At 37.9% G+C, this 57671-nt stretch carries 56 protein-coding genes, 2 pseudogenes and 1 riboswitch; of the genes and pseudogenes, 45 read left to right on the forward strand and 13 right to left on the reverse strand.

Translation table 11 applies throughout. The features are described from left to right. The 6 genes from ACFQIC_RS00245 to ACFQIC_RS00270 all read right to left on the reverse strand — a co-directional run. Positions 1–166, reverse strand: a 166-nt coding sequence (locus ACFQIC_RS00245; protein ID WP_390216926.1) for a DUF1657 domain-containing protein, incomplete at its 3' end; no start/stop codon positions are given. A gap of 12 nt (positions 167–178) precedes the next feature. Continuing rightward, on the reverse strand, positions 179–529 hold the full coding sequence (gene spoVAE, locus ACFQIC_RS00250; RefSeq protein ID WP_204706132.1) for a stage V sporulation protein AE: 351 nt from the start codon (positions 527–529) through the stop codon (positions 179–181). Then, positions 526–1530 (reverse strand): stage V sporulation protein AD, encoded by a 1005-nt coding sequence (spoVAD, locus tag ACFQIC_RS00255; RefSeq protein ID WP_204706134.1) that lies wholly within the window; start codon positions 1528–1530, stop codon positions 526–528. Before spoVAD ends, spoVAE begins: the two co-directional genes overlap by 4 nt. After that, positions 1530–2009 (reverse strand): stage V sporulation protein AC, encoded by a 480-nt coding sequence (gene spoVAC / locus ACFQIC_RS00260; protein ID WP_204706136.1) that lies wholly within the window; start codon positions 2007–2009, stop codon positions 1530–1532. Before spoVAC ends, spoVAD begins: the two co-directional genes overlap by 1 nt. Before the next feature lie 15 nt (positions 2010–2024). Then, positions 2025–2477, reverse strand: a complete 453-nt coding sequence (locus ACFQIC_RS00265) for a hypothetical protein (protein WP_204706138.1) — start codon at positions 2475–2477, stop codon at positions 2025–2027. Between the two features lie 77 nt (positions 2478–2554). After that, positions 2555–2761 (reverse strand): DUF1657 domain-containing protein, encoded by a 207-nt coding sequence (locus tag ACFQIC_RS00270; RefSeq protein WP_204706140.1) that lies wholly within the window; start codon positions 2759–2761, stop codon positions 2555–2557. Between the two features lie 704 nt (positions 2762–3465). Between ACFQIC_RS00270 and ACFQIC_RS00275 the strand changes: the two genes are divergently transcribed. From ACFQIC_RS00275 to ACFQIC_RS00310, 8 genes are all read left to right on the forward strand, one after another. Next, entirely contained in the window at positions 3466–3576 is a 111-nt protein-coding gene (locus tag ACFQIC_RS00275; RefSeq protein ID WP_204706141.1) for a YjcZ family sporulation protein, read from the forward strand. Positions 3577–3903: 327 nt separating this feature from the next. After that, complete coding sequence (locus ACFQIC_RS00280; protein WP_390216887.1) at positions 3904–4410, forward strand: class I SAM-dependent methyltransferase; 507 nt, start codon at positions 3904–3906, stop codon at positions 4408–4410. Between the two features lie 386 nt (positions 4411–4796). Next, a riboswitch (TPP riboswitch) is annotated at positions 4797–4959 on the forward strand. A gap of 237 nt (positions 4960–5196) precedes the next feature. Beyond that, positions 5197–6282, forward strand: coding sequence for a LuxE/PaaK family acyltransferase (locus tag ACFQIC_RS00285; RefSeq protein ID WP_204706143.1), 1086 nt, complete (start codon positions 5197–5199; stop codon positions 6280–6282). Next, the gene (locus ACFQIC_RS00290) at positions 6279–7730 is read left to right on the forward strand and encodes an acyl-CoA reductase (RefSeq protein ID WP_204706144.1); all 1452 of its coding nucleotides are present in this window, start codon (positions 6279–6281) and stop codon (positions 7728–7730) included. Before ACFQIC_RS00285 ends, ACFQIC_RS00290 begins: the two co-directional genes overlap by 4 nt. A 12-nt stretch (positions 7731–7742) precedes the next feature. Further along, positions 7743–8486, forward strand: a complete 744-nt coding sequence (locus ACFQIC_RS00295; protein WP_204706145.1) for an ABC transporter ATP-binding protein — start codon at positions 7743–7745, stop codon at positions 8484–8486. Continuing rightward, positions 8486–9238 (forward strand): ABC transporter permease, encoded by a 753-nt coding sequence (locus ACFQIC_RS00300; RefSeq protein ID WP_204706146.1) that lies wholly within the window; start codon positions 8486–8488, stop codon positions 9236–9238. Before ACFQIC_RS00295 ends, ACFQIC_RS00300 begins: the two co-directional genes overlap by 1 nt. Further along, a complete protein-coding gene (locus ACFQIC_RS00305) occupies positions 9235–10257 on the forward strand; it encodes an ABC transporter substrate-binding protein (protein WP_204706147.1) in 1023 nt (340 codons plus the stop codon). The genes ACFQIC_RS00300 and ACFQIC_RS00305 overlap by 4 nt, the downstream gene beginning before the upstream one ends. A 13-nt stretch (positions 10258–10270) precedes the next feature. Further along, on the forward strand, positions 10271–11041 hold the full coding sequence (locus tag ACFQIC_RS00310) for a 3-oxoacyl-ACP reductase (RefSeq protein WP_204706149.1): 771 nt from the start codon (positions 10271–10273) through the stop codon (positions 11039–11041). 1674 nt (positions 11042–12715) lie between these two features. Here the strand turns inward: ACFQIC_RS00310 and ACFQIC_RS00315 are convergent. Then, positions 12716–13174: a CBS domain-containing protein gene (locus ACFQIC_RS00315; protein ID WP_204706151.1), complete on the reverse strand. Its 459-nt coding sequence runs from the start codon at positions 13172–13174 to the stop codon at positions 12716–12718. Between the two features lie 444 nt (positions 13175–13618). Between ACFQIC_RS00315 and ACFQIC_RS00320 the strand changes: the two genes are divergently transcribed. The 4 genes and pseudogenes from ACFQIC_RS00320 to ACFQIC_RS00335 all read left to right on the forward strand — a co-directional run bounded on the left by ACFQIC_RS00320 (position 13619) and on the right by ACFQIC_RS00335 (position 18442). Next, positions 13619–14230 carry a DUF421 domain-containing protein gene (locus ACFQIC_RS00320; RefSeq protein ID WP_204706153.1) on the forward strand — a complete coding sequence of 204 codons (612 nt, stop codon included), beginning with the start codon at positions 13619–13621 and terminating at the stop codon, positions 14228–14230. A gap of 13 nt (positions 14231–14243) precedes the next feature. Continuing rightward, the gene (locus tag ACFQIC_RS00325; RefSeq protein ID WP_204706155.1) at positions 14244–15551 is read left to right on the forward strand and encodes a voltage-gated chloride channel family protein; all 1308 of its coding nucleotides are present in this window, start codon (positions 14244–14246) and stop codon (positions 15549–15551) included. 1157 nt (positions 15552–16708) lie between these two features. Continuing rightward, positions 16709–16765: pseudogene (locus ACFQIC_RS21070) on the forward strand (IS3 family transposase); the annotation flags it as partial. Positions 16766–18118: 1353 nt separating this feature from the next. Beyond that, positions 18119–18442 carry a DUF2680 domain-containing protein gene (locus ACFQIC_RS00335; RefSeq protein WP_204706158.1) on the forward strand — a complete coding sequence of 108 codons (324 nt, stop codon included), beginning with the start codon at positions 18119–18121 and terminating at the stop codon, positions 18440–18442. Positions 18443–19198: 756 nt separating this feature from the next. Here the strand turns inward: ACFQIC_RS00335 and lexA are convergent. Beyond that, positions 19199–19822, reverse strand: coding sequence for a transcriptional repressor LexA (gene lexA, locus ACFQIC_RS00340; protein ID WP_204706160.1), 624 nt, complete (start codon positions 19820–19822; stop codon positions 19199–19201). Between the two features lie 312 nt (positions 19823–20134). Here lexA and ACFQIC_RS00345 point away from each other — a divergent pair, with 312 nt between their 5' ends. The 9 genes from ACFQIC_RS00345 to ACFQIC_RS00385 all read left to right on the forward strand — a co-directional run bounded on the left by ACFQIC_RS00345 (position 20135) and on the right by ACFQIC_RS00385 (position 26912). Then, entirely contained in the window at positions 20135–20794 is a 660-nt protein-coding gene (locus tag ACFQIC_RS00345) for a YneB family resolvase-like protein (RefSeq protein WP_204706162.1), read from the forward strand. A gap of 71 nt (positions 20795–20865) precedes the next feature. Next, positions 20866–21099 carry a DUF896 domain-containing protein gene (locus ACFQIC_RS00350; protein WP_204706164.1) on the forward strand — a complete coding sequence of 78 codons (234 nt, stop codon included), beginning with the start codon at positions 20866–20868 and terminating at the stop codon, positions 21097–21099. Positions 21100–21284: 185 nt separating this feature from the next. Next, complete coding sequence (tkt, locus tag ACFQIC_RS00355) at positions 21285–23291, forward strand: transketolase (RefSeq protein WP_204706166.1); 2007 nt, start codon at positions 21285–21287, stop codon at positions 23289–23291. Between the two features lie 141 nt (positions 23292–23432). After that, on the forward strand, positions 23433–23840 hold the full coding sequence (sirA, locus tag ACFQIC_RS00360; protein ID WP_204706168.1) for a sporulation inhibitor of replication protein SirA: 408 nt from the start codon (positions 23433–23435) through the stop codon (positions 23838–23840). Positions 23841–23913: 73 nt separating this feature from the next. Beyond that, a complete protein-coding gene (locus ACFQIC_RS00365; protein WP_390216888.1) occupies positions 23914–24147 on the forward strand; it encodes a YneF family protein in 234 nt (77 codons plus the stop codon). Positions 24148–24522: 375 nt separating this feature from the next. Further along, positions 24523–24945 (forward strand): hypothetical protein, encoded by a 423-nt coding sequence (locus tag ACFQIC_RS00370; RefSeq protein ID WP_204706170.1) that lies wholly within the window; start codon positions 24523–24525, stop codon positions 24943–24945. A gap of 264 nt (positions 24946–25209) precedes the next feature. Further along, entirely contained in the window at positions 25210–25914 is a 705-nt protein-coding gene (locus ACFQIC_RS00375) for a cytochrome c biogenesis CcdA family protein (protein WP_204706172.1), read from the forward strand. Positions 25915–25980: 66 nt separating this feature from the next. Continuing rightward, on the forward strand, positions 25981–26415 hold the full coding sequence (locus ACFQIC_RS00380) for a Na(+)/H(+) antiporter subunit B (RefSeq protein ID WP_204706174.1): 435 nt from the start codon (positions 25981–25983) through the stop codon (positions 26413–26415). A gap of 32 nt (positions 26416–26447) precedes the next feature. Beyond that, positions 26448–26912 (forward strand): CcdC family protein, encoded by a 465-nt coding sequence (locus ACFQIC_RS00385; protein ID WP_204706176.1) that lies wholly within the window; start codon positions 26448–26450, stop codon positions 26910–26912. Positions 26913–26955: 43 nt separating this feature from the next. Here the strand turns inward: ACFQIC_RS00385 and ACFQIC_RS00390 are convergent, their stop codons facing one another. Next, entirely contained in the window at positions 26956–27384 is a 429-nt protein-coding gene (locus ACFQIC_RS00390; protein ID WP_204707534.1) for a DUF2621 domain-containing protein, read from the reverse strand. Positions 27385–27642: 258 nt separating this feature from the next. Here ACFQIC_RS00390 and acnA point away from each other — a divergent pair, with 258 nt between their 5' ends. From acnA to ACFQIC_RS00430, 8 genes and pseudogenes are all read left to right on the forward strand, one after another. Continuing rightward, positions 27643–30348 carry an aconitate hydratase AcnA gene (gene acnA, locus ACFQIC_RS00395; protein ID WP_204706178.1) on the forward strand — a complete coding sequence of 902 codons (2706 nt, stop codon included), beginning with the start codon at positions 27643–27645 and terminating at the stop codon, positions 30346–30348. A gap of 228 nt (positions 30349–30576) precedes the next feature. Next, positions 30577–30762, forward strand: a pseudogene (locus ACFQIC_RS00400) (transposase); the annotation flags it as partial. Between the two features lie 360 nt (positions 30763–31122). Beyond that, positions 31123–31728 (forward strand): TlpA family protein disulfide reductase, encoded by a 606-nt coding sequence (locus tag ACFQIC_RS00405; RefSeq protein ID WP_204706180.1) that lies wholly within the window; start codon positions 31123–31125, stop codon positions 31726–31728. 51 nt (positions 31729–31779) lie between these two features. Continuing rightward, positions 31780–31923, forward strand: a complete 144-nt coding sequence (locus ACFQIC_RS00410) for an FbpB family small basic protein (RefSeq protein ID WP_204706182.1) — start codon at positions 31780–31782, stop codon at positions 31921–31923. A gap of 95 nt (positions 31924–32018) precedes the next feature. Then, positions 32019–32246, forward strand: a complete 228-nt coding sequence (gene tlp, locus ACFQIC_RS00415; protein ID WP_204706184.1) for a small acid-soluble spore protein Tlp — start codon at positions 32019–32021, stop codon at positions 32244–32246. A gap of 117 nt (positions 32247–32363) precedes the next feature. Continuing rightward, positions 32364–34643, forward strand: coding sequence for an AAA family ATPase (locus ACFQIC_RS00420; protein ID WP_390216890.1), 2280 nt, complete (start codon positions 32364–32366; stop codon positions 34641–34643). Further along, on the forward strand, positions 34630–35055 hold the full coding sequence (locus ACFQIC_RS00425) for an acyl-CoA thioesterase (RefSeq protein WP_204706186.1): 426 nt from the start codon (positions 34630–34632) through the stop codon (positions 35053–35055). Before ACFQIC_RS00420 ends, ACFQIC_RS00425 begins: the two co-directional genes overlap by 14 nt. After that, positions 35055–35363, forward strand: a complete 309-nt coding sequence (locus ACFQIC_RS00430) for a hypothetical protein (protein WP_204706188.1) — start codon at positions 35055–35057, stop codon at positions 35361–35363. Before ACFQIC_RS00425 ends, ACFQIC_RS00430 begins: the two co-directional genes overlap by 1 nt. A gap of 47 nt (positions 35364–35410) precedes the next feature. Here the strand turns inward: ACFQIC_RS00430 and ACFQIC_RS00435 are convergent, their stop codons facing one another. From ACFQIC_RS00435 to plsY, 4 genes are all read right to left on the reverse strand, one after another. Continuing rightward, a complete protein-coding gene (locus tag ACFQIC_RS00435) occupies positions 35411–35698 on the reverse strand; it encodes a HesB/YadR/YfhF family protein (protein WP_204706190.1) in 288 nt (95 codons plus the stop codon). Positions 35699–35786: 88 nt separating this feature from the next. Continuing rightward, positions 35787–36020 (reverse strand): membrane protein insertion efficiency factor YidD, encoded by a 234-nt coding sequence (gene yidD / locus ACFQIC_RS00440; RefSeq protein WP_204706192.1) that lies wholly within the window; start codon positions 36018–36020, stop codon positions 35787–35789. 9 nt (positions 36021–36029) lie between these two features. Next, complete coding sequence (gene folE2 / locus ACFQIC_RS00445) at positions 36030–36962, reverse strand: GTP cyclohydrolase FolE2 (RefSeq protein ID WP_204706194.1); 933 nt, start codon at positions 36960–36962, stop codon at positions 36030–36032. Positions 36963–37110: 148 nt separating this feature from the next. Next, positions 37111–37692: a glycerol-3-phosphate 1-O-acyltransferase PlsY gene (gene plsY / locus ACFQIC_RS00450; RefSeq protein WP_204706196.1), complete on the reverse strand. Its 582-nt coding sequence runs from the start codon at positions 37690–37692 to the stop codon at positions 37111–37113. 386 nt (positions 37693–38078) lie between these two features. Here plsY and zwf point away from each other — a divergent pair, with 386 nt between their 5' ends. The 16 genes from zwf (at position 38079) to ACFQIC_RS00530 (ending at position 57660) form a co-directional block, all read left to right on the forward strand. Then, positions 38079–39527 carry a glucose-6-phosphate dehydrogenase gene (gene zwf / locus ACFQIC_RS00455; protein ID WP_204706199.1) on the forward strand — a complete coding sequence of 483 codons (1449 nt, stop codon included), beginning with the start codon at positions 38079–38081 and terminating at the stop codon, positions 39525–39527. Positions 39528–39586: 59 nt separating this feature from the next. Then, positions 39587–40999, forward strand: coding sequence for an NADP-dependent phosphogluconate dehydrogenase (gndA, locus tag ACFQIC_RS00460; protein ID WP_390216891.1), 1413 nt, complete (start codon positions 39587–39589; stop codon positions 40997–40999). Positions 41000–41663: 664 nt separating this feature from the next. Then, positions 41664–41891 carry a hypothetical protein gene (locus tag ACFQIC_RS00465; protein ID WP_204706203.1) on the forward strand — a complete coding sequence of 76 codons (228 nt, stop codon included), beginning with the start codon at positions 41664–41666 and terminating at the stop codon, positions 41889–41891. A 64-nt stretch (positions 41892–41955) separates the two neighbouring features. Further along, positions 41956–43029 (forward strand): AI-2E family transporter, encoded by a 1074-nt coding sequence (locus ACFQIC_RS00470; RefSeq protein ID WP_390216892.1) that lies wholly within the window; start codon positions 41956–41958, stop codon positions 43027–43029. 91 nt (positions 43030–43120) lie between these two features. After that, positions 43121–44188 carry an ABC transporter ATP-binding protein gene (locus ACFQIC_RS00475; RefSeq protein ID WP_204706205.1) on the forward strand — a complete coding sequence of 356 codons (1068 nt, stop codon included), beginning with the start codon at positions 43121–43123 and terminating at the stop codon, positions 44186–44188. Next, entirely contained in the window at positions 44185–45711 is a 1527-nt protein-coding gene (locus tag ACFQIC_RS00480; RefSeq protein ID WP_204706207.1) for an ABC transporter permease/substrate-binding protein, read from the forward strand. The genes ACFQIC_RS00475 and ACFQIC_RS00480 overlap by 4 nt, the downstream gene beginning before the upstream one ends. 12 nt (positions 45712–45723) lie before the next feature. Continuing rightward, positions 45724–46134 (forward strand): CoA-binding protein, encoded by a 411-nt coding sequence (locus ACFQIC_RS00485; RefSeq protein WP_204706209.1) that lies wholly within the window; start codon positions 45724–45726, stop codon positions 46132–46134. Between the two features lie 193 nt (positions 46135–46327). Further along, positions 46328–48280, forward strand: coding sequence for a DNA topoisomerase IV subunit B (parE, locus tag ACFQIC_RS00490; protein WP_204706211.1), 1953 nt, complete (start codon positions 46328–46330; stop codon positions 48278–48280). Positions 48281–48295: 15 nt separating this feature from the next. Beyond that, complete coding sequence (parC, locus tag ACFQIC_RS00495) at positions 48296–50746, forward strand: DNA topoisomerase IV subunit A (protein WP_204706213.1); 2451 nt, start codon at positions 48296–48298, stop codon at positions 50744–50746. 107 nt (positions 50747–50853) lie between these two features. After that, positions 50854–51486 carry a TetR/AcrR family transcriptional regulator gene (locus tag ACFQIC_RS00500; protein ID WP_204706215.1) on the forward strand — a complete coding sequence of 211 codons (633 nt, stop codon included), beginning with the start codon at positions 50854–50856 and terminating at the stop codon, positions 51484–51486. 65 nt (positions 51487–51551) lie between these two features. Continuing rightward, a complete protein-coding gene (locus tag ACFQIC_RS00505) occupies positions 51552–52694 on the forward strand; it encodes an acyl-CoA dehydrogenase family protein (protein ID WP_204706217.1) in 1143 nt (380 codons plus the stop codon). Between the two features lie 20 nt (positions 52695–52714). Continuing rightward, positions 52715–54355, forward strand: a complete 1641-nt coding sequence (locus ACFQIC_RS00510) for an AMP-binding protein (RefSeq protein WP_204706219.1) — start codon at positions 52715–52717, stop codon at positions 54353–54355. Positions 54356–54365: 10 nt separating this feature from the next. Next, positions 54366–55721, forward strand: coding sequence for an acetyl-CoA carboxylase biotin carboxylase subunit (locus ACFQIC_RS00515; protein ID WP_204706221.1), 1356 nt, complete (start codon positions 54366–54368; stop codon positions 55719–55721). 13 nt (positions 55722–55734) lie between these two features. Continuing rightward, positions 55735–55947 (forward strand): acetyl-CoA carboxylase biotin carboxyl carrier protein subunit, encoded by a 213-nt coding sequence (locus tag ACFQIC_RS00520; protein WP_204706223.1) that lies wholly within the window; start codon positions 55735–55737, stop codon positions 55945–55947. Between the two features lie 15 nt (positions 55948–55962). Further along, positions 55963–56883, forward strand: coding sequence for a hydroxymethylglutaryl-CoA lyase (locus ACFQIC_RS00525; protein WP_204706225.1), 921 nt, complete (start codon positions 55963–55965; stop codon positions 56881–56883). Continuing rightward, positions 56884–57660 carry an enoyl-CoA hydratase gene (locus ACFQIC_RS00530; protein WP_204706227.1) on the forward strand — a complete coding sequence of 259 codons (777 nt, stop codon included), beginning with the start codon at positions 56884–56886 and terminating at the stop codon, positions 57658–57660. The last annotated feature ends 11 nt before the right edge of the window (positions 57661–57671 follow it).

Below are 57671 nucleotides of genomic sequence, written 5' to 3' on the forward strand. Positions count from 1 at the left end.
CTATGCGTTTCATGATGTCTTGTTTGATTTCTTCCATGACAAGCATTTCTTCATGAAAAAGGCGCTGAGCCTTTTCGTCACCGGTAATGCTTGCCAGTGTAGAAAGGCCAGCTTCTATATTTTTCACTGTGGCAAGACACTGTTTTACGTTAGAACTTACTGTCATAGTCTTTACTCCTTATCCTTTCGGTTTGAAAATAATCGCTGCGATGGTTCCAAATATAATGGCTGCAGATATACCCGCACTGGTTACTTCGAACATGCCAGTTACCACTCCAACAATTCCGTGCTCTGCTGCTTCTTCCATAGCGCCGTGTACCAATGCGTTACCGAAGCTTGTGATTGGAATGGTAGCACCTGCACCTGCAAAGTCGATGAGAGGTTCATATAAACCAAATCCGTCTAATATGGCCCCTAATACAACTAATGTGCTCAATGTATGGGCAGGAGTGAGTTTGAGTACATCAAACATAATTTGTCCAATAACACATATAATCCCGCCAATGACGAAGGCCCAAAAAAAGATCATTCTTTCCCACCTCCATATTCAATGGAAACGGCATGGGCGATACATGGTATCGTTTCGTCTTGCTGAAAAGTTAATGGGGATAGCAAGGCACCAGTAGCCACAACAAGCATTCGTTTAATTTCCCCTTTTTTCATGCGATTTAATAAGTGACCATATACAACGACGGCTGAACATCCTGAACCACTCGCGCCAGCTAATACAGGTTGACCTTCACGATAGATCATTAGACCACAATCTTGAAACTGTTCCTCTGTGATTTCGGTATTATGTTTTTTAAACAAATCTAGTGCGCATTCTCTGCCAATGTGGCCAAGATCACCTGTCACAATTAGGTCGTAGTAGGATGAGTCGATATTCCGTTCCTTTAAATGGGTTTCGATCGTATCAACAGCTGCCGGGGCCATAGCACCACCCATATTGAATGGATCTGTCAATCCCATGTCGATGACCTTTCCAATCGTGGCCGAGGTAACGACGGGGCCTTCTCCTTTATTCTTAACCACCGATACACCTGCGCCAGTAACAGTCCACTGGGAGGTGGGAGGCTTTTGAGAACCGTATTCTGTTGGGTAACGAAATTGTTTTTCAACCGCAGCATTGTGGCTTGATGAACCAGTCAATACACAGTCCGCTCCACCATGATTGATAAGAAACGCGGCTAAAGCAAGTCCTTCCATGGATGTTGAACAAGCACCGAATAAACCTAAGTACGCAGCACCGATCGTTTTTGCTGAAAAACTCGTAGGCGTAATTTGGTTGATTAAATCACCGCCAAGGAAAAACTGGACATCCTCTTTTTTAATATTAGCTTTTTCAGTAGCTCTTAAAGCGGCTTGTTCCAACATCACTTTATGAGCTTTTTCAAACGTGTCTTCTTTTATCCAAATATCCTGATGCAGAACATCAAAATCTTCTGCCAATCTTCCTTTAGCTTCAAAAGGCCCGCCAACTGTACCAGTAGAGACGATCACGGGTTTATTATCGAAAATCCATGTACGCATTATAGTCCACCCCACTCTATGAGAATGGTTTTGATGAGGGCGATGACAAACGCTGCAAATACACCGGACATGATGACAGAACCGGCAAGTTTAAACATGTTTCCGCCTACTCCAAGAATAAATCCCTCGGTACGGTGTTCCATAGCTGCTGATATAACGGCATTCCCGAAACCTGTTACAGGTACGGCTGAACCAGCCCCTCCATATTGAGCAATCCTGTCGTAGACTCCAAACCCAGTTAAGAGCATAGTAATGAAGATCATCACGGCTACTGTAGGGTTGCCTGCTGTTTGTTCAGTGAAGTTGAAATTATAAATGAAAAAGTTTTGGATGAACTGTCCAATCAAACAAATCAATCCCCCGATTAAAAAAGCCTTTATACAATTTGTAAGGACGGGTCTTTTCACTTCACGTTCACTTTGAAACTGTTGGTATTCTTGTTGAACAGGGGAAAGATTCTTTTTTTTGTTATTGGACATGAAGAACACCTACTTTTATGTTTTTTCTTTAGAAAGTTTAATAATGCGATTAATTTCCGTCGTTAGTTTTTTCTTATTTATCTTCCCATTAGCTAATTGCTGTTTCAGCTTCTCTACTTCCAAATGGATTTTTTTATCCAAAGAAAGAGTAACATTGTGACCTGAAAATTGTTTTTCAGCCTGTCCTGTTAATTTCTTTTCAATTTTTTTCATTTGAAAACGTTCATTATGTGGGACTTGGGCTGCAATCAAAAGCTTTTTGTCGTCATTAATAGCCTGAAGATCCTGCAAATGGTTTTTCTTTTGCAAAACTTCCTCAGCTTGTTTAGACACATTTTGATCGTTTAATTCACCATTTGAAAGTTGTTGTATAGGTTGAGAAGAATCCGTTTTCTTCGTTTCATTATCCGATTGGCAGCCAGCTGCTAACATGAATAATGTAATCATTAGGATTAATAATTTTTTCATATGAATTCACCACCTCAGATAAAACGATTGATGAAGGAACAGGCTAGCAATGATAGCTAACCTGTTTCATTCATCATTTATTGTTGTTTGTATTGAGGTTCTTCCTGTTCAATTTCGGTGACACGAGATTCTAAATTATTGATAATAGTCTGTGTGTCTTGTGCTGACTGTTCATATAGTTGTTTAGCTTGCTGATTTTCTGTTCCGAGTGCAAAAGTTTCAAAACTTGCTTGCGCACTTTTTAGACCTGCTACGGTTGTTTTTACATCACTTATAACTGTCATTTTGTTCGCTCCTTTTTTATCTTTTTAACAAAGTTATTTTACACATATTATTACTTGTTATGATTTACTATTTATTCCATTCTATTTGTGAAATCTGAGAACATCCTGGCAATGTTTTGTTAATGAAAAGAAAAAGGAGTGGTAGTTGTACATGAATTCATTTCACTTATTCATACTACTGTCAGATGTGATTTGCATTGAAATTCATTGTCTGCCTGTTCTTTTATTATTTATACTTCCCAAAGAAGATATGACTGATTATTTTTCACTAATGCAGGTTGGGGAAGGCGTTGCACAGATCAGTATACTGATTTTACTATTCCCTATCTTGGATAAAAAAATTAACGCAAGAATTAAGTGAGGCGATTTTAAATTATCTTTATTCTGGTGGCTCAGTAGATACTTTGGTGCTTATGATTCCCTTATATCCACAATAGATGGAGAATTCAAAAGTGATTTAACCACCTATTTTAATTCGAGCCAAATCAGTGATGGAAAAATGATCGTTTAAATCTATTCCTCAGACAATGTTAGGCACTACTAGTTGAGCTACAATAATATCCCTTCGCTATTAAGCGGGCTGAGAATAAAGAAAGAATTATCACTCTTTTCGTCTTGATAATTTCATTTGCTGATATCCATTAACTTATTGTTTCGGTATTACTTAGAGAAAAAACAACACAGGGTAAAAAAGGAGGGGGGGTATGTCTGGTAGATACGGAGTAGGTTTTGGTGTGATTGTTGTTCTGTTGATTCTATTGATCATTGTTAATGTTATTTTGAATATAGTTCTATTTCTGAGGTTCTTTGTTTAATAAAAGTTCATCGTCTACTTTGTGTACATAAAGATTTCTTCTGAATTTAAAAAAGCCAAGAACTAGGTATCTCGGCTATACTAAACTGTTTCAATAAATAAACAGTAGCGAAACAAACTTTAAGATCCCTTTTAAATGGCCGTTATTATGGTTAGTAAAATCTATATGCGTTCCTTACATTTATTAACAAGAGAGAAGATTTGTATCATGCGTAAGCTAACTTTGAAATGATTTAAAAAGGAGTAGAATTAAATGGAATTATCGCCTTCTTTATACCATTGGCTAATACGACCTAAATGGATCACCCAAAAGCATATACATCAGAATGTGAAAGAACATTTTGACTTTGAAAATAAAAAAATTTTAGATTTCGGTGCAGGTACTGGAGCTAATTGTCCATTATGTTTACCCAGTAATTATTATGGAATAGATCCCGATGTAAGTAGAATTAATTATGCAAAACGAATTTACCCTGATTATACATTTGATGTATTTAAAAACAGTAAAATTCCATTAAAGGACTCTTCGGTTGATGTAATTTTAATTGTTGCGGTATTGCACCATATTCACCCTAAAGAAATTAAAACCTATATAAAAGAATTTCAGAGAATCCTAAAACCAAATGGAGGTAAGATTATTGTTATGGAGCCCTGTTTTACTAATGAAAAATCCATTAGTAATTGGTTTATGGACAAGAATGATAATGGAGATTATATAAAGAACGAGAAAGCGTACTTAAATTACTTTCAACAGCACGGATTTAGGGCTAAAGTCTTAAAAAAATATAGAAAATGCTTCTTTTATCATGAATTATTCTTCTGTGCTTCCATATAATTTTTCCATCATTCCTTAATTTTAAAAAGGTCTAAATAATCATGTTTAAAACAGAGTTTATATGGAGGTTAATCAATCAATGAAAACGAAAACAATCATCTTAATATTGTCTGTTGCTTTGTCAACTAGTGTTTTATCTGCATGTAACGTAGATAACAATGAGATGAATGAACAACCTTAGGATGTTAATTATGATCCCACCCGCTATAACAATGGGGATAGAGGGCCGGAAGCCAATTTTGATGCATTATAAATAAGTGTTACGTGTCAAAGTGAATCTTTGCTCGTTTTATCGTAAATCTAGGTTGTCAATCTGTATCAACAGGTTGATTGACATTTACAAATGGGATAGATAGTATGAATATGACGAAAATTTAATAGTGAAATCATTTCACTAGGGGTACCTTTCAGGAGATGGATAAGCGCTAGGACGTTAGCATGCTATGCTTATTCCTTTACTGACTAAAGGTTGAGATTAAAGTAGAGACTTTAAGACCCTTAGAACCTGATCTGGATCATGCCAGCGTAGGGAAGTGGAGTTGTAGCATAAGTATATACCTATCAATTATTCAATATGCCAATACAACCACTTTTCTTACATGGTAAGAAAAGTGGTTTTTTCTATGATTAAATTTAGGCTGTCAAAGCAGATATTTCCTTCTAGGAAGAAGAAATTCCTGTCGCAGTCCCGTGCAAATCATTTTAAGCTTAGGTAATGTCAAGGCGTTACGTACTTGATATGGTTTCTGGCAAAGTGCTTTTTAAAATAGAAAGGAGTGTATTTATATGGAACCACAGGAAATCATAAATCGGACCATAGAGTTTATAAATAATCGCGATGATTCCGAGACATCATTTAATGAGCAAGCTTTGCATTTATTTGCCTATCAATTCAGAGTTAATCAACCGTATCAACAGTTTTGTAGGCAGCAGGGAAAAACGGTGCGAACAGTAAAGTCGTGGCGTGACATACCAGCTATACCAATTAACGCCTTCAAAGAACTAACACTGAGTTGTGAAGACCCAAGCCAAGTGGAAAGAATTTTTATGACTAGCGGGACGACACAAGGAGTTAAAGGAAATCACTACCATCCAACACTACAAGTGTATGACCGATCGATGATCCGTAACTTTAAAGAAAGATTTATGAACCGGACGTCGAGTATCCGAATGGGAGTCCTTTTCCCAACCGAAGAAGAAATGCCAAATTCTTCACTGGCTCATTATCTCGCATTGGCGGTACAAGAATTCGGAGCAGAAGGTAGCCGTTATTTTATAGGTCAAGAAGGAGTCCAAGTGGGACCCTTAATCGAAGCATTAGAAAAAAGTGAAAACACCGGCCAACCGTATGCCTTAATGGGGGCCACCTATAGTTTCATTCATTTATTCGATGAGTTAGAACGCTGCGGCAGAAGGTTTTCCCTACCCAAAGGAAGTAAGTTGTTAGATACAGGTGGTTTCAAAAACCAGGCACGAGTGATGACCCTGGATGGTTTTTATGACCTGATGCACCATTATCTTGGTGTTCCTCATTCTGCATGTATCAATATGTATGGAATGACAGAGCTGAGTTCTCAGTTTTATGACACTGGTAATGAAAACGTTCCTTCTGTCAAATCAGGGCCGCACTGGACTAGAACAAAAGTAATGAATCCTTTAACCGGAGAAGAGGTTCCGCAAGGAGAAAGGGGAATTCTAGCCCATTGCGATCTGGCTAACTTCAATTCGGTGTCGACCATTCTAACGGAAGATGTAGGTGTGGAAACGGAAGATGGTTTCCTTTTGCTGGGAAGAGCAGAAGGCGCTGCAGCCAAAGGATGTTCCATAAACGTAGAGGAATTTATAAAGGCGACAAAGGGGCTTTCAGAATGAAGGAGGTAACGGGGTATCTTCCATCGATGTATCGAGAGGAAGTGGAGTATAACATATTAACCTTTAAGGGTAACAACCAGACACTAGATATCTATGTCCCCCTTCTGTCCAATGAGCAATTTACTCATATGGCGGAGCACGTGAAACAAGCAAGTGTAAAGGTTTTAAAAAAAAGAACTGTTACTCAGATTGTGGAGAAAATTGACGATGTTATTGGAAAACTTCTAGACAGAAATAATCCATATCGGAAAAAAGCAGAGGCTTTTCTCCCGATTATTACAGGATATGACAAAGAAATGATTCGCTTGGGATTAACATCCTATTTGAAAAATTTTCGGAAACAGGAGCTTCAACGCTTTTTGGTAGAGGACTTTGGGAATCCCTTGCTTTTAGATGATTTTCAACCGCGTCCCAAAAAAAGTTATTCGAAGGCAGTTGGTCCTAACTTGACTACTCATATATGGGCGGGAAATGTACCGGCACTTCCACTTTGGAGTCTGATTTCCGGGTTACTAGTAAAGTCAGGTAATATAGGGAAAGTGTCCAGTTCAGAACCATTGTTTGCAACTCTTTTCGCACAAGTATTGGCAGAGGTCGATCCAGAACTCGCTGACTGCCTGGCTATTGTCTGGTGGAAGGGTGGAGATCAAGAACGGGAAGAAAATATCTTTCAACAATCGGATGTGGTGGTGGGATATGGGGGAAATGAGTCACTGGATGCGCTTAAAACACGTGTTCCACTGACCACTCGGTTACTACCATTTGGCCATAAAATAAGCTTTGGAATTGTTTCTGAAGCGGGGCTAGACGGTCGTAAAACATGGAAAATTGCACATGATGCGGCCTATGATGTCATCCGTTATGATCAACAAGGTTGTTACTCCCCTCATGTCTTTTACGTCCAGCGCGGAGGAAGGGTTTCACCAAAAGACTTTGCATATTTTCTTGCACATGAGCTAGAAAATTTCAGACGTCGATATCCTCGTCGAACGCTAGAGATAGAAGAGGTTTCGATGCTTGCAAGCTGGAGGCAAAAGGAGGAGTTTCAATCCTTTTCCGATAAAGAAAAAGAAGTCATAGCTGAACCTTCAGGTTCTTGGACTGTCGTTTACGAGGAAAACAACCTGCAGCTGACGCCAAGTAGTCTAAACCGTTCAGTTAAAGTCCAAGCCTTTGATTACTTCGAAGAGTTGATCCCATATTTGGCACCCCACCGATCCCTTCTCCAAACTGTTGGGGTAGCGGTAACCCCAAAAGAATTATTCAATCTCGGAAGTTTGCTGGGAAACATAGGAGTCAACCGATTGACAGCAATTGGAGCCATGACTTCACCTGAAGCGGGCTGGCATCATGACGGGCGGTTCAATCTAGCAGACTTAGTCGAGATGGTAGATATTGAGCAGACAGCAGAAGAAGGTGCAGAACATTTTGCCCCATATATGGACTAGGAGGTTCGTGGCATGAGCTATTTAACGGTGGACCATGTGTCATACAGCTATGAAGGAATAGAGAATGTTGTCCAAGACGTAGAGTGGAAGATACCTAAAGGAGAATTTCATTGTTTAGTCGGTAAAAGTGGTTGCGGAAAATCCACATTGTTAAAAATGGTAGCTGGACTTTTAAAGCCTAACAGAGGAGAGGTTTATCTAGCTGATCAAAAAGTAGTAGAGCCCTCCGCAGAGACTGGTTATGTCTTTCAATCCCCTACTCTATTAGAATGGAAGTCCGTCCTTGAAAATGTGTTGCTTCCTATTTCGTTAAAGAAAAAAACGTCAAAGCAAGATTACGATGATGCACTTTCCTTATTAAATATCATAGGTTTGAAAAGGTATGCAGACACTTATCCTTCCAACCTATCTGGCGGCCAGCAAAGTCGAGTGGCCATCGCTCGCGCGCTCATCCGAAAGCCGACCATGCTGTTTTTGGACGAGCCGTTTGCTGCTTTAGATGCGATTACAAGGGAGGGCCTTCAAGAAGACCTATTAAAAATTTGTAAGACGTATCAAACAACGGTTTTATTTATCACCCATGATATCGCAGAGGCTATTTATTTATCAGATCGAGTCGCCGTGATGGAGAAGGGGAAGATTATATACAATTTGAAGGTTGACTTGAAGAAACCTCGGACAGTGGAAATGAGGTACAAACCCTATTTCAATGAGATGGGATTGAAGCTAAGAAAAGCTTTAAAAGGAGGACTCTGATGAAGTATGTTCGAATTTATTCCTTTCTCTTGTTTGGATTCCTCCTTGTAACCTGGGAGTTTATTGCGGGTTTTATGTCTGAGTTAGTGCTGCCTGCTCCGTCTGTGGTAGTTTTTACTTTGTGGGACGGACTACGAACAGGCTACCTGCTGCCGCATATATGGCGTACCACAACGGAAGTACTACTAGGTCTGGCATATGGGGGCGGCCTGGGATTTATCTTAGGATTATTAATGGGAGAAAACGAGTTTTTAAGGCGTTTATTCTACCCTTATGTGATTGCTAGTCAAGCCGTACCGAAGTTGGCTCTAGCCCCGCTTTTTGTTTTGTGGTTTGACTTTGGCATAACATCCAAAGTCGTGATTACAGCACTGATATGTTTTTTTCCGTTATTAGAAAATACGGCCACTGCGATTCAATATATCGATCCGAAAAAAATGGAATTGTTCAAGGTCCTTCAGGCTACCCGATTGCAAACATTGATCCGATTAAAGATACCTACAGGATTGCCGAGTATCCTGGCAGGAGTGCGTGTAGCAGTTGTCCTGGCAGTTGTTGGAGCGGTGGTTGGAGAGTTCATCGGAGCAAGTGAGGGTTTAGGGGCTATGATTATAGCTTCTCAAGGGATGATGGATACCCCGCTTATGTTTGCCATATTAATCGTACTTACGTTGATGGGAATGATTTTGTATCAAACGGTGCACCTCATCGAGAAATTATTATTAAAACATTATAAGGAGGATGGATTATGAAAACACTGATCTTGCATAGTTTAGTGTTCACACTGATAGTTGGATGGTTAGGAGGATGCGGGTCGGATCAAGACCAACAAACTGAATCTGATGAGGAAAAAGGAGAGCTACAAGAAGAATTAAAAGTAGCTAGTTGGAGTCAGCATATTACGGAACAGACAAACTTGCTAGTTGATGAGGAGAAGAGTTTCTTTCGTGAACAGGGGATTGATCTTACGGTTATCCCTGGTCAAGGCGGAGGAGATGCCATTAAAAATATTTTAACAGGAAAAGCAGATGTCGCGTTTACGGATCCGGGCTCTCTTTTCTTTGCCTTAGATAAGGGAGAAGATCTGAGAGTAATATACAACATTTATCCTCAAAATGTCTTTAACGTCGTTGCATTAAAGGAAAGCGGCATTACAAAACCTGCAGATTTAAAAGGGAAAAAAATTGGGGTGTATAGCCTCTCCAGTGGGACTCGCCAAAATCTTCTAATACTTCTCAATCAAGTAGGGTTAACAGAAGACGACGTGGATATTGTCGAAACCGGTCTATTAAACTTTGCTCCGCTGATGCAAGGAAAAGTGGATGCGACAGCTGCGACTGACACTGGTTTGTTTATTGGTAAACAAAAAAGTCTAGGTGAAGTAAATGTCATGGAAGTAAAAGACCATTTAAATTTCCCTAGTGATTTGTTTGTAGTAACAGAGGACGTGTTTCAGCAGAAAAAGGGTCAATTGCAAAAGTTTTTGACTGGGTATCGTAATAGTGCAGCATGGATGATGAAAAGCCCAGAGGAAGCTGCAAAGTTAGCTCAAGAATACACAACCGATGGCAAGGATATCGAGAATAACATGGAAATAATCAAGTTACGGAACAAATCAAGCGTTTCGTCCTTAACAGAGAAAAAAGGGCTTGGGACGATTGACACAGAGAAATTACAACGAGCTGCAGACACGTATAAACAGCTTGATCTTATTGACAAAAGTTTGAATATGGAAGAAGTCGTAAATACCGAACTACTTCCCGCAAAATAAATGGAGGATACTTATGAAGAAGTTTAATAATCAAGTGGTATTGGTCACGGGGGCAAGCCGGGGAATTGGAGCAGCAATGGCCCGGGAATTTGCCAGTGAAGGTGCGACAGTTATTGTGAATTACTTACAAAGTCATGAGGCAGCGGAAGAAGTCGTTGCATCTTGCATCGAACGGGGTGGCGACGCCTTGGCGATCCAAGCGGATGTAACCTCTGGATCGGCAGTAGAACAAATGATCAAGGGTATTAGATTAGAGATGGGTAAACTGGACATAGTCGTCAATAATGCTTTTAAGCCATACAGATTTAACCCCGATGAACGGAAAATGTCTTGGGACTTGAAGTGGGGGGACTATCAAGAACAAATAGAGGGTGCCCTCCGTTCCACCTACCATGTCTGTCACGCTGTGGTTCCTGAAATGAAGAAGCATGCCAAAGGAAGCATCATTAATATCTCATCGAACCTAGTTTCCAACCCGATTATACCTTATCATGATTATACGACAGCAAAGTCTGCAATCATCGGATACAGCCGAAACCTTGCGGCTGAATTAGGTGCTTTTGGCATCCGGGTGAATTGTGTAGCGCCTGGCTTAGTATACCCAACGGAGGCAAGTTCAGAAACAAAAGAAGAAGTGAAAGAAACGATTATCTCACAAACGCCGCTGCGTCGTATCGCTTCACCGGAAGATATTACAGGACCAGTCATGTTTCTAGCCTCTGATTGGAGTCAATTTATGACTGGGCAGACGTTATATGTAGATGGTGGTCTCGTAATGAACTAGGGAGATATCGGTGGAGAATCGTAAACTAGCTATATGAAGGTAGGATTGTGTTTGAGCGTTTCTTCTATGAAGGATTGCAGTGAAGGTATCAGATGAAACTAACATAAGTTGTTTTCTTGAAGAAGTTGATAGCCAATCAGATTAAACAGAGTAGAAAAAATTTGTTAGTTTAATTTAAAGACTTAAGTGATTTTGAATCATTATTCCTAAATTTGGATGTTGATAAAAATATAATTAGTGTTATTATAGCCTCTTACACTACGTATGCAGAATAAATAAATATAGAGACATTAGAGACAATTGATTGAAATATAAAGGGTATAGGTAGTGTTATTAGTCTTTCATCATTAAATTGATGGAAGGCTTTTTTTGTACAACAGAATGTTCAAAAGCAACCACTACTTTTATCCATGGCTGAATTGAAATTTAGCCTGAGTGGGATTTGGGAGAAACATATAATATATTTAAGAATTTCGTTATGGGGCAGAAAGGGGGCAGAATTTCATCAATTTTAAAGGTTTTTATTCCCTTAAGATTCGATTACAGGACGGAACTAGCTGTTCAACGAAATGGTTGAACAGCTAGTTCCGTTAATTATTATGTGCTATTGAGAGGAGCTTTAAACATAAAAAAGCCGAAGCTTCAGCTCCGGTAACGTGAGATGAATGATAACCATTAAGAGCTATCCAGTGTAAAGGGGAATCTTATAGCTCTGCGACTATTATATGGGAATTTTTCAGGAAGTATTCAGCTATTTAGAGGGTTTAATTTGGACGTAAAAGATTGAAGGAATGGAAATAGCTGAGGGGGGATGTTGATAATGGAAAACTTAACTTAGAAATGGATCTACCAGAAGGTGATTCCTCGTTCTGTGTCGTATATTTTAATGGAAAGGAAAAAATAACCACTTTACCTAGGGAGTGATTACGCATCAAAGGAAGGTGAAGAGGGTTAAGTTTGATGAGGGAGGAAGAGCTTTAAGTGAATGAAAAAAGTATTGAAGGTTCCGCCTTAACAATGGGTTTTTTAATGCCTGGGAGTTGTTATTATTAAATTTAGAATATAGTTCTCTTTAATTGTGTACCCTTTTCAAAAATAGTTGGGTTTTTGTTGACTTATGCCTGGTATTATTGGTTATTCAATAGAATTAGGAAGAATTCTAAAGGGAATTGATAAAGTGGATAGTGAGCTGGTCAAGGATGGGGATTGGCTTTTATTTAACATTCTTTTTCTATGATTTTATGATACCTTCTAAATTATTCTATTTATTAAATGAATGGGGTGAATTTGTAATTTTACTTCTATCCATTTTACTGATATATAGCTTTTAAAAAGGGTTTTTATGTGTAGTTTCGATATTAATAAGTAGTACACAGAAAGGGAAATACTTTCTTTAAAAACCCAACGCTAATATTGCTATAACAACTCCAAAAGATTGGAGGATTAAGCAGACACAGATCGAGAGCATTACGCTCTTGGTTTGTGTCTTTTTTTAAAAGAAAAAGAGAGGAACTTAATCCATCTCTTTTTCTTTTTATCTTTTCAAATAGGTTATCAATAGTTGTTTTTCTATTTTCTGTTTCCTCAGTAAGAACCTTATAATTACTCAGTCTAGATTTTTTTATGAAATGCCCTAAACAGAGGGCATTTTTAAAAAGTCAACAGCTTTTTTTCTTAGACTTGACCATTTCCTGTATTCTCCATTTTCGACGGAACAGAAATGCTTGATAACGCTTGCCCTGCTTCATTTGCATATATGTTGTTTGTTGCAAAATCACCAAGTGCAACCATACCCACCAGCTTCTCATTTTCTACAACCGGTAAACGTCTAATTTGCTTTTCCCCCATCATAGTCGCAGCTTCATGCACATCCATATCCGGTCGTCCTGAAACGAGCGAAGATGTCATGCATTCTGAGCATTGAGTGTGACCATCCATACCATGTGCAGTTGAACGCAGAGTAATATCTCGATCCGTGAGAATACCCATCAATTGTCCATTTTGAACAACAACCGGCAATGCCCCCAAATTATGTTGTTCCATCATAGCAGCAGCTTCTTGAAGTGACTGATTTGGTGCGACAGAAATAATATTTTTGGACATCATTTGACCTAAGTTTTGATATTGAGTCATTTTTATTCCTCCTTCTATCCTTATTATGACCAGTGACCAAAAGAATAATCGCTGACTTTTGTTTGGCAGTGGTAATCCTAGACTCTGCTTTTGGACCTCATCTTTTGGAGTATTTTATGATTGATTTGGTGGATATGAGGAGATTCTATGGTAGGAGAATATGATAAAGCAAGTCACTATTTATTGAGTTATATGCTACTGAAAATCCCTGCGAGAGTAATGGGGGCCGTTTCCTATCGCAAACAAAGAAAACGTAACAAAAACGCCTAACAACTTGTATATCAATTTGTTAGGCGTTTTTTGTTGGTAAAGTATTCACTCATTTTTTCAGCCGGAACTAGTTATAAAAATTGCATTGTGTTTATCAGGTCATTCCATCATGAATATTATATAGTATTTTTAGCAATATATAGATATATCAGTTTGCCAAGGGGGGGAACATTTTTGGATTTAAATTTCATATGGAAAGCTATTGTTATTGTCATTGGTGGAGTACTTATTTTGCGTTTAGCTGGAAGAAAATCAATTTCACAGCTTACAGTTGCTCAAACTGTCATGATGATAGCTGTCGGTTCATTAGTTATTCAACCGGTAAGTGACAGAAACATTTGGATTACAATGGTCATCACACTGTTACTGGTACTTACACTTATTTTTATTGAGTATATCGTTTTGAAATATGATGCTATGGAGACTTTTATTTACGGAAAATCAGTTCTTGTCGTCGAAAATGGTCAAATTAATGAAAGGAATTTAAAACAGTTACGTTTAACTGTTGATATGCTTGAAGTACGATTGAGACAACAAAATATAAAAACGTTTAGTGATTTACAATGGGCTACCATTGAATCAAATGGTCAATTAGGATATATGTTAAAACCTAATAAGGAATACGCTACGAAAGAGGATATTCAATTGCTGATATCGATGATGCAAGTGAATCATTGTAATCCACCTGCTAAAACATCAGTAACTCAAACAAGTGTATCGAATAATATTTTTGAGGAAATTAAAAATAAAAAACATGTAGAAGAACTTCCAAAAGACCTGAAATGAGGGTAACTGCTGAATGAAAACTATACAAAAGTATAAAAACTTTTTTTCGGTTCTCGGTCAATGGCTATTATTTGGAATTATAATTGGTATTATTGTGGGGTCAGCAACCGCTTTCCTTTTAGAGACGAATGATTTTCTAGGAGAGTTACGAGAGGAAAAAAATGAATGGCTTTTCTTCCTACTTCCTCTAGGAGGAATTGTCATCGGGTACATATATATGACTTTTGGAAGGGTGTTTTTGAATAATACTTTACATGATGCTGCTGAGTTAAATAATCTAGTGATAGATGGGGTTCATGGAAAAAAACAGGTACTAAAAAGAATGGGACCCATCGTCTATTTGGCAACCTTTATAACTGTCTTATTTGGGGGTTCAACAGGAAGAGAAGGTGCGGCCGTCCAAATGGGAGGAAGTGTGGCTGAATCTGTAAACAAGTTCTTCAAGCTAAACATAATCGATAGAAAAATTATCCTCATGAGTGGCATAAGTGCCGGATTTGGTGCGGCCTTTGGAACACCCATAACAGGTGCTATTTTCGGCATAGAGATGGCTGTTTTAGGTAAGATGAAATTTGAAGCAATTATTCCGTGTCTTACGGCGAGCTTTGTCGGTCATTATATAGCGACAGCAGCTTGGGGAGTTGTACACGAAGAACTAGTTATCCAAACGGTTCCAGAACTATCTGTAATTACGTTTGCAAAAGTTATTGTTGTCTCCATTATTTTTAGTCTTTTAGTTATCTTATACTGTCAATTAAGACATGGTATTCAAAAACTCTCTGAGAAATATCTAAATAAAAACCATATGAAAAGGGCATTTGTAGGGGGGCTTATTATTGTGGCATTGACTTTAATAGTAGGTTCGCAAGATTACAATGGCCGAGGGTTAGATATGCTTGAACAATCTTTTCAAGAAGATGTTCCTCCCTTTGCCTTCTTAGCCAAGCTAATATTTACTGCAGTTACGCTTGGAACTGGTTTTGTTGGGGGAGAGGCCATCCCTTTATTTTTTATGGGAGCAACATTAGGCAATACCTTACATACATTCATAGATTTACCTATGTCATTTCTCGCTGCATTAGGAATGATTGCTGCTTTTAGTGGTGGTGCTAATACTCCTATAGCAGCTTTCTTATTGGCAATGGAGATGTTTGATGGAAAAGGAGTAGAATACTTTTTTATCGCTTGTCTAGTTAGTTATATATTTTCCGGACACCATGGACTATGGCCTTCTCAACAAATACAGGAACCCAAGAGTAGGTTATATCATATCGTTAAGGGAGAAACCATTGAAAATATTGAAAAGAAGAGAAACCCTTAGTGTAAAGTGATAATGATTATTAAACCGGTGTCTTTTACGACTATCAAAAGTCAAAAAGCAAAAGACTGGAGGATGTTAAAAGGATTAAGTCCTTATCCCTACATAGGGAAGGCAGAAGTGATGTAACCGATTAAGGCGAGGTTTAGTCATTACTTCCGGGGTTCATATCTAAATGGTGGAGGGCTATCTTTGTTTTATTAGCTCTGTGTGTAGCGCCTGGCTTAGTATACCCAACGGATGGCAAGTTCAGAAAAGAAACGATTATCTCACAAACGCGCTAAGTCGTGTTACTTCAAGATATTAGAGAACCAATCATGTTTCAGCCTCTGGAGTCAATTTATAACTGGACAAACGTTATATATAGATAGTGGTCTCGTAATTAAGTAGGGGAAGGAAGAAGGGAGATATTGGGTATAAGAGATAGCGGGGTTATATTTGAGCGTTTCTTCTACGAAGGACTAAATTGGAATGGGTTATTGATGGTTTCAGGAACAATGATCAAAGTATATTGAATAATTCTAATAAATCTAACTTATATAGACGCCTTTGCGATGAAAGTATCAAATAAAACTGACATAAGTTGATTTCTTGAAGAAAATTGAAAGCGAATTACACTAAACAGAGTACAAAAAAATTGATAGTTTGAATTTAATGGACTTAAGTGATTATGGATCAGTCTTCCTAAATTAGGAAGTTGATAAAATTATAATTAGTGTTGTGATAGCCTCTTACACTACGTATGCAAAATATATAGATATATAGATATTAGAGACGATTGATTGTAATATAAAGGGTAGGTAGTGTTGTTAGTCCTAACATCATTAAATTGATGGAAGGCTTTTTTTTACAACAGAATGATTCAAAAGCAACCACTACTATTATCCATGCCTGAAGCGGCTTTGGTTAAGAAAGTCTTCGCTTCCAATGATGGGAATCTTGATGAATTATAGCTTTTTCATACCGATCGCGGAAATGAATTTAAAAATCAAGCGACCGAAGAGTTACTTGAAACCTTTGGAATAGATCGCTCTTTGAGCATGAAGGGCTGTCCTTATGATAATACGGTCGCTGAAGTTACATATATAAGGTGAGTAAGACAGACTTTGTCTATAGAGGAACACTCGAAAGCCAGAAACACTTGATCTGGCCTTATTTGATTTGATTATGTCCCCTGGTACAATCACATACGAATTCATGGAACGCTAAGTATCTAAGCCCAATTTAATTCAAGAAGAAACATCTTAACATATTTGTCTGATTTCGTGTTGACAATCCAGTCCAACTATGTGATCACCAAAAAGAGGGTGATCACATAAATGACCACGCTTTGCCTAAAAGGGTATGAAATTGCGCGAAATTGTTCTAGGAATCGAAAAGGTATTGTTGTGTTTGTTCAGTAACACGAAGATAAACAAATGGTTGTGAATTGGTGTGATTAAACGCAAAGTGTAAAAATAAACTCATTAAATCTTAATAGTGGTCGCTGTTTCCCATTAATAATTTTCATTTTCTTAATCCCCTATCTGGACTAATCGCTTTTTATTCCTCATTTGGTCTCACATTTTTTGAAAAAAGTTTTAAATTTATTTTCTAATGGTGAAATACACTAGTAAGGTGGCACTTCGGACTGGATATTGACTGGATTTTCCTTATTAACACCGATATCTTATTTAACCTCATACTAATTCCGTAAAGTTGGAAAACCGATTATATAGGGGTTTTCACATCTTATCTTCTATTATTTATTTAATACAGGGAATGGGCGGCATGATCCAAAAATCTTTATGATAAGTATCTTGACGGCAAAAATATAGAGCTTAATCTGATCCCTTTGTTCAAAAACAAAAGTGGTGAGTAATTAGGTTCAACAAAATAAACCTTGTTGACCAAACACGTCAACAAGGTTCGTAAACCATCCAACTTTATCATAAGAGTTGAGAATAACACTTAATTAGACGGCATCAAATCAGCAATTCTCTTACTATCTTCTATGCGGTCATCACCTTGACAGGGTGGAGGTCGTGTTGGTTCGAGCCCACTCGGAATCATCTAATCAAAGCGCCGGAATGGCGTGGTTTCCCGTGAAAGGGGAAGCCGCGTCATCTCTTTTGTTTTTAACTGATGATAGTGGAAAAATAAATAAACTTGTTCTCTAGTCTAGTTGCCAAGCAACGAATGATAAATATTATACTGTTTATCCTATCCCGATTCACCCCAAAAACACCCCGAAAACACCCCATATAAGATGAAATGCCCTGATTCGGTTTGATTCGATTGAAAAGTAAAGCCCGTTAAATCAAAATATTTGATAACCTTTGATCGAGTTTCTTCCTATAATATATGTTCCGTACACAAGTACACCCTTGGGAACGTGAGCAATATCTACAAACTTATTAACTGTTAAATGCCCTGGCGCTCTAAGCGTCAGGGCATTTTTATTTGGACTTATATATCTCGGATCTAGTAGTTTATCTATTGTCCACAGTAAACAAAAGAATTACCATACGAAGGATAAATTTGAAAGTACTGCACACTCTAATAATCAAATAGGTAAAGGAGTTGTATTAATGAATAAAGTTTGGTTAGGTTTAATAGTTGCGTTTCTATTATCTATAGGAACTATGGGATTCTTACCATCAGAGACGGAAGCGGAAGGATTTTCTGATGTGAAATTAACTGAAGAGCAGCAAAAAGAGATGGCAATTCTACAAAAAGAAGCCTTTAATCAGAAAAAAGAAATTATCAACAAATATGTTGAGTACGGGGTATTTAATGAAGAAAAGGGTCTGAAAATGATTTCTAAATTCGAAGATCACTATAATAAGTTAGAACAAAATGATTTTGTGCCAAAGTGGGATCAACATCATAAAAAACATCATAAGAAAGATTAACGTGTTTAGTTTTGAAGTGCAAAATTTGAAGTCAGAAGATGAAACAAAGTTATGATTAGTAAACATATGAACAGGATAGAAACGCCATAATTAAAATGCTTGGAGCAAAAAAGCTCTGAGCATTTTTTATGATATTCTTGTTCAACTAAACCCCGGATTGTGGAATAAAAGAATGGCTGTTCCGCTGCTTTTCACCGGAGAATGGGGGTACACACCAGGTAAGCCTCCTAATTGCTGTTTATGGACTGAAATTATTAACCACAGTGGCTTTATGTCAAGGCCCTTAATTAGGCGGGCTTTATTTAAAAAGACCATCATACCTGTTTTTAACAATTTATCTAAGTGGCTCAATAGATATAACAGATATCTCATACTTTAGCAAAAACGGAGAACAATATGATTCCGATGGAAATATATGGCACGCGACTCCTTCCCCGCTGCCTCTTTCTCCACACAATCATCTCGGAATCGAGTCTTCAACAATCCTGTCTCGTTTATTGAATAACTCCTTTTTTTCTTTAATATAAATACAGAGATTTAATATATCAATATACTACTATTCTAAGTGAATCGTTTGTGCATTGTAATTAATCTAGTTTAGAACCAGTTCTAAGAAGTAACTTAAGTTACCTAGCTGACTTCTTATATTGGCAACCAATAACATAGATAAGTAGGTATTACTTGAAATGGAACGATATAAACAAAAACAGCTAGGAGCATATGGTCATTTGCTCCTAGCTGTTTTTGTTAACAAGATTAATGTACAGTACGGTATAAGCCAACGACCTTACCTAAAATGGATACATCGTTTAATATGATGGGCTCCATAGTGGCGTTTTCCGGTTGCAAGCGAATAAAATTACTTTCTTTAAAAAAGCGTTTAACAGTAGCCTCTTCATCTTCCGTCATGGCTACAACAATATCTCCGTTATCAGCAGTTGTTTGTTGTTTAACAATCACCATATCTCCATCTAATATTCCAGCTTCAATCATACTTTCTCCTTGTACAATAAGAACAAAGCTATTATCATCCGTTCCCGCCAAGGAGTCTGGCAGTGGAATGTATTCTTCAATATTTTCAATGGCTGTGATTGGTGAACCAGCAGTTACTTTACCAATTAGAGGGGCATAAGCAGCTTCTGCCCTAGGTATTGTGGATTCTTCTTCTAACTCAATGACTTCAATTGCTCTAGGTTTTGTTGGATCCCTCCGTATAAACCCTTTCTTTTCTAATCTAGAAAGGTGCCCGTGGACCGTGGAACTCGACGCCAATCCTACTGATTGGCCGATTTCTCTAACTGAAGGTGGATATCCTTTAAGTAATACTTGTTCTTTAATGAAATCTAGTATTTCTTGTTGCCTTTTTGAAAGTTTATTCATAATTGAACACCTCGAACATAGGTTTATAGTAACTACATTCTATCATGTGATGTTCAAATACACAAACAAGCGTTCGAAAAAGGTGTTGACAAGAACAGACGTTCTTATGTAATATAACCATCAAAAGCGAACAAATGTTTCCAGGAACGTTTGTTCTAAATGACGAGGAGTGGAACTATGTTTAATAAACTTTCAAAATTAGATGTGACTTATATTTTATTATTTGCTGCTAGTTTAGTGTTTCTATACTTTTCTATGGTGACTAGCGTATAGTACGCTTGAAGGGAAGCTTTAGAAGAGAGGTAGAGATGCATGAAAGCTATTTTATATTGTCGAGTAAGTACAGAGAAAGAAGAACAAATGAGTTCGCTAGCCAGACAGAAATCTGAATTGATAGCGATGGCCAACAAAAGATCTATCGAAGTTGTGGATTGTATTGAAGAAAAAGCGAGTGGATATGAAATAGAAAGAGAAGGGGTTTTCCGGCTGCTTGAGCAATTTGCTAAAGGCGAAGCGGATTTGCTACTTGTTCAAGATGAAACAAGGTTAGGACGGGGAAATACCAAAATTGCTTTGTATCACCAACTATATAAATTAAATGTACGTGTTTTTTCTTTAACAGATGATGGGGAAATAAGAATGTCAGAATCTGACTCTATGGTCTTACAAATTGTAGGTGTCGTTGAAGAATATCAACGGAAGATCCATAATATGAAAATAAAAAGAGGGATGAAGAAAGCTGTTGATAATGGATATAATCCTCATGATAATTTATCGAACCAACACCTTGCTCCTGGTAGGGAAAGGTTAGCATTTCCAGTCGAAGAGGTTGTGCGTCTTAGAAACAATAACTTAACATTCAATGAGATAGCAGCGACATTAAGAGGACTAGGATATGATGTTTCAAAGGCAACGGTACATAGAAGGTATCAGGAGTTTGTCACACTTGAAAAAAGTGATAGGGAACGTTAGTATATACAGAAGACAAATGTCGACAGGCTCTTGTCTTTCTATGTATTCTAATACCAAAAGGAGTTTCTTATATGCTTTCAAACGAAAAGTTAAATCGCATAAATGAACTGTCACATAAATCCAAAGATCAAGGATTAAATGAGGAAGAAAAGCAAGAACAACAAGAACTTCGTCAGGAATATTTAAAAAACGTACGCAAATCTTTTAAGAATCAATTAAAAGGGATGACAGTAGTAGACCCTGAAGGTAAAGATGTCACTCCTGAAAAGCTTAAAAAAATGCAGGATAATGAGAAAAAAAACTAAGGCATTAATATAACCGCACTCACCCTAAGTGCGGCCTTTTTGTTTAATAATTTATACTAAGGGAACAATAAAATTCGGAACATTTTATCACGTAATTCGATAACTATGCTTGTCACTTAAGCATTTTCATTATAGGATAATATATGTTACATATACGTGAATTTGAAAGGGGAAATTATTTAATTATGGCAAACAGCCTCGAACAAACATCTATTAACTCGATCCGTACATTAGCAATTGATGCAGTAGAAAATGCAAACTCTGGCCATCCGGGAATGCCAATGGGCGCAGCTCCAATGGCGTATACTTTATGGACGCAATTTATGAACCATAATCCAGGTAACTCTGATTGGTTCAACCGTGACCGCTTTGTTTTATCCGCAGGGCATGGTTCCATGCTTTTATATAGCCTGCTACACTTATCAGGCTACAATGTAACGATTGATGATTTAAAGTCATTTCGTCAGTGGGGTTCAAAAACTCCTGGACACCCTGAATTTGGTCATACAGATGGTGTAGAAGCAACAACTGGTCCTCTTGGACAAGGTCTTGCTATGTCAACTGGTCTAGCTATGGCAGAAGCACATCTAGCTGCTAAGTATAATCGTGATCAATACAATGTTGTGGATCACTATACCTTTGCTATTTGTGGAGATGGTGATTTAATGGAAGGGGTTTCATCTGAATCAGCTTCTCTAGCTGGGCATCTAGGATTGGGTAAACTTATCGTCCTTTACGATTCTAATGACATTTCTTTAGATGGTGATCTTGATCGCTCGTTTAGTGAGAGCGTAGAGAAACGTTATGAAGCTTATGGATGGCAAGTGATTCGTGTAGAAGATGGAACGAATACTGAGGAAATCACAAAAGCGATTGAACAGGCTAAACAAAACAATGAACAACCAACTATGATTGAAGTGAAAACAGTTATTGGCTATGGTTCTCCTAATAAGTCGGGTAAATCTGCATCTCACGGAGCCCCTCTAGGTGAAGAAGAAGTTCAATCTACTAAGGATTATTACAAGTGGGGTCATGATCCATTCCATGTTCCAAATGAAGTTTATCAAGATTTCACTAACAAAGTGAAAGAAAATGGTGAACAAAAAGAAGCAGAATGGAATGATATGTTCAAGCAATATAAAGAGGCTTATCCTCAGCTGGCAAGCGAACTTGAATCAGCGATTGCTGGCAGACTTCCTGAAGGCTGGGTAAATGAGTTACCTTCTTTTGAGCCCGGAGAACATAGTCCGGCAACTCGCGCAGCTTCTGGAGAAGTTATTAATTCATTGTCTAAATCAATCCCATACTTTTTCGGTGGAAGTGCCGACTTAGCCGGTTCAAACAAAACATCAGTTAACGGTGAGGAAGATTTCACTCGTGAAAACTATGCAGGCCGAAACATTTGGTTTGGAGTTCGCGAATTTGCTATGGCAGCGGCATTAAACGGAATGGCTCTTCATGGAGGATTGAAGGTGTACGGAGGAACTTTCTTCGTATTTAGTGACTATTTACGCCCTGCATTAAGATTATCTGCCTTAATGGATCTTCCCGTGAATTACGTTTTAACACATGATTCAGTAGCAGTTGGTGAAGATGGGCCGACCCATGAACCAGTTGAGCAGCTTTCTTCATTGCGTGCAATGCCTAATTTATCCGTAGTTCGCCCAGCTGATGGTAATGAAACGAGTGCAGCATGGAGAATCGCGATAGAATCGAATACAACACCTAACGCTTTAGTTCTTACTCGTCAAGGCTTACCAACCTTAGAGGGAACAAAGGAGCTAGCTTATGAAGGCGTGAAGCGTGGAGCATATGTTTTAAGTGATTCTGATAAAGACACTCCTGATGGTATCTTATTAGCATCTGGTTCAGAAGTTCAATTAGCTGTTAATGCTCAGTCGGAACTGAAGACCAAAGGTTACGATGTCCGAGTTGTGAGCGTTCCATCATTTGATCGTTTCGAAGTCCAGGATAGCGAGTACAAGGAAAGCGTTCTTCCTAACAATGTAAGGCAGCGTCTTGCGATTGAGATGGGAGCTTCCTTTGGATGGGAACGTTATGTAGGTTTAGATGGATCCGTTATCGGAATTGATACATTTGGAGCATCAGCCCCTGGAAATACAGTCATTGAAAACTATGGTTTTACTGTAGACAATGTAGTAAAGCATGCTGAGAACCTTATGAGTAATTAATACTAAAACTACTGCACAAATTTGTGCAGTAGTTTGGTTTGGTATAAGGAATTTTGACAAAAGTTGCCCTAACTAGCTGACATAATGTGACATACAACTCTCTCTTTGCTCGTTATAATACTTGCAAGGAGGGATGGTCACATGCAATTTGCAGTGTATGCAATTAAGCGAGAAATCACTCATCATTACTATTATAAAGTTGATTTGTTAAAGCGATTCTTCGAAGAATGCCATGCTTTCTCAGATTCTATCATTTATAAGAAGCAACTAGATTATATTACGAGCCATTTCTCTTATAAAGAATGGCTGAAAAAAATTCATGAAAATCAAAAGCATTTAAGTGATCGCATATTCGATTGTGAAATAATTTATGATATACTAGAAGGTAAGAACTGCTGTTGTTTATTTCAGTGTGACAGCCTCTGGCAAGCAGAAAGGGTTTTATTTCAACCGCTACGAATGTGCAATCAATCGTTTTTTATTATAGAGGAAAGCGGCGAGCATTACGGATGGATTTCCCCTCTTATACGTCAGCGTCTGTTATCGTAAATGCTCTATTGTATTCCAATGAGCCTTTTACTATACTGTTATTTGAGACAACACGAAGGAGGAAGACGTTGATATGACTTTGGGCATCGTATGGATAATCGTGATTGCCGTTTTAGCTCTAATAGGTGGCGTAGCTTTAGGCTTCTTCATCGCTAGACGGTACATGATGAACTATTTGAAAAAGAACCCACCGATTAATGAACAGATGTTACGTACACTGATGATGCAAATGGGCCAAAAGCCTTCGCAAAAGAAAATCAATCAGATGATGCGTTCAATGAACAATCAAACGGATCAAAAGAAATAATGACATTGCCTCAACCGCTTGTTATAGCAAGGGTTAAACATGTCATCTAATATGGTATTTATGATGAACGAAAGAGTAAACATCCTTGTTGACTTAATCTTTCATCAATAATTACCATAATATCGATTAATCATTCAAAAGCCACTTTTCCTATTGAATTCTTAACCAGAATTTAATGGAGAGTGGTTTTTATTATGGCATTCGAAAGACATAACTTAGTAAGTATGCTAGCCAATTGATAATTAGCTAGCATACTTACTAAGCTCCTGCATACAAAGATTATAGGTGCCTTTTGAATAATTATCCTTTTAATTTTATAAATTTAAAGGATAAATTACTTTTTGCTAGAAATTGTGGTTAAAAGGAGGAGTGTAGATGAGCATTGATTTTAACAATCACTTAAAATGGGAAAAGGAGATTAAAAAGCAAAAACCAAAAGAAATTAATGATTTATGTGTGAAGTGGGAGTTGGCTGTTCAAGAACTAAAATCAAATGTTAGTTCTTGGTTGTCTGATTCAATTAATGCTGGCCTTATTGAAGTCAAAGATCAACCTTTTGGTAACTGTGAAAATATAGTCATAAATAAAGATGATAATATAGTTTGTATGCGAGAGGTACGCTTTGAAAACATAAATAGAAACCGGTTTGAAATGTTTCATAGTAAAAAAGATACGGTATTTTTGGAATATAATTTTGAAAAGGAATCGTGGGAGTTCCGAAATCTTAAAAAACGATTTTCTCAAAATAAAAAACTTGACCGAAACTTGTTTTTAAATTTGTTAAAAGAATATATTTAATGATTTGGGGATCTCCAGTATTGGAGATCTTTTTTATTGTGTATTATTTTCGACAAGGATAAGGAGACAAAAGCCTTGAATTTTTGAAAGGGAAAGGACGATTTATATGTATAGAAAGTGTAATAAATCGTAAATGATAAAACATTTGACAGCTTTAGATTGAGAGCTTTTGGAAACTTCAATAGATGTTCACAGTTGGATGATCGTGTTTTTTAAGGCTGTCTGATACAATAGGATACGAGTAAGATGAGGGGGACGTAATTTATGAATGATATTAATGTTTTTTTAGCCTTCGGAGCTGGTTTTCTTTCCTTTATTTCTCCTTGTGTCCTTCCTTTATACCCTGCGTTCCTTTCGTACATAACAGGGATGAGCGTTAGTGAATTAAAGGAAGACAATGGGATGCTTAAGCGCCGTAGTCTAATCCATACGATTCTTTTTTTATTAGGATTTTCTACAATATTTATCATATTAGGATTTTCAGGATCTTTATTTTCGCAATTTTTAATTCAAAATGATGACATTATCCGCCGCTTAGGAGCCATTTTAATTATCTTTTTCGGCTTCATTATTATTGGAGTATTTAACTTTCAATTTTTAATGAAAGACCGAAAAATTAAATTTAAAAATCGTCCAGCCGGCTATATTGGATCATTTCTTATTGGTTTAACCTTTTCTTTAGGATGGACTCCATGTACGGGACCGATTCTTTCAGCAGTACTAGTTTTAGCTGCTGATCAGCCTGATTTATTTCTCGTAATGATGATATCCTATTCACTTGGTTTCTCCTTGCCTTTTCTAATTCTTTCCTTCTTTATTGGTAAGATGGGGTGGATTAAACGTCATAGTGGTTCAATCGTGAAAATTGGTGGCTATATTATGATTGTTATGGGAATCGCCCTATACTTTGACTGGATGACAAGATTGACTTCCTATTTAGCTGGTCTTTTTGGATTCCAGGGATTTTAGAACGTAGATTTTCTAAGCAATTTATATTATGATAGGGACATTGAACAGGATAGAAGGAGTTTACATATGACGAGAACAAATGATTTAATTTTACGAACAACAACAACTTTAATCGCATTTATTTTACTTGGCTTTTCTGTATACTTATTTTTCGCTGGTCATAATAAACCAGGTGGAGGGTTTATAGGAGGGTTAATGGCAGCAGCTGCTCTTATTCTTATGTATATGGCTTATGGCTTAACCGCCATGCAAAAGATCATCCGTATTAATTTCATGTATATGATATTTACCGGATTAATTATTGCAGTAGGAACAGGAGTTGGAGCTTTCTTGTTTGATGCTCCATTTTTAACCCAAAACTTTGGTTATTTTCAGTTGCCAATCCTTGGAAGAACAGAACTTGCAACAGCTTTATTGTTTGACTTAGGTGTGTATTTAACCGTAATTGGTGTAACCATGACAATTATTTTAACTGTTGCTAATGATCGAGAAGAAGAATAGATAAAAGTGACGCATGAAAGAGTGAATCCCTTATGTTTTGGATAATTTCTAGTAGCATTGTAGCTGCGATGATGGCGGTAGTTATGATTTTTGTCCGCTTGCGTGCGGCTAAACGACCAGCTAGTGTAAAAAAAATAATATTGCCTCCTTTTTTTATGAGTACAGGGGCTTTGATGTTTATGTTTCCGGTTTTTCGAGTGGAATGGACTCAAGTTTTGGAGGCAGTATTCATAGGTGTGATCTTTTCAATCTTGCTTATTCGATCATCAAAATTTGAAGTAAGAGAAGGTCAAATTTATTTAATACCTTCGAGGTACTTTGTCTATATTCTCTTTGGGTTATTGGTCTTAAGAATTGTTTTGAAGATTGTTATTGGTGCTTCTGTTTCGTATGGAGAGACAAGTGGTATGTTCTTTTTACTCGCTTTAGGGATGATTATTACATGGCGTTTAGCGATGTTGAAACAATACTTACAGATAGAGAAAACAATTTCATAGACGTAAAAAGATCGGGTTCCTTTTAATGAGGCCCCGATCTTTTTTATCGATCAAATAATGGTTGGTATGGTGTAATATCGATCTGCTTTTCTTCAAGTTTTTTTATAAGAAACTTATGGTCCCTTTTTGGTGTGGCCAGAATATATCCCTCAATAATCACGTCTTCTGTAATTTTTGAACTATTCTTTTCTATGGCTACTTGACCAATACGACCAGCGATTTTTTGTTTTGCCACATCTCGAAATAGTTCCGGGACGGGAGATACAAGTTCTTCGAGCAGAACCTTTTGCTCTGGTTTCCACATATGGATGGTTTTTTCAACATAATATTCTTCCCAATCAATCGCAGATTTTCCGTCTTCTTTTGGCATTCTTTTTAAAAATTTGCGAAACATGAAGAAACCGCCAATTCCCATTAATGTTACCATAATAACAATCCATCCAACGATAAATAGGGCAAACCCACCTGACATACTATCACCTATTTCCATGTAATAAGGTCTTAGTTAATTATAAAAGTTAAACGGTAGAAAGACAAGTTGATTCTTGATCGTGTCGAAATTAAAAAAATATTGCGTAATTATTTTACATGTAAATCGTTTTCATATACAATAAAGGATGCATATTTGTGGACTTTCAGAAAAAGTAAGCAAATGAACCATTGGGGAATGGTGAAAATGCGTATTCACGCAGTGTCACCATTTAATTTTGATGAGGGGGTAAAAGGAATTATGGCTAGCAATGCATTTAATGCTCGCAAACAATTTGACCTAAATGGCCAAACGTACAACTATTACGATTTAAAAGCCTTAGAAGATGCGGGACATGGCAAGATCTCCCGTCTGCCTTTCTCCATCCGTATTCTGCTTGAGTCTCTACTACGTCAGCATGATGGACGTGTGATCACAGATCAGCACATAGAGAGTCTAGCAAACTGGGGAACTAGTAAATCCAAAGCGGAAGATGTACCATTTAAACCTTCCCGTGTTATTTTACAAGACTTTACAGGAGTACCAGCTGTTGTGGACCTGGCATCACTTCGTAAAGCCATGGTTGATCTAGGAGGAAGTCCGGAAAAGATTAATCCAGAAGTACCGGTGGATCTTGTTATCGACCACTCTGTTCAAGTGGACAAGTATGGTACGGCGGAAGCTTTGAATACGAACATGGAACTTGAGTTCGATCGAAACCAAGAGCGTTACGAGTTTCTTCACTGGGCTCAAAAAGCTTTTGATAATTATCGTGCAGTTCCACCTGCAACAGGAATTGTTCACCAGGTAAACCTTGAATACATTGCCAATGTTGTTCATGCTACTGAGAATGACGAAGGCACTTATGATACTTATCCTGATACATTAGTAGGAACGGACTCCCATACAACAATGATTAATGGGTTAGGCGTTTTAGGTTGGGGTGTTGGAGGCATCGAAGCGGAAGCGGGAATGCTAGGACAACCTTCTTATTTCCCTGCACCTGATGTTATTGGTGTAAAGCTTAATGGAAGTTTCCCACAAGGGACTACGGCTACAGACTTAGCATTAAAAGTAACCCAAACGCTAAGAGAGCAAAACGTAGTTGGGAAGTTTGTGGAATTCTTTGGACCGGCACTACAAGAAATGCCACTTGCTGATCGTGCGACGATCTCTAATATGGCGCCTGAATACGGGGCAACTTGTGGCTTTTTCCCAGTTGATGGAGAGTCGCTAGAATACTTACGTTTAACTGGTAGAAGTGAAGAGCAAATCTCTTTAGTTGAGAAGTATTGTAAAGAGAACAGCCTTTGGTATGATCCATCCTTTGAAGATCCGGAATTTACAAAACTAGTTGACATTGAACTAGATGATCTTGAGCCTAACTTGTCAGGTCCAAAACGTCCACAAGATTTAATTCCGTTTTCTCAAATGAAAGAGTCTTTCCAAAAGGCTATTACAGGACCCGCTGGAAATCACGGCTTCGGATTAGGCGAGAAAGAATTCGATAAAGAAGTTGAAGTAGAATTTACAAATGGCAAAAAGTCTGTGATGAAAACAGGTGCTCTTGCCATAGCAGCGATCACTTCATGTACAAATACTTCTAACCCTCACGTTATGCTTGGAGCGGGACTTGTTGCTAAGAAAGCTGTTGAACGTGGGCTGGATGTACCAGACTATGTAAAAACTTCTTTAGCACCAGGATCAAAAGTTGTAACACGATATCTAGAAGACTCTGGGCTTATGGAGCATTTGAACACGCTCGGGTTTAACCTAGTAGGTTATGGTTGTACAACTTGTATCGGAAACTCAGGCCCTTTGCTTCCTGAAATTGAAAAGGCGATTGCTGACAGTGATTTGACTGCATCATCAGTACTTTCAGGGAACCGTAACTTTGAAGGTCGTATTCACCCTCTTGTTAAGGCAAACTACTTGGCATCACCACCATTAGTGGTAGCTTATGCACTTGCTGGAACGGTTGATATAGATCTTAAGAATGAACCACTAGGTACAGACAAAGACGGTGAATCGGTTTATTTTGACGACATTTGGCCTTCTCAGGAAGAGATTAAAGGAGAAATCAATCGCGTTGTGACTCCTGAAATTTTCCGTAAAGAATATGAGAATGTATTTAACTCGAATGAGAAGTGGAATAGTATCGATACAACAGATGAGCCATTATACGATTGGAATGATAATTCTACGTATATTCAGAATCCTCCATTCTTTGAAGGACTCTCTACAGACCCTGAAAAAGTTAAACCATTGAATGATTTACGGATGATTGGTAAATTTGGTGATTCTGTAACCACTGACCACATTTCTCCAGCCGGAGCGATTCCTAAAAATATGCCAGCTGGTGAATACTTGATAGAGAATGATGTTTCCCCACGTAACTTTAACTCTTATGGTTCCCGTCGTGGTAACCATGAAGTTATGATGAGAGGTACATTTGCTAATATTCGTATTAAAAATCAACTCGCACCAGGAACTGAAGGTGGCTATACAACTTACTGGCCAACAGAAGAGGTTCTGCCAATCTATACAGCAGCTATGAAGTATAAAGAGGATAATACATCTCTTGCGGTTATTGCTGGTGATGATTATGGTATGGGAAGCTCTCGTGATTGGGCAGCTAAAGGTACCGATCTTTTAGGAATTAAAACGGTTATTGCTCAAAGCTTTGAACGTATCCACCGTTCAAACTTAGTTATGATGGGCGTGCTTCCGCTGCAGTTCCAAGAAGGAGATACCATCGAATCACTAGGATTAACGGGACGTGAATCTCTTGATGTTCAAGTGGATGAGTCCGTTAAACCACATGATCTTGTTAATGTTACAGCAACAGCAGAAGATGGTACGAAGAAAGAGTTTGATGTCATTGCTCGCTTTGATAGTGAAGTTGAAGTAGATTACTACCGTCATGGTGGTATTCTTCAAATGGTTCTTCGTAATAAGTTAAAATAAAATGTTAATGTTAGATTAGCCTGCTGTATAATTACAGCAGGCTTTTTTTATGTTTGCACAATAGAAATTTAATAGGCTCTATAATGATTGTTGTGGTTATACTTGATCTATCAGTAGCTCAGGGGAATATAAAAAATGCACTCCAAAAAAGAAGGTCGATGCCTTACTGGCTATTGATCCTCGCCTGGAAGAGCCCTATCAACAGAAAGACCGGCTCTAGGCATAATGTCACTTAAACGATGGAAGAAAGAAATATTACAAGCCTTTATGTATCTGTTTAACAATGGACATATTGAATGTGTCAATAACACAAATAAAGTATTAAAACGCAACTCTTACGGGATTAATAAGAGCTATGAACGCTTAAAGAATAAGATTTTATGGCAGCAAGAAATGAAGAACTTTTGGATTTGAATTGTTGTTTTGGATAGAGAAATGTTCGAGGAAGCTCACGGGTCACCCGCGGAAAGCGAAGTGTATTCAGGTTGCGGTGCATAAGCAACAAAAAAGCAGCAAAATCAAAAGGGTGATGGAGATCATTTAATATGCCTTGTGCAGCCTTGTTCATTCTTATTATGACATTTTTATAACAATGAAAACATAAACTTTACAATAGTAAGGATCGCCTATAATCTTAAAAGTATATGAATTAAGAAGTACTTCGGTTTATTGGCATATTTTTATCAATTCGAGATAAAATTTTTAGTAGCCTCCGCTTTTTGTTCAATTCAGGATTTACGGTTTGTGTTACTTTCAAATAAAGGATGGAATAATATGGTTAAACAAATTAGCGCGGCACTTTTTTTACTTATATTAGTTGGGTTCATTGTGTATAACGAAATAGACAAAGAAAATGAAGCTTCAGAATCGACAAGTGAACTTACCGAATACGATGTTTCGGGAAATACGGAGCAAGAAGGAACGGCGATGACGGCTCCGAATACTCCAGGTGGTTTAGAAGTAGGTGACCAAGCACCGGATTTTGAACTGGAGACTTTAGATGGAGAAACCATTAAGTTATCAGAACTAACAGGTAAGAAAGTAATCCTAAATTTCTGGGCAACTTGGTGTCCACCATGTAAAGTTGAAATGCCTGAAATGGAGAAGTTTCATCAAGAATACGGAGATGAGGTGGAGGTAATAGCCGTTAATGCAACAGGAACGGAAAGCAACAGAAGTGATGTAGCCTCATTTATCGAAGAGGAGAAGTATACGTTCCCTATTGTGCTTGATGAAGAACTCAAAGTTAATAATGATTATCAAGTAATTTCAATTCCTACTACCTACTTTATTGGTTCCGATGGTAAAATTCAAGAACCACGTAAGGTGGGGCCTATGACGTACGACTATATGTTAGAGGTGAAAGATGCGCTTGAATAAGTATATCTGTCATAAACATGGGAATCCTTTATTCTTAAAGGAGTGATTTCGATGAGACAAAGGCAGAAAATATCTTATCATGAACGCGTCCAGGAGAATATTAAGCAAATTATGAAAGATCAGAAACTTATGGATCAAATTGACGATCGTATAGAACAACGGCATTTTAAGCGTAACAAAAAAATCCCTTCTTAAATGTAAGAGGGGATTTTCTTGTTATTCTCCTATTGTATAAAAAAGTGAAATTGTCACAAAATAATGAGTGATATTTTTATAGGAGGAATGTTCACTTGGATAATAATACAAGAACCAATCCAGATAACCGGGAAGATAATGTAGAACGCTTGCAAGAAGCCGTACAGAATACGATCGAAAATATTGAAGCTTCTCATGATACTATGGAAATGGCAAGCGAAAAAGATCGTGCTCTAATTGAAAAGAAAAATAAGAAAAGGGAAGAATCTCTTGGAGGCATGCGTCAAGAAATTATGGATGAGGCACGGAACCAAAAAAAATAAAGCATATTTAGTCCGTTCCATATCGTCTTTATGGAACGGATTTTTTCAATGGGCAAGTTCATCTACATCGTATAAAGATTATGATAAAATAAAACGATGATGGAAGGACGGGATACATTGAATACATCAGTACTTAAACAGTGGACTAGTTTAGATGAGGAACCGCCAATATCAGAAGTGGAAGCTCTTCGTTTTTTAAATAGCACAGAAATTCAGGATAAAGAATTGCAAGCTGTATTCTATGTAATTCTTGCTTATTATCGGATTAAGAGACACCCTCAACGTGATAAGATAGCCGATCAATTTATAGATGAAGCACGAACTATCCAACCGGATCACAAGCTTGTAAGAGAACTTTATGAATCCTTGCAAATGATGAGGGCGTATACTAATTTACAACATTCCCCGTTAACCCAATGGATTTTGCATGAGACGGATCATTCTCCTGCTAAAGGGAAGAAGGTTCAGTCTATTTATAGTGAAGTTGAACTTATACAAGAACAGTGGAATCAAGGATTGGCTACAAAAACACTTGTAGATGCCACTAATTCCAGACTAAAACTATACCAGGAAATATATGAACACCTTACACAGCTTAAGGTAATTCTAACAGAAGCTCACGACTCAATTGAAAGCCGGCGTACTGATATCCCAGTCAAAGAAGTAAATGAAGGCATCAGACAATTAAATTATTATCAAGATGAATTATATGGTCGCTTGCCTAAATTGTTAACCGCTGATGGTATGGAAAGCCCATTGGATTCTTTCAACCAAATGATTGGGCTACATGATGTGAAATTTTATATTAAACAATATTATCACTTTTTAAAATACCAACAATATCGAAGAAACTTTGGATTTTCTATGGTTGATGATCCTGGACTTCATATGATTATTACCGGAAACCCAGGGACAGGTAAAACAACCATTGCTCGTTTACTTGCCAATATTTATTATGATTTAGGAATTCTAGAAACGAAAGAGGTAGTAGAGGTTAATCGCTCTCATTTAGTAGGGTCTTACGTAGGACAAAGTGAAGAAAATACGATGAATTATGTAAAGCAAGCAGTCGGCGGTGTTCTTTTTATTGATGAAGCCTATAGTTTGAAACGTGAAGGTCAAACCGGAAATGATTATGGTCAAGCGGTCATAGATACACTCGTTTCTGCGATGACTAGCAAGGAATTTGGTGGGAAATTTGCTATCATTTTAGCTGGTTATCCAGAAGAAATGAGGCAATTCTTGTGGTCGAATCCTGGATTGCGGAGCCGTTTCCCTGAACAAAATCACATCCAATTACCGGACTATCAAATGGAGGAATTAGTTCAGATTGCAGAAACTATAGCAATTGAAAATGACTTTTTCTTTACAAAAGAAGCATTACGTTCATTGGAAACTCTGATCGATAAAGAACGGGTCGATGATTCTTTCGGTAACGCCCGAACGATACGTAATCTAGTATTAAAGACTATTTTTCAAAAGGGTGCTTTAGAATCTTGGGAAAACAAGCAACATTGGCTTGATCATATGAGAATCGAATCAGAAGACTTGAACTTTCAACAAAACGTTCATCGCTCTGGGAAGTCACCATTAGAAAGATTAAATAACCTGATCGGATTAAGAAATGTAAAGGAGGAAGTACGTAAGTTATCTTCTTTTGTGAAAGTTCAGCAGCAGCGAAAAGAAAGTGGCTATCCAATCGTACCGATCCAACTACATTCCGTTTTTTCAGGAAACCCGGGAACAGGAAAAACAACTGTGGCCGACATTTATGCTGATATTTTGAAGGATCGTGGATTACTTAAGAGAGGTCACGTAGTTGTAGTTTCAAGGAGTGATCTTGTCGCAGGTTATGTGGGCCAAACAGCAATAAAAACAAAGAAAAAGATTAGAGAAGCTCTAGGAGGAGTGCTTTTTATTGATGAGGCATATGCTCTTTATAATAGTGGAAGAGATGATTTCGGAAAAGAAGCCATTGAAACGATTGTTGATGAAATGACAAAACATAATGAAAACTTAGTTGTTATTTTAGCTGGGTATAAACGAGAGATGAATCAGTTAATTGAAAGCAATCCAGGTTTATCCTCAAGATTTAAAAAATATTTAATGTTTCCTGATTACTCAGAGGATGAATTGTTAGAAATGGCAATCTATCAAACGAATCTGTATGATTACCATTTAGAAGAAGATGCCCAACGTTATTTAATCGAAAAATTTAACAACCATCAAATTCGAGGGAATGGCCGCTTCGTCAACAATTTAATTAACGAATCCATTCAATATCAGTCCTTAAGATTGATGAAAAGTGATAACCAAGCAATCAACAACTTAACTAAAAGCGACGTACTACAGGCGTGGAACAGTGTACGGGGGGAAAATAAAGATGAAGATGAATAAGACAAGCATTCAAGTTCGCTATCAGGAAACGGACATGATGGGGGTAGTTTATCATGCCAACTATCTCATATGGTTTGAAATCGGAAGAACGGCCTTTCTTGAAGACCTTGGTTTTAAGTATCATGAAATTGAAAAGCAAGGAGTTGTTTCTCCTGTAATGGACGCATCCGTTAGTTTTAAACATCCAGTTCGATATGGAGATGATGTTTCTGTTAATACATGGGTAGACGAATATGATGGCTTACGTATTACCTATAGCTATCAAGTTCAGCATGCTACTGGAGAAATAGCTGTTGAAGGTCAAACGAAGCATGTAATTGTGAAAAAAGACAACTTCCGCCCTGTGTCCATTAGAAGGAATTTTCCTGAATGGCATCACGCTTATCTAAGCGCATTGGAGACAAGCGAATAATGGCATTCGGAGTAAAAAGGGTGGAATTAGTAGAATGGAAAAAGAAGGTAGAGCAGGGAGACATTGCTTTTTTAACTCATTATTGGATCGATGATCGATTCCCCGAATGTGACACAGTCACTAAAGTAGGGTGTGCTAATATGGATAAATTAGTAAAGTGGGGGGAAGCCTATCAGCTTAAAGCGGAATGGATTCATCACGACTCCAAATACCCCCACTTTGATCTATTAGGAAATCGACAATATGAAATTTTAAAAAAAGAAAATCAAGAAGAGCAACTGAAACGTTTTTCCTTAAGACAAAAATAACGACGCCGCAACTATTGCGGCGTCGTTATTTTAGTATAAGCGTATGGTTAATCGTAGATAAATTCTGGTTCTTGCCATTTTTCGTTTAGTTGTACGGTTAATGAGCGCCCATCAAAATACCACTCATCATCTGCTTCAATAAAATAAGTCACTTTATTAACTTTATCTTCAGCAATTGGTTCTCTGGCTTTATCCTCTTGTATCGCAAGCGATAGCCCAGGCTGCAATCCGCCTGATCCACCATAACGTACAAAAAATCGGATCGAGGTCTCATTATTTATGTCGATTTCACTTTCATACCATTGTGCAGCTTGCTCGGTTACCTTCAGATTCATAAGCTCATCTCCTCCTTAACCATTCTTTCTCTGTACCGGTTGTGTAGCCCAAATCTTTGAGAAGTAAACTTATTAATATTTTAGTGTTCTAATTTTTTGGCTCATCTTTTTTAAGAGGTACAGGATCAAACCCACCCTTATGAAAGGGATGACATTTGAGGACTCTTTTGATCGTTAGATAAATCCCTTTTACAAAACCAAATCGTTTGAATGCTTCTAGTCCATATTCTGAACAGGTGGGCTGGAAACGACAACTCGGTGGTGTCATTGGACTAATTACTTTTCGATAAAAAGAAATGATAGCAATCATTATCTGTTTCATTGCTGCACCTTACTTCATTTCTTGTTTCTTATCATAGCTTAAGGTAGCTTCGGCATCGTGTAAATGAATGGATTCTTCATTCCTACAGTTCACGGAAAATGATTCTACAAATTCGTATTCATATAGGTCTGCAGCTACAAGACGAATAATATCCTCAACAAAACGCGGGTTTTCATAAGCTTGTTCTGTAACCATTTTTTCGTCCGGACGTTTTAAGACAGGATGAATTCTGGCACTGGCGTTGCTTTCTGCAGCTTCTAGCAATGCTGCCTTCCAGTCAACCTTTTGTTCATCAAAATCTTCCGTAAGCTTTACAGACATCGTAACGTTACCTCTTTGGTTATGGGCGCTGTATTCACTAATTTCCTTTGAACAAGGGCAGAGAGTCGTTATTTTACCAGTGAGAGTTACAATCACGTCATATCCTGTTGCTTTATCATATTGAACTTTGATGGTCGCATCTGCGTGATTCATGCCAGTTAGATCAGAATATGGTCCTTTTCTTTCAAAAAACCAAGGAAAAGATACTTCCACTTCTGCATCATCTTGTTTTAGACGTCCTGCTAACTCTGAAGTGAAAGTTTTCAATGTTTCTATATCAATAGCAAAACCCTGATTATGATATTTGTCGAGTTGTTCAGTAAATCGACTCATATTTGTGCCTTTACTGCCTTGTGAAATAGAAGAACCAAATGTGAACGTGCCTATGGTCGTTTGAATTCCAGGAGTTAATTGACTTGGAATAGAAATAGGGTGTTTCACATTTGATATTCCAACCATATCAATATCAAAAAGAAAATCTTTTTTTGAGTTTTGTAAATCGGCCATTCTTTCCTTTTCAACAGGCTTAGTTCTTGGGCCTGGATCTATGGAACCAAATAGTTTATGTCGATCTTGTTTGGAAGGAAGTTTTTTATGTTTGTTTAATTCCGTTTGATTCATAACTAGGACTCCTTTCAGACCTACTTCATACGAAGAGTATACAATATGTAGATTTATATTTAAAATTTGTTGCTTTTATACTGTGCTTGATCAAATTGATTATACACAAATAAAGAAGCCTACGACAATGGAAATGTCGCAGGTCCACCTACATCCAAGTAATTTTTGGTTCGGTCTTGTTAATAATTCGTTTGATGTTTGTCCTATGTCGGTAGATTACAAATAGAGTAAGTATAGTAATCACAATGGTCAATCCAAATTCCCCGAGAAAGATCGTAAGAATTACTGCGAAAATCCCTGTAGCCATAGAAGATAAAGAAACATATTTCGTTAAATAAAGAAGCAGAAAAAATGTTGCTAATACTATCATGAATACTAAAGGATTCACTCCCAAAACAACACCACCAGAAGTAGCCACTGCTTTTCCACCCTTAAATCCAGCAAAAATCGGGTACATATGTCCGATAACAGCAAATATCCCTACTATTAGAGGAATCACTTCTGCTCCCAGTAATACAGGCAAAACTGTGGCCAGAGTTCCCTTTAAAATATCTGACCCTGTGACGAGTAAGCCTGCTTTTAACCCTAGTACTCTAAATGTATTAGTTCCACCTAGATTTCCACTTCCATGTTCTCGTATATCGATTCCATAACCAACTTTACCTACAATAAGACCAGAGGGAATTGCTCCTATTAGATAAGCAGCTATGATAAAAATAAAATATTCCATAATGTACAACTCCTTACGTCTTTGCTTTTAGTTTATCATTATATTTAATATTAAAGAACAATAAAGTTACTCTTTAGAGGGAATTCTAACTAAGAAAGAGGATGGCATCAGTGAAAGGAAGAGCTAGATCGTGATTGCGAGTCCTTGGGAATATTGTTCATAGATCAATGAAAAAGTGTTTTATCTTTGACATCTCTTATAAATCCTTTAGAATATTGAGTTAGTGAAACTTTTGTAGAAATTGATCAATTCTGAAAAATGTGTCATCATTTAGAAAAATGTGAAATTATTACTTGTGAAATCGATCCCGATAATTTAATCTTACGAGGGTAAGAGTTTTGTTAAAAAAGGGATCAAAGTACTTAAGAAAAGTGGTGGGAAAACTATTGGATTCTATGTCTTTTATTTTATTTGGATCTACGGGAGATTTAGCCAAACGTAAAATCTACCCTGCCTTATATAATTTATTCTTAGATCACTCAATGCCGGAGTCGTTTTCTGTTATAGGGTTGGGACGTAGAAACTGGTCAAACGAAGAGTTTCAAAGGAATGTGGAAGATGCCATTCAAACCTTTTCTAGAACTCCTGTCGATGAAGATGCCATGGATTTGTTTCTTCAGTCATTTCGGTACCATTCATTAGATGTAACGGATAGTCAAGGGTATGAACAGTTGTATCAATTTGTACGTCAGAGAGAAGCAGAATTAAACCTATCGGAAAATCGCATGTTTTATTTATCGGTGTCACCTAAATTATTTGATGTCATCAATTCAAATTTGAAACAAAGTGGTCTGATCGATACGGCAGGTTGGAAACGATTGATTATTGAAAAGCCTTTTGGACATGACTTGGAAACTGCAAGAGAGCTAAACAAAAAAATTAGCACAGTTTTTGATGAGAAAGAAATTTATCGTATTGATCACTACCTCGGTAAGCCGATGGTGCAAAACATTGAAGCTTTAGAGCACTCTAACCCTGTTTTGCAAGCACTTTGGAATAAAGAATACATTGCAAATATGCAGATTACTGCCAGCGAAATTGTTGGGGTTGAAGAAAGGGCTGGCTACTATGACAAGGTAGGGGCCATTCGTGATATGGTTCAAAATCATATCTTGCAGCTGCTTATGATGACAGCCATGCATTTGCCGTACGAAATCAATGCTGAGAATGTTCGCCGTGAGAAGAAGAAAGTGATGGAGTCACTTCGACCTTTAACCAAGGATGATGTTAATCAAGATGTAGTTCGAGGTCAGTACGGACCTGGTATCATTAATGATGAGCATATCCAGGGCTATACTGATGAAGAAGGGATCGAATCATCTTCCCGCAATGACACATTTATTGCAGCACGTCTACGAATTGATAATGATTTTTGGAAAGGGGTTCCCTTCTATATTCGAACCGGGAAACGAATGGAGGAAAAATCAACTCGAATCGTGATAGAATTTAAGAGTCCACATCGACAACGTGCCGAATATGAAGAGCTTGCACCCAATTTATTAATTATTGAGATTAGTCCTAATAAAGGAGTGACTCTGCAATTAAATAGCAAGAATTCACTTAATAATGGGAAGCTTGAGCCTGTTCATATTAATTTTTCTAGGGATCAAAAAGATTTACCAGAAGCATATGAACTACTTATTGCTGATGCCATTCGTGGAGACCAAACCTATTTTGCTCATTGGGATGAAGTTGAATTGTCATGGAAATGGGTTCAACCTATTTTGGAAGTTTTCGAAGAGGATAATGCACCACTTCATTTATATGAATCTGGTTCAATGGGACCAAAAGCTTCTGACCAACTCATAAACGAACAAGGTTTTCACTGGTGGTAAAGACAGCAAAATAAAATGTCTACAAATAAAGATTTGTAATTTCAAAGGAGATGAAGAGTTTGACACAGGAAATTGGTGTAATTGGTTTAGCTGTTATGGGTAAAAATTTAGCTTTAAACATTGAAAGCAGAGGTTACTCTGTAGCAGTTTATAATCGTACAAAAGAAAAAACAGATGAATTTTTAAATAATGAAGCAAAAGAGAAAAACTTTAAAGGTGCTGGCACAATTGAAGAATTTATCTCTACACTTGAAAAACCAAGAAAAATTCTTCTCATGGTCAAAGCAGGACCTGCAACAGATGCAACAATCGAATCCCTTCTTCCTCACCTTGATAAGGGAGATATCCTGATTGATGGAGGGAATACTTTTTATCAAGATACCATTCGTCGTAATAAAGAATTACAAGAGTCAGGTGTTCACTTTATTGGAACAGGTGTATCCGGGGGAGAAGAAGGGGCTTTAACAGGACCTTCCATAATGCCTGGAGGACAAAAAGAGGCTTACGAGCACGTTCAACCCATATTAGAAGCGATTGCAGCTAAAGTTGACGGTGTAGCGTGTACAACCTACATTGGACCTAATGGGGCGGGTCATTATGTGAAAATGGTTCATAATGGAATTGAGTATGGTGACATGCAATTAATTTGTGAAGCTTACTTTATTCTGAAAAATGTGGTTGGATTAACAACTGAAGAACTTCACGAAGTATTTGCCGAGTGGAATAAAGGTGAATTAGATAGCTACTTAATTGAAATTACAGCTGATATTTTCACGAAAAAAGATGAAGATACAGGCAAACCAATGGTGGATGTGATTTTAGACACGGCTGGTCAAAAAGGTACAGGTAAATGGACAAGTCAAAGTGCTCTAGATTTAGGTGTTCCTCTACCGATCATTACAGAATCTGTTTTCTCGCGGTTTATTTCTGCCATGAAGGATGAGCGTGTGAAAGCTAGTAAAATCCTTAGTGGACCTGAGGTGAAACCATTTACGGGCGATAAGAAACAAGTCATCGAATCCGTGCGGAAAGCTCTTTATTTAAGTAAGATCGTTTCATATGCTCAAGGTTTTGCTCAAATGCGTGCTGCTTCAGAAGAGAATAACTGGGATCTTAAGTATGGTGATATTGCGATGATCTTCCGTGGAGGATGTATTATCCGTGCTCAATTCTTACAAAAAATCAAGGAAGCTTATGATCGTGAAAGTGATTTAGACAACTTGTTATTGGATCCTTATTTCAATGATATTGCTAAAAACTATCAGTCAAATTTGCGTGAGGTTCTTTCCTTAGCTATTGACCGAGGAATACCTGTTCCTGCTCTTTCTAGTGCTTTAGCTTATTATGATAGCTATCGCACAGAAACATTGCCAGCTAACCTGTTACAAGCACAACGTGACTACTTTGGTGCTCATACTTATCAACGTGTTGATAAGGAAGGCACATATCATACAGAATGGTTGGAAAAATAAAAAGAATAAGATGATATCCTTGTGATGTAAGTAGTTACAAGCTGTGTAGAAAATGTAAAAAACATTGGAAATAACACTTAAACAACAGGACAATAAAAAAATATCACACAAAAAACGCTTGGGATAATCCAAGCGTTTTTTCAATTTCAAAAAAGACCATTGATCTGATTCGATTAATATTTCACAGCTACATCATCGATTGTGATTTTGACTGTATCTACTCTTATTTCGAACGTTTTGGCTGCCTAACAGATTACTAATAGAATCATTCCTTTTCAAAATTCCTTATTCCATAATAGTTAGTTTTAAATATTATCGTTCACAATCGTTTGATTCACTTTAACATAAAATTACAATCATTATTTGTATGAAACGAGATTCGGTTAATGGCCATTCGTGTTACTTTTAAAATTAGGTTGTTTTTCTCTTCTTTGGTTTTATACGAATACAGGTGCTGGAATGTCAATCATTTTCATCATCATCACTCCTCTAAAATATTACGTTCCGATCCATTTTTACATGGTTTCATATAAGAAGGACACCAATGATATGACTATTCGATGTTTAACCGTCATATTGTTCCCAAGGGTAGGCAGGAATCTTGGTTTTTTTGTCGAATAAGAGATAACAGAGATTCGGACTTTGAGTGTACTGGAGTGTTGGTATGAAGCAAACCGATTTATTTGAGTTTAGTGAAAAAAGGGACGATCCAATTTATATGGAACTTGAAAAGCTTATGAACGGCACTCCATCTGTCGAAATTTCAACTTACATTATTACTAAAAATAGTTTTGATCTTTTTGAAATTGAAAACAAGGAAGTTCATGATTGTGTTAGTTCAATAGATCAATGCTACCAATATTTATACACGAATTTAAAGCAGAAAGGTTAAAAAATCCCCTTGTGAGGTACACACTTCTGTATAGATTTTATTATTAATCAAGTTGAGGTGTATGATGTTGTGGATTAAACATCCTTATTTTAAATACATGACTGGATTTATTTTAGTATTGATATGTATCTATTTCTTACAGTTGTTAAATTTCATTTCGCCTTTTATAACGATCATTAACACGATCTTTTATCCAATCCTTATTGCTGGATTTTTATATTATATTATTAAACCCGCAGTTCGTCAGATTACAAAAATTAAATATATTCCTACATCTCTGGCCATTTTGATGGTATATGGTGCTATAGCTGGTCTTCTGTTTGTAGCTTACCGGACGTTGGCAGAGAAAATTCAAAATCAAGTGTCAGGCTTTTCATCAAATTTGCCTGCAGATTTAAAAGAATCAGCTGAAGAAACCGAGAAGATGATTAAAGATAACGATATGGACGTGGTTTCCATTAGTAGTTTACGTCAGCAGGCAACGAGTTTTTTTAGCGATACATTACAAAGCATGGGAAATCATACAACTGAGATTATTTCAGCCATTACTAGTGCAACAACAGTGCTTGTTGTTGTTCCATTTGTCCTTTTTTATTTCTTAAAGGATGGTAAACGTTTTATGCCATTCATGCTAAGACTCCTTCCAGAGAAACATAATGAAGAAGGCAAAAAGATTCTGAAAAATATTGATCAAACGTTAAGCGCTTATATTATTGGTCAAATTACTGTAGCCTTTGTAGATGGAGTGCTCATGTTTATTGGTTATTTAATCATTGGACTTGAATATAGTCTTATTTTAAGTGTTTTTGTCTTTTTAACCGCTGTTGTTCCTTTTTTTGGACCTATTATAGGTGTTTTGCCCGCGATCATCGTGAGCTTAACACAAGATCCAGTGATGGTCGTTTATGTTCTCGTTGTTCTGATTATTGTACAACAGCTTGAAGGCAACATCGTAGCTCCCATAGTTCTAGGTGATCGATTAAATGTCCATCCCCTAACTATTATTTTGTTATTAATTGTTGCCGCAGCCCTGTATGGGTTTATTGGAATGCTAATCGCAATACCGCTTTACTCTGTAGCGAAAGTAACATTTAAAAATCTCTATCAATTTTATAGACTTCGCAAGGTGAACGCATAATAAATTGTGAACTTACTAAGAAATGTTTTGAGTGTAGGAGAATGAGGGAATATATTGTTGATATTTGTTAAAGAAATTGGGAGGCAGGAACATGATTACGTTCAAAGATGTTAGTAAAACATACCCAGATGGAACTACAGCTATACAATCGATTAATTTAGAGGTTCAAGCAGGCGAACTTTTAACACTGATCGGTCCTAGTGGTTGCGGAAAAACAACAACTATGAAAATAATAAACCGTTTAATCGAACCTTCAGAGGGGACGATTTTGATACAAAACAAAGATATTCGTGATTATAATATTCATGAACTGCGTTGGAATATTGGCTATGTGCTGCAAGAAATTGCTTTATTTCCACATATGACCATTGAAGAAAATATTTCAATTGTACCAGAGATGAAAAGGTGGAAGAAAAAAGAGCTATCAAAACGGATCGACGAATTGATGTTAATGGTAGGACTGGAGCCAGAAAAACATAGAAAAAGAAAACCAAGTGAACTATCTGGAGGGCAACAACAGCGAGTTGGGGTCTTACGCGCTCTAGCAGCAGATCCGGACATTATTCTAATGGATGAACCGTTTAGTGCATTAGATCCAATAAGTAGAGAACAACTCCAAAAAGATATCATATCGCTTCATAAGGAGATAAAAAAAACAATCGTATTTGTTACTCACGATATTGATGAAGCTATGGCAATGGGAGATCGTGTCTGTCTAATGCAAGATGGAGAGATAGTTCAACTGGATAAACCACAGGAATTAATTTTGAATCCTGCTAATTCATTTGTGGAGGACTTCATCGGGGGACGTAAATCCGTATGGCAAACGGCCGTAGATGTTATGATTGATCAAACACAACAAAACCTTTTTACAACCAAAGAGTTTGCCGATGGTGTTGTTCCGTCTAAGGATACGTATGCTATAAAGAATTCGGATCACACCTTTGCTTTTGGGGTTCATAATGGGGATAAAGTAGAGATGCCAGTATTAGAACATAACCAAACCTTAAGAGAAGTTATGGGAACTTTTGAAAAGGTTGATTATCCATTACTTCCTGTGGTTCAACATGGGAAAATGATTGGAACTCTTTCTTATAAAGATATGGTGCTCCACCTCAAAAAACAAATAAAGACGGATAATGGGGTTGTACGCACATGAACGAATTTATCAATGTATTTCAACAAAGACAAGATATGCTTTATGAAAAAATATGGGAACACTTACAAATTTCCATTATTGCTCTTGTAATTGCTACGCTTATTTCTGTCCCTTTAGGTTTGCTGTTAACTAGAAAGAAGAAGTTGGCAGAACCTATCATCGGGGTAACCGCAGTGCTACAAACCATTCCAAGTCTAGCTGTGCTAGCATTTTTAATTCCTTTTTTCGGAATAGGACGAACACCTGCAATTATTGCATTAACCGCTTACGGATTACTCCCGATCTTAAGGAATACGTACACAGGGATAAAAGAAGTAAACCCCGCTCTAAAAGAAGCTGCAACCGGGATGGGAATGAATTCGTTCCGTCGCTTATCGAAAATAGAACTCCCTTTAGCCATGCCAGTAATTATGGCCGGAATTCGAACGTCTATGGTTCTCATTGTAGGTACGACCACAATAGCCGCTCTAATCGGCGCTGGAGGACTAGGTGATCTGATTTTACTAGGATTAGATCGAGGCGGTGACGCTAATTTAATTTTGCTAGGAGCGGTTCCAGCTGCTATTTTGGCTATTGTCCTTGATTTAATCTTAAGGTTGTTTGAGAGAACATCAGCTAAATCTGGTTTTCGTTCCTTAACTACTTTACTTGTTATTGCTGCTCTAATAGCCGTAGGACCACTAGCATTTGGGGGAAAGGTACAAAACGATATAACCATTGGAGCAAAACAAGGTGCTGAGCCCGCAATTTTAATTAATATGTATAAATTATTAATTGAAGAAGAAACAGACATCAATGTAGGATTAGAAGAAAACTTAGGAAAAACTGACTTAGTGTTTAGTTCCTTGCAACAAGGAAGCAATGATATGTATCCTGAATTCACAGGTACAGCTATTGTTTCATTATTAGATAGTCAAGCAGAAAGTAACGAGTCAGATGAAGTTTACGAGCAAGCAAAGCAAGGGATGTCGGAAGAATTCGGTCTTGCATTTCTTGAACCTATGAAATTTAATAATACGTACGCTGTAGCAACTACACAGCAAACTGCAGAACAGTATGATTTAGAATCCATAGGCGATTTAAAAAAAGTTGAAGACGAAATTACCGCGGGTTTCACACTAGAGTTTAATGATCGTCAAGATGGATATCAAGGCATGAAAGAAGTCTATAACTTAGATCTTGCCGAGGTGCGCACCATGGACCCTGGTTTGAGACAAACTGCGATCTCAAATGGGGAAGTAGACGTAATTGATGCATATGCTACCGACGGATATATGGTAAACTTAAACTTAACCGTACTAAATGATCCGGAAAATCTATTTCCGCCGTATCAGGGAGCTCCTCTCATGAGGGAAGAGACGCTAGAGGAATTTCCTGAAATTGAAGGTGTTTTAAATCAGTTAGGTGGACAGATTACAGAAGATCAAATGAGAGAAATGAACTATGATGTAGACTATGAAGATCGAGACCCTCGAGAAGTGGCTCGTGAATTTTTAATCGCAGAGGGATTCTTAGACGAATAAGGAGGTCATTGTATGTTCACTAATCCTGATGAGGAACAGATTCGTAAGATATTAAACGATTCAAAAACGATAGCTGTTGTGGGACTTTCCGATAAACCTCATCGAACTTCGTATCAAGTAAGTCAGGCGATGCAGAAGGCCGGATATAAAATTATCCCTGTAAACCCAACGATAACTGAAACACTAGGTGAAAAAGCCTATGATTCTTTGGGTGAAATTAGTCAATCAATCGATATTATTAACGTATTTAGGCGTTCCAGTTATCTTCCAACCGTTGCCAAAGAAGCATCCTTGCTTGATGCAAAAGCATTTTGGGGGCAACAAGGTGTCTATCATGAAGATGTTCCAGACATTTTAAAGGACAGTCAAATGACAATTATTATGAACAATTGTATTAAAGTAGCCCATGCAGTATTAGGATAAAATGAATCATTTTTGAAGAAATCCCTGTTTTTACAGGGGTTTTTTCGTGCATAATGTTAAAAATATATTTGCGTCTTTTCGTAAAACCGCTACAATATAACAAGCGATGATTTTTTAGTGCACGTTTACAATCACGAACATTTGTTCTATTATAGTGAGAGATTGTGTCGTTTAGAAAGGAGCCGATGGAAAATTGACAAGTCAAAATCAACCCTATTCAGATGATTCCATACAAGTACTAGAAGGATTGGAGGCTGTTAGAAAACGGCCAGGCATGTATATAGGGGCTACAGACCAACGTGGCTTGCATCATCTAGTATTTGAGATCGTCGATAACTCAGTAGATGAAGCACTTGCTGGATTTGGTGAGCATATGACTGTTACTCTCCACCGTGACGGAAGTGTATCTGTAGCTGATGAAGCTCGCGGGATGCCCACAGGAATGCACCAAACAGGTAAGCCCACGCCAGAAGTCATCCTAACCGTCCTTCATGCGGGCGGAAAGTTTGGTCAAGGTGGATATAAATCAAGTGGAGGATTACACGGTGTAGGAGCTTCTGTTGTTAATGCTTTATCAGAGTGGTTAGAGGTTCATATTTACAGAGATGGAGAAAAATTTTATCAACGCTTTGAACGGGGCGGTGTTCCTGTTACTTCTCTTGAAAAGCAAGGAAAAACTAGAAAATCAGGTACTACTATTCGTTTTAAACCAGACGAATCGATTTTTTCAATAACGAAATATAACTTTGAGACATTGTCTGAAAGGCTTCGAGAAGCGGCTTTTCTTTTAAAAGGCTTTAAGATTACATTAATAGATGAACGCGAAGGCTTGGAAGAATCTTATCAATATGAAGACGGGCTAGAATCCTTTGTTGCTTATTTAAATGAAGAAAAAGATACGCTGCATTCGGTTGTTTCCTTTGAAGGAGCTCATTCTAATATCGAAGTAGATTTTGCGTTCCAGTTTAATGATGGATTTACGGATAGCATTTTGTCTTTCGTCAATAATGTCCGCACAAAAGATGGGGGCACTCATGAATCGGGGGCGAAATCAGCGATTACTCGTATCTTTAATGATTATGCAAGGAGAGCACAGCTGTTAAAGGAAAAAGACAAAAACTTAGAAGGAAATGACATTCGCGAAGGATTTACAGCGATTATTTCCGTTCGAATACCTGAGGAACTTCTTCAATTTGAAGGCCAAACGAAAAGTAAATTGGGAACGTCTGAAGCTAGGTCATCGGTTGATGCTGTAGTAGCTGAGAAATTGTCTTATTTTCTTGAAGAAAATCCAGATATCTCGTCCATGTTAGTTAAAAAAGCGATTAAAGCTAAGGAAGCACGTGAAGCGGCTAGAAAGGCTCGAGAGGACGCTCGTTCCGGGAAAAAGCGCAAGCGTAAAGACGCATTATTAAGTGGAAAACTTACTCCTGCCCAGTCGAAAAACGCTCAAAAAAATGAACTATATCTTGTTGAGGGTGACTCTGCAGGTGGATCAGCCAAACAAGGACGCGACAGAAAGTTTCAGGCTGTATTGCCCCTTCGAGGAAAGGTCATCAATACAGAAAAAGCAAAAATTGCCGATATTTTTAAAAATGAAGAGATTTCTACGATTATTAATACAATTGGCGCTGGTGTGGGCGGTGATTTCACACTAGAAGATTGTAATTATGATAAGATCGTCATTATGACCGATGCCGATACGGACGGGGCTCACATTCAAGTATTACTTCTCACGTTCTTTTATCGTTACATGCGACCATTAGTCGAGGCTAAAAAAGTGTATATTGCTCTTCCACCTTTGTATAAGGTTTCTAAAGGCAAAGGTAAAAAAGAAAAGATAGATTACGCCTGGGATGACGAAGGTATGCAAAAATTAATAAAAGAGTATAAGAGCGGTTATACGATTCAACGTTACAAAGGACTAGGTGAAATGAATGCTGATCAGTTATGGGAAACTACGATGGATCCAGAAACAAGGACACTGATTCGTGTTACTATTGATGATTTGGCTCGTGCTGAGCGCAGAGTGACCACGTTGATGGGAGATAAAGTAGCACCTCGCCGGAAATGGATTGAATCCCACGTTGCTTTCGGTCTTGAAGACGAAGCGAGTATCTTAGAAAATGAGAAAATCGAGAAATAAAAGGGGGATATTCTGTTGGCTGAGGCAGAAAAGTATTTAGATTTACCGTTAGAAGAAGTGTTAGGCGACCGTTTTGGCCGCTATAGTAAATATATTATTCAAGAAAGGGCTTTACCTGATGCAAGAGATGGATTAAAGCCCGTGCAGCGCCGAATATTATATGCGATGCACCACGAGAAAAATACGTATGATAAAGGATTTCGAAAATCTGCTAAAACAGTAGGTACAGTAATCGGTAACTATCATCCACATGGTGATTCTTCTGTTTACGAAGCGATGGTTCGTTTAAGCCAGTCTTGGAAAGTTCGTAAACCTCTTATCGAAATGCATGGAAATAACGGCAGTGTAGATGGAGATCCTCCGGCAGCCATGCGTTATACAGAAGCAAGACTATCCAGCATTTCCTCAGAACTCTTAAGAGATATTGAAAAAGAAACAGTCGAACATATTCCAAACTTTGATGATACAATCGAGGAACCAACGGTGTTACCTGCAAAATTTCCGAATTTGCTAACCAATGGTTCAACAGGTATTTCAGCTGGTTATGCCACGGAAATACCTCCTCATAACATAGGGGAAGTCATCGATGCTGTCATTATGAGAATTGATAAGCCTGGAGCTTCAGTCGATGAACTAATGACTAAGTTAAAGGGACCCGATTTTCCAACAGGTGGAACGATTCAAGGAATTGACGGATTGAAGAAAGCTTATGAAACTGGAAAAGGTCGGATTGTTCTTAGAGGGAGAGCTGATATTCAATCCGTTAGAGGTGGCAGAGAGCAAATTGTTATTGATGAAATTCCTTTTGAAGTCAATAAAGCTACACTCGTCAAGCGTATGGATGAGCTACGAATTGATCGAAAAGTAGAAGGTATTTCTGAAGTACGGGATGAGACGGACCGGACAGGTATGCGTGTCGTCATTGAACTTAAGAAGGATGCGCATAGTGAAGGTGTACTCAATTACCTATATAAGCATACAGATTTACAAATTGCCTACAATTTTAATGTGGTAGCCATTCATGAACGTACACCGAAGCTCTTAAGTTTGCCAATGATGCTTGATGCTTATATTACTCACCAAAAAGATGTGGTTACTCGTCAATCAATTTATGACTTAACTAAAGCACAGAAGAGGGCACATATTGTCGAAGGTCTTATAAAGGCCATTTCCATATTAGATGAAGTGATTGCTACAATTCGTGCATCTAAAGACAAACAGGATGCAAAACAGCAATTAATCGCTGCTTATGACTTTACAGAAGAGCAATCCGAAGCTATTGTAACCTTGCAACTTTATCGTCTAACAAATACGGATATAACTGAATTGCAAACGGAAGCGGAAGAATTGCGAAAGCGAATTGAGTACTTACAAGCCCTACTAGCAAGTGAACATGAACTTTTCAAAGTAATAAAGACTGATTTACGATCGATGAAAAAGAAATACAATGAAGATCGATTGACACAGATTGAAGATGAAGTCGAAGAATTAAAGGTAGATCTAGAAGTTACGGTGGCTAGTGAGGATATGGTGGTTTCTGTCACGAAGGATGGCTATATTAAACGTACCAGCCAACGCTCTTATGGAGCTTCTAACGGTAAAGATTTAGCCATTAAAGATGGTGATCACTTATTACGGCTTCTTGAAATAAACACAACAGACACGTTGCTGTTATTTACAAATCTAGGGAAATATTTGTATATTCCTGTCCACAAGCTTCCAGAAATTCGCTGGAAAGACCTGGGTCAACATATCGCAAATATTGTGTCGATTGATAAAAACGAATACTTAATTGATGTGATTCCAATTAGGGAATTTAATGATGACCAGTACTTAGTATTTTTCACAAAAAACGGCATGGTCAAGAAAAGTGAACTGCAGCTTTATCAGGCGACAAGACACTCCAAGCCGCTTGTAGCCGTTAACCTTAAAGGGGACGATGAAGTAATCGATGTGCATGTCACCGATGGAACGGCTGATTTGTTTATTGCTTCTAATAAAGCATATGGGCTTTGGTATCATGAAGACGAAGTGAATACGGTTGGACAAAGGGCTGCTGGAGTTAAAGCCATTCAGCTGAAAGAGGATGAATACGTCGTTTCAGGACAAGTCTTTCAAGCGAAAACTGATCCATCCCTTGTCTTAACTACCCATAGAGCGGCTGTTAAAAGGATGAAGTTAAAAGATTTTGAACGAACGTCGCGAGCTAAACGCGGAGTAATTATGCTACGAGAACTAAAAAAAGATCCCCATCGTGTAATCGACTTGCATGTGGTTTCGAATCAAGATGCTATCGTTGTGAAATCTTCAAAAGACAACTTAACAACTGTCAAACCAATGGATTTTAAAGCAAATGATCGTTATAGTAATGGGTCATATATTATGGATAGCGAGAAAAATGGAGAAATTGTAGAAACTTGGGTAGAGCCCAAATATTCAGCCCCTTTTAACATAGAAGAGACGTAAACTTACAAGACTTTTCCTCACATAGAGGGAAAGTCTTTTGTATTCCATATTGTGTTTTAAGAAAATTATGATAAGATGAATTTATATTCAGTTTGAGGGGATGGTGTATGCTAAATTTAAAAGATCGAATCATTAAACATTCACTCGTTCTTTTTGATCAGTACGGGTTTCATGGAGTTAGTGTAAAGCAAATTGTAGAAGCTTCAGAAACCTCAAAAGGTGGTTTTTACCATCATTTTCACTCGAAAGAAGAGCTTCTTTTTGTCATCCATGATGCATTTATTACATATGTTTCAAAAGAAGCTAAAGCCGCGAATGAAGCCCATTCCTCACCAATAGACAGAATCCAGGCTATGATACGATCTTTTGTTAAGGTTTTTGATCTTTACAAGCCGCATATTTCTGTATTTTATCAAGAAAGTATGTACCTAAAACCTGAATATGAAAAGAGAATCAAAATTAAACGTGAAGAATTCAAACAATTAATCTTATCTGTGATTGAAGAAGGACAGCGCTCTGGTCATTTTCGTAAAGAACTTCCGCCTATTCTTACTAGCATGGCTATTCTAGGAATGGTTAACTGGATTTACAAATGGTATCGCCGTGATGGAGAGTATTCCATCGAAGAGATTGCCGATGTATTTATTGATTTGATCTTACATTCATTATTGCCGTCCAATGTAGAACTAACGTACAAGAATCACTTGTTACAAGTTCCTTTTTTTTACGAGGATAAGTAAACGCTTTCATTTATTTTTTGCTCAGTACAGACCAACTAGTCGGTCTTTTTAGAGGGGGAAATGGTATGGACTTTGAGTTAACAAAAGAACAGCAAATGACCAAAAAAATGGTGCGTGATTTTGCGGATGAGGTAATCCGTCCTCGCGCAGTAGATATCGATGCGAAGGCGAAGTTTCCAAAGGATATATTTGATGAGATGGGGAAATTAGGCCTCCTTGGCATTCCTTTTCCCGAAAAGTATGGAGGTTCCGGTGGAGACACTCTCACTTATGCACTTTCCGTTGAAGAGATTGGAAAGGTTTGCGGATCTACAGGGTTAAGCTACGCAGCAGCAGTTTCTCTAGGTGCAAGCCCGATTTATTATTTTGGAACCGAAGAGCAAAAACAAGAATTCCTAGTTCCGCTTGCAAAAGGAGAAGGATTAGGTTCTTTTGGCTTAACTGAACCAAATGCTGGTTCTGATGCAGGAGGAACTAAGACACAGGCTGTACTCCAAGGGGACCATTACGTCATTAATGGAGAGAAGTGCTGGATTACCAATGCCGAATATGCTCGGTCGATTACAGTGACGGCTGTCTCCGGGAAACGAGAAAATGGGAAGAACATCATTTCAGCTTTTATTATTCCTAAAGATACTCCCGGTATGAAGATTTCGAGCCCCTACGAAAAAATGGGGGTGCGCGGATCTAATACGTCTGAAATTATATTGGAAGACGTAAAGGTTCCAAAGGAAAATATATTAGGAGATTCTCAAGGTGGTTTTAAACAGTTTCTTTACACACTTGATGGGGGGAGAATCTCTATTGCGGCTTTAGCGGTAGGGATTGCTCAAGCTTCATTGGATAAAGCGCTCGCTTACGCAAAGGAAAGAAAACAATTTGGGCAAGCCATTTCGAATTTCCAAGCGATTCAATTCAAGTTAGCGGATATGGCTATGGAAGTAGAGCTTGCTCGAAATATGGTGATGAAAGCTGCATGGTTAAAGGATCAAGGGAAGCCTTTTTCTAAAGAAGCAGCATATGCCAAACTGTATGCTTCTGAAACAGCTTTTCGCTCTTCTAATCAAGCGATCCAAATTCATGGAGGGTACGGTTACATGCGGGAATACGAGGTCGAAAGATTTTTGCGTGATGCCAAGCTTCTTGAAATTGGAGAAGGAACATCTGAAATACAACGAATGGTAATTGCCCGTCAGTTAGGTTGCTAAATAACAAAGGAGGCTCAACTATGTCGTTACTTAAAATGACAGTCGGCGAGTTACTTGAAGAACAGGCAAAGCAATATCCTGAACATGAAGCATTTGTTTATCCTGAATTAGGTTTAAGAAAATCCTATCAAGAGTTTAATAACTTGGTAAACGAGGCAGCACGAGGTTTTATGTCCTTAGGTATTGACAAAAGCGATCATGTGGCTATTTGGTCGGATAATAAACCCGAGTGGTTGGTGTCTCAATTCGCTACCGGAAAGATGGGAGCTGTCCTTGTTACGGTAAATACAAATTATCGTGCGCAAGAGTTAGAGTATTTACTCAAGCAATCAGACGCCTCCACGTTAATTTTAGCAGAAGAATTTAAAGGTGTTTCTTATGTTGATATTTTAAAAGAAATTTGTCCAGAGCTTGAGCAATCATCAAAAGGAGAGTTGCAGAGTGAGAGGCTACCACAGCTAAAAAATATTATTATTCTAAGTGAGAAGGAACATACGGGCTGCTATTCCTGGAGAGACGTGGTCAAAGCTAGTCAGTCAGTAAGTGAACAAAAATTGACTGAGCGTCATCAATCTCTTCATTATGATGAAGTTATTAATATGCAATATACCTCAGGTACGACAGGCTTTCCAAAAGGAGTTATGCTTAGTCACTCTAATATTGTGAATAACGGAAATCAGGTAGCTGATTGTATGCGCCTTACTAATGAAGATCGGTTGTGTATTCCTGTACCATTCTTCCACTGCTTTGGTTGTGTGCTTGGAACACTTGCTGCTGTTTCAAAGGGTAGCACGATGGTTATTTTAGAACAATTCAATCCTGAAACCGTTCTTCGTGCCGTGAAAAATGAATCCTGCACAGCTTTACATGGAGTTCCTACGATGTTCATTGCTGAATTGAATGATCCTAATTTTGAAAAATATAAACCTACGACATTACGAACAGGCATTATGGCAGGAGCGACTTGTCCGATGGAAGTGATGAAGGATGTGATCAATAAAATGGGGGCGGAGGAGATTACAATTGGTTATGGTCAAACGGAATCTTCCCCTGTGATTACTCAAACGAAGACGGACGATCCTATTGAGCTTCGCGTTGGGAGTGTAGGAAAAGCTCATCCGAATGTTGAGGTTAAAGTAGTAGATCCTGCAACAAGGGAGGAAAGCGAACCGGGAATACCAGGAGAACTTTGTACTAGAGGTTATCTTGTCATGAAAGGCTACTATAAAAATGAAGAATCGACAGAAGCTACCATTGATGAAGAAGGTTGGCTTCATACAGGGGACATTGCCGTTATGGATAATGATGGGTATCTTGAAATAACCGGACGGATGAAAGACATGATTATCCGTGGCGGGGAAAACGTCTATCCAAGAGAAATTGAGGAATTTTTATACCAACACCCGAAAGTACTCGATGTTCAAGTCATTGGTGTACCCGATCAAAAATTCGGAGAAGAAATTATGGCTTTCATTATACCAAAAGAAGGGGCAGAAGTAACTGAAGAAGAAATTCGTAAATTTTGTGATGGGAATATTTCCAAACATAAAATCCCCCGTTTTATTCGATTTACCGAAGAATACCCAATGACGGCTAGTGGGAAAATTCAGAAGTTCAAACTTAAGGAGTCAGCTCTTGCATCACTTGAAATTAGAAAATAGGGGGGAGATTATGTTTTCAAAAGTACTCATAGCCAATCGTGGAGAAATTGCTTCTCGTATTATACGAACGTGTCAGCGGTTAAATATCCAAACGGTGGCTGTCTATTCAGAAGCGGATCAACAAGCACCTTACGTAAAAGAAGCAGATGAGCACTATTTAATAGGGAAGCCTCGCGTGAATGAATCCTATTTGAACATCGATAAGATTCTCCGCGTTGCTAAAGAATCAGGGGCAGAAGCGATCCACCCTGGTTATGGTTTGTTAAGCGAGCATGCAGGTTTTGCTAAACAAGTAAGGGAAGCAGGAATCACGTTTATCGGACCTTCCTCAGAAGTGATTTCAAAGATGGGTGACAAGATTGCTGCCCGCAATGTAATGAAACGAGCTGGTGTTCCGGTTGTACCAGGAACGATGGAAGCCGTTGCTGATGTTTCTGAAGCTAAACTTGTTGCAGAAGAATTCGGTTATCCCGTCATGTTAAAAGCAGCAGCAGGAGGTGGTGGCATTGGCATGCAGATGGTAGCTTCAAGCGACGAACTAGAAAAAGCGTTCGAAGGTAATCAAAAACGAGCTCAAACCTTCTTCGGTGATGGCCAAATGTTTATTGAGAAACAGATCATAAACCCCAAGCATATCGAAATTCAAGTATTGGCGGATGAGCATGGAAACGCGATTCATTTGTTTGAAAGAGAATGTTCAATCCAAAGAAGGCACCAAAAAGTTGTCGAAGAAGCACCTTCCCCATCACTTTCCGATCAAACACGTCAACAAATGGGAGAAAGTGCAATAGAAGCTGTAAAAACACTTAATTATACAAACGCGGGCACCATTGAATTTTTAGTAGACGAAGAGGAAAATTTCTATTTCTTAGAAATGAATACAAGGTTACAAGTAGAACACCCTGTAACAGAAGAAATTACTGGTGTAGATTTGGTCGAACAACAGTTGCGTATTGCTGCTGGTGAAAAATTAGTTTACAAACAAAGTGATCTATTCATTCAAGGCCATGCGATAGAAGTAAGGGTGTACGCAGAAGATTCTAATACGTTCTTACCATCCCCTGGCCAGTTAACAAAACTCGTTTTACCTCAAGGAGAGGGGATCCGTCATGAACTTGCTGTTCATGAAACATCAGAGGTCACGCCATTTTATGATCCGATGATCGCAAAGTTAATTGTTACGGCAGATACAAGGGAAGCAACGATTAAAAAATTAACCAAGGCTCTTCACGAGTATGAAATTGAAGGTATCAAATGTAACATTACGATGTTGAAACGGATTGTTACTCACGAAAAATTTATTGTCGGCGAAACAAACACATCATTTATTCAAGATTACTATTTACCAACATTAACGAATCAATAAGGGGGAGAAAACAATGAATGAAGTAAAAGCATCCATGGCTGGAAGTGTATGGAAAATTAACATCCAACAAGGGGAGTCTGTTAAATCCGGTCAAGACGTCGTTATTTTAGAATCCATGAAAATGGAGATCCCTATTCCAGCTGAACAGGATGGAACACTCAAGGAGTTAAAAGTTTCTGAAGGAGACTTTGTAAACGAAGGAGACGTTATTGCTATTATTGAGTAACGAGGAGCGGATGAAATGCAAACATTTCCTGAGTTCGTCACGGTAAAAGAAGTTGGGCCAAGGGACGGCTTGCAAAATGAAAAGCAACAAGTAGCCACGCAAGATAAAATTAACTGGATAAATATGTTATCTAAATCTGGACTTTCTTCAGTAGAAGTCAGTTCGTTTGTTCATCCTAAGTGGATTCCTCAATTAAAAGATGCAAAAGATGTAGTTACAAAGATCTATCGCAAGCCAGGAACCACGTATGCTACCCTTGTTCCTAACGCTAAGGGGTTGAAAGCGGCTTTAGAAACAGACATCGATGAAGTGGCTGTTTTCATGTCTGCTAGTGAATCCCATAATATGAAAAACATAAATAAGTCGATTGAACAGTCGTATCCTATTTTTAAAGAAGTTGTTCAAGAAGCAAAAGACCATGGCAAACGTGTGAGAGGATATGTTTCCACAGTCTTTGGTTGCCCATATGAGGGAGCTGTTGCGCCTCACCAGGTTCTAAAAGTTTCTCAACGGTTATTGGATATCGGAGTGGATGAATTATCGCTTGGAGATACGATTGGTGTAGCCAATCCTAAGCAAGTTGATCAATTCTTAAGTACAATTAAAAACGATCTTGATGTAAATCAGATAGCAATGCATTTTCATAACACGTACGGAATGGCCTTAGCGAATGTACTAGTATCCTTACAACATGGCCTTACCATTTTTGATAGTTCACTTGGAGGGCTAGGAGGCTGCCCGTATGCTAAAGGGGCTTCCGGTAATTTAGCCACGGATGATTTAGTGCATATGCTTCATCAAATGGGGATTCAAACAGGCATTGAAGAAGAAAAATTGAATCAAGCAGCCGAATACATTCAAAAAATATTAGGTAAAGAATTACCGAGTCACCATATGCAAATTGCAAACCGAATGAGACAAAGGGAGTATTTTTAAATGGCGCTTGTAGAAGTAGCATATATTAACGATCATATTGCTTTAATTACGCTTAATCGAAGTGAAGCGGCTAACAGTTTATCGAACGATCTTTTGAGTGAATTGGTAAATGTATTAGATAATATTGAACAATCAGAGGCTCGCGTAGCCATCATAACGGGAGCGGGTACTAAAGCATTTTGTGCAGGAGCGGATTTAAAAGAAAGAATCGGGATGACGGATGAACAAGTAATCCAAACCGTGAAAAAAATAGGAGACACAGTGGTGAAAGTCGAACAGTTGTCCATCCCGACCATTGCTATGATCAATGGAGCGGCATATGGAGGAGGACTTGAGCTAGCGCTCGCGTGTGATATACGAGTCATAAGTGAAGATGCAAAAGTTGGATTAACCGAAACTTCATTGGCTATCATTCCAGGAGCAGGAGGGACCCAGCGTTTACCGCGACTTATTGGTCCTTCTAAAGCGAAAAAAATGATTTTTACAGGTACACCTGTTTCTGCTGAACAAGCTGTAGACATGAATCTAGTCGAATCTATGTACACTAATGATCAATTAAGCGATCAAACGATAGATTTAGCTCGCACAATTGCAAAGAACGGGCCGATTGCATTAAGACAAGCTAAGAAATCAATACAGCTTGGAACTGAAGCTGATCTTGCTACGGGACTTGAAATTGAACGTCAATGTTATCAACAAACTATCCCAACGAGTGATCGAATAGAAGGCTTACGTGCTTTCAAAGAAAAGCGAAAACCCGATTATAAGGGAAAGTAAGGGGGAGTAAT

It is taken from the genome of Halobacillus seohaensis, assembly GCF_042663045.1.
In the GTDB taxonomy this organism is placed as follows: Bacteria; Bacillota; Bacilli; order Bacillales; family Halobacillaceae; genus Halobacillus_A; species Halobacillus_A seohaensis.

Excerpts from the sequence above, each read along its gene's own strand:
- spoVAE (WP_204706132.1), bottom strand. The coding sequence starts at position 529 with ATGATCTTTTTTTGGGCCTTCGTCATTGGCGGGATTATATGTGTTATT.
- spoVAD (WP_204706134.1), bottom strand. The coding sequence starts at position 1,530 with ATGCGTACATGGATTTTCGATAATAAACCCGTGATCGTCTCTACTGGT.
- spoVAC (WP_204706136.1), bottom strand. The coding sequence starts at position 2,009 with ATGTCCAATAACAAAAAAAAGAATCTTTCCCCTGTTCAACAAGAATAC.
- ACFQIC_RS00265 (WP_204706138.1), bottom strand. The coding sequence starts at position 2,477 with ATGAAAAAATTATTAATCCTAATGATTACATTATTCATGTTAGCAGCT.
- ACFQIC_RS00270 (WP_204706140.1), bottom strand. The coding sequence starts at position 2,761 with ATGACAGTTATAAGTGATGTAAAAACAACCGTAGCAGGTCTAAAAAGT.
- ACFQIC_RS00275 (WP_204706141.1), top strand. The coding sequence starts at position 3,466 with ATGTCTGGTAGATACGGAGTAGGTTTTGGTGTGATTGTTGTTCTGTTG.
- ACFQIC_RS00285 (WP_204706143.1), top strand. The coding sequence starts at position 5,197 with ATGGAACCACAGGAAATCATAAATCGGACCATAGAGTTTATAAATAAT.
- ACFQIC_RS00290 (WP_204706144.1), top strand. The coding sequence starts at position 6,279 with ATGAAGGAGGTAACGGGGTATCTTCCATCGATGTATCGAGAGGAAGTG.
- ACFQIC_RS00295 (WP_204706145.1), top strand. The coding sequence starts at position 7,743 with ATGAGCTATTTAACGGTGGACCATGTGTCATACAGCTATGAAGGAATA.
- ACFQIC_RS00300 (WP_204706146.1), top strand. The coding sequence starts at position 8,486 with ATGAAGTATGTTCGAATTTATTCCTTTCTCTTGTTTGGATTCCTCCTT.
- ACFQIC_RS00305 (WP_204706147.1), top strand. The coding sequence starts at position 9,235 with ATGAAAACACTGATCTTGCATAGTTTAGTGTTCACACTGATAGTTGGA.
- ACFQIC_RS00310 (WP_204706149.1), top strand. The coding sequence starts at position 10,271 with ATGAAGAAGTTTAATAATCAAGTGGTATTGGTCACGGGGGCAAGCCGG.
- ACFQIC_RS00315 (WP_204706151.1), bottom strand. The coding sequence starts at position 13,174 with ATGACTCAATATCAAAACTTAGGTCAAATGATGTCCAAAAATATTATT.
- ACFQIC_RS00325 (WP_204706155.1), top strand. The coding sequence starts at position 14,244 with ATGAAAACTATACAAAAGTATAAAAACTTTTTTTCGGTTCTCGGTCAA.
- ACFQIC_RS00335 (WP_204706158.1), top strand. The coding sequence starts at position 18,119 with ATGAATAAAGTTTGGTTAGGTTTAATAGTTGCGTTTCTATTATCTATA.
- lexA (WP_204706160.1), bottom strand. The coding sequence starts at position 19,822 with ATGAATAAACTTTCAAAAAGGCAACAAGAAATACTAGATTTCATTAAA.
- ACFQIC_RS00345 (WP_204706162.1), top strand. The coding sequence starts at position 20,135 with ATGAAAGCTATTTTATATTGTCGAGTAAGTACAGAGAAAGAAGAACAA.
- ACFQIC_RS00350 (WP_204706164.1), top strand. The coding sequence starts at position 20,866 with ATGCTTTCAAACGAAAAGTTAAATCGCATAAATGAACTGTCACATAAA.
- tkt (WP_204706166.1), top strand. The coding sequence starts at position 21,285 with ATGGCAAACAGCCTCGAACAAACATCTATTAACTCGATCCGTACATTA.
- sirA (WP_204706168.1), top strand. The coding sequence starts at position 23,433 with ATGCAATTTGCAGTGTATGCAATTAAGCGAGAAATCACTCATCATTAC.
- ACFQIC_RS00365 (WP_390216888.1), top strand. The coding sequence starts at position 23,914 with ATGACTTTGGGCATCGTATGGATAATCGTGATTGCCGTTTTAGCTCTA.
- ACFQIC_RS00370 (WP_204706170.1), top strand. The coding sequence starts at position 24,523 with ATGAGCATTGATTTTAACAATCACTTAAAATGGGAAAAGGAGATTAAA.
- ACFQIC_RS00375 (WP_204706172.1), top strand. The coding sequence starts at position 25,210 with ATGAATGATATTAATGTTTTTTTAGCCTTCGGAGCTGGTTTTCTTTCC.
- ACFQIC_RS00380 (WP_204706174.1), top strand. The coding sequence starts at position 25,981 with ATGACGAGAACAAATGATTTAATTTTACGAACAACAACAACTTTAATC.
- ACFQIC_RS00385 (WP_204706176.1), top strand. The coding sequence starts at position 26,448 with ATGTTTTGGATAATTTCTAGTAGCATTGTAGCTGCGATGATGGCGGTA.
- ACFQIC_RS00390 (WP_204707534.1), bottom strand. The coding sequence starts at position 27,384 with ATGTCAGGTGGGTTTGCCCTATTTATCGTTGGATGGATTGTTATTATG.
- acnA (WP_204706178.1), top strand. The coding sequence starts at position 27,643 with ATGGCTAGCAATGCATTTAATGCTCGCAAACAATTTGACCTAAATGGC.
- ACFQIC_RS00405 (WP_204706180.1), top strand. The coding sequence starts at position 31,123 with ATGGTTAAACAAATTAGCGCGGCACTTTTTTTACTTATATTAGTTGGG.
- ACFQIC_RS00410 (WP_204706182.1), top strand. The coding sequence starts at position 31,780 with ATGAGACAAAGGCAGAAAATATCTTATCATGAACGCGTCCAGGAGAAT.
- ACFQIC_RS00425 (WP_204706186.1), top strand. The coding sequence starts at position 34,630 with ATGAAGATGAATAAGACAAGCATTCAAGTTCGCTATCAGGAAACGGAC.
- ACFQIC_RS00430 (WP_204706188.1), top strand. The coding sequence starts at position 35,055 with ATGGCATTCGGAGTAAAAAGGGTGGAATTAGTAGAATGGAAAAAGAAG.
- ACFQIC_RS00435 (WP_204706190.1), bottom strand. The coding sequence starts at position 35,698 with ATGAATCTGAAGGTAACCGAGCAAGCTGCACAATGGTATGAAAGTGAA.
- yidD (WP_204706192.1), bottom strand. The coding sequence starts at position 36,020 with ATGAAACAGATAATGATTGCTATCATTTCTTTTTATCGAAAAGTAATT.
- folE2 (WP_204706194.1), bottom strand. The coding sequence starts at position 36,962 with ATGAATCAAACGGAATTAAACAAACATAAAAAACTTCCTTCCAAACAA.
- plsY (WP_204706196.1), bottom strand. The coding sequence starts at position 37,692 with ATGGAATATTTTATTTTTATCATAGCTGCTTATCTAATAGGAGCAATT.
- ACFQIC_RS00465 (WP_204706203.1), top strand. The coding sequence starts at position 41,664 with ATGAAGCAAACCGATTTATTTGAGTTTAGTGAAAAAAGGGACGATCCA.
- ACFQIC_RS00470 (WP_390216892.1), top strand. The coding sequence starts at position 41,956 with ATGTTGTGGATTAAACATCCTTATTTTAAATACATGACTGGATTTATT.
- ACFQIC_RS00475 (WP_204706205.1), top strand. The coding sequence starts at position 43,121 with ATGATTACGTTCAAAGATGTTAGTAAAACATACCCAGATGGAACTACA.
- ACFQIC_RS00480 (WP_204706207.1), top strand. The coding sequence starts at position 44,185 with ATGAACGAATTTATCAATGTATTTCAACAAAGACAAGATATGCTTTAT.
- ACFQIC_RS00485 (WP_204706209.1), top strand. The coding sequence starts at position 45,724 with ATGTTCACTAATCCTGATGAGGAACAGATTCGTAAGATATTAAACGAT.
- ACFQIC_RS00500 (WP_204706215.1), top strand. The coding sequence starts at position 50,854 with ATGCTAAATTTAAAAGATCGAATCATTAAACATTCACTCGTTCTTTTT.
- ACFQIC_RS00505 (WP_204706217.1), top strand. The coding sequence starts at position 51,552 with ATGGACTTTGAGTTAACAAAAGAACAGCAAATGACCAAAAAAATGGTG.
- ACFQIC_RS00510 (WP_204706219.1), top strand. The coding sequence starts at position 52,715 with ATGTCGTTACTTAAAATGACAGTCGGCGAGTTACTTGAAGAACAGGCA.
- ACFQIC_RS00515 (WP_204706221.1), top strand. The coding sequence starts at position 54,366 with ATGTTTTCAAAAGTACTCATAGCCAATCGTGGAGAAATTGCTTCTCGT.
- ACFQIC_RS00520 (WP_204706223.1), top strand. The coding sequence starts at position 55,735 with ATGAATGAAGTAAAAGCATCCATGGCTGGAAGTGTATGGAAAATTAAC.
- ACFQIC_RS00525 (WP_204706225.1), top strand. The coding sequence starts at position 55,963 with ATGCAAACATTTCCTGAGTTCGTCACGGTAAAAGAAGTTGGGCCAAGG.
- ACFQIC_RS00530 (WP_204706227.1), top strand. The coding sequence starts at position 56,884 with ATGGCGCTTGTAGAAGTAGCATATATTAACGATCATATTGCTTTAATT.